The organism is Longimycelium tulufanense, assembly GCF_014645795.1.
Taxonomy (GTDB): Bacteria; Actinomycetota; Actinomycetes; order Mycobacteriales; family Pseudonocardiaceae; genus Longimycelium; species Longimycelium tulufanense.
On the sequence record NZ_BMMK01000021.1, the window covers coordinates 1 to 57,671 of the forward strand.

Here is a 57,671-nt window from a genome sequence, read left to right on the forward strand (position 1 = left end):
GTCACAACCCGATCTTGGACACCCTTCGCCTGTCTCCAGGGACCACCCCGACTTCGGAATTACTCGTCTAGGTGTCGCGGACCAACCACCCCAGCAGGTCCTTTCGTGGCAACCCAAGAGCACTTGGGCGAAGCATGAGCCTGACGCGCCTGGTACTGGGCTGTTGGACCACACCGACGACAGGCTTGGGCCCAGCGGTAAGCCGATATCGTCCCCGTACTGCCTGGAACGGCTGTTCGTTGGGCCGCGATGGCGGCCGGGACCACCGCACCGTCCAAAGGAGGTGTGCGGAACTCTGTCATGTGTTCTCGCGTGGCGGGGTTCGATCTAGGCTGGCCGGCGGAAACGGTTGTGTGACAGGGAAATTTGGTAACGCGTCGGGCTAGGTGTAGTCAGGCGGGTAGGCAGTGTCGTAGTTGGGGTGTTTCTGCGTGGTCGAGGAGTATCGGGTCGTTCTCCGTGGGAGCCCGACGTCGGTTGTGGACTGGGGTGGTCCGGGCGTTCCGATGCTCGCCCTGCACGGGCATTTTGGCCGTGGCAGGACATTCGCGGGGCTGGCTCAGCGACTTCCTGACCAGTTCCGGCTGATCAGCTTTGACCAGCGAGGGCATGGTGCGAGCGAGGCGCGTGGTGACTTCAGTCGCGGCGCCTACGTTGCCGACGCCGCCGAGCTTCTCCGTCAGTACCTCCCGGCTCCTGCCGTTGTCCTGGGGCACTCCTCCGGTGGGGTGACGGCCTATCAGCTCGCCGCCCGGTATCCGGACCTCGTGCGTGCGCTCGTGGTCGTGGATATCGGGGCGGTGACTGGGAAACCGCACGTTGAGCACCCAATCCTCGATCTCCGCGGCTGGCCACGCGGGGTGGCCAGCCGCCACGACCTAGGTCGTGAGATCGAGATCCGGGGAGTGCCAGACGTCGGCTACTTCCTGGACAGTGCCGTCGAACGTCCGGACGGCTGGGGTTTTCTGTTCGACTATGACGACATGATGACCTCCCAACGAGCTGCGGTTGGTGATTACTGGTCGGACTGGGTGTCCTCCAGTTGCCCAGCCCTGCTGGTCCGGGGTGGTCGCAGCCCGCTCCTCAGTGCGGAGATGGCTCGGCAGATGATCGAGCGCCGGCCGAATGCCGTGCTCTGCGAGCTCCCAGGCCGCGGACACTTCTTGCCGACGGAGGACCCCGCCGGCCTGGGCAGGGCCATCGCCGCCTTCCTGCTCGAGGCATGCCACGAGGCATTGTCGATAAATCAACAGTGAGTCGCGTGGGGGCACGGGTGGCGTGGCCGGGGACAGGGAATCCACCGCTCTGGCGCGCAGATCCCTGTACTGATGGGGGTCCTGAGAGGAGGACGGACAGGGAGCCGGTTGATCTGTCGAGAGCGCCTCGATGGGCTCCGGTGCTCGCAACATTCACCTGCCGGCAGGCCGCCGCCGGTGGCGCTTCGGGACGTTTGGGCGCACGTTCGTCACAATCCGGCACCGCCACACCCGGAACGAGGAGGAACCCTTGAAGGTCTCCCGCTTGCGGTATGCCTGGCGGAGGTTCTCGCACACCCGGCCCGCCAGGCTCTGGAACGAGCTGAGCGTGTGGTGGTGGCACCGGTGCCATGTCGTTGGTGGGCATCGGCGACTCGACCAGCGACTCGCATGCCTCACGGCACCGCCGCCGCTCGACGGCGCGTGCGCTCGTCAGTCCGCTGTCGGCCTGGCCGAGGAGGTAGGCAGCGGCCGGCAGGAACGTCGTGGCGACAGCGTTGAAGCCACGGGCTGCCGAAGACAGCTGCCGCCTTCCAACGGTGGAACTCGAGTTCACAACGGGGAGGGAAGGGGCGGGTGGCCCGAGGACCTGGACCGGGCCGGGATGTCGCGGACGCGAGGCGCGCCGTACGGCCCGGCCTCCAGGGAGCTGGGGCCAGGTGCCATGACCACAGACATCGGTCTCGGCGTCACCGCACAAACCAGCCCAGGCGGCGGGCAAGGCCGCGCGCCGGGGTGCGCGGCCTCCCGGTAACGGAAGGTGGCGCTCCCAAGGAGTTCGCGAGCAACTCCCGGAATTCCGGTGCACCTGGGCAGATGGCTTTTGCCATGCTGCGGTCGACACGGTGCTCATGTCGTGTTCCCTTCAGGTCGGTGACGGGTGCATGCGTCAGCAACACCCACTGCTGTCTGGCAAAACCTCGTGCTGGGCACGACGAATCGACGTTCGTCAGCTCAGGCGAAACGAGGAAACCGGGGACACGGCGTCACAACATGACCTGACAAGGCAGACGGCATAAGCCGTAGAAGAAGGTCCGCAACGAGAGTTGGTCCCCAAGGGGGCGTGAAGCCCGCATCACCAAGCATGCCTGCATCGGCCCGGCAGCGAAAGGTATGGCACCCGAAGGAGAATCTTGATCACCAAGCAGAGTGATCGTAGACCACGAAGATCGGCGGGAGCGTCACTGGCCGTGCGCTCCTGCCGCGCAGTTCCTCGCGCGAATCAGCGATCGGCAGCCCGGCTGACTGCCCGCTCGACGAGGCCCGCATACACCTGGCCCAGGGAGTGGCCGGCGGCCTCGACAGCCATGGGCAGCAACGACGTTTCGGTCAACCCTGGAGACACGTTCACCTCCAGGAAGTACACCCGGCCGTCAGGCGCCACGATCGCGTCCGTACGCGACACGTCCCGTAGCCCCAACAACCGGTGCGCCGCGACAGCCAGCTCCCCCACGGCAGTCGCCGTGCCCTCGTTCAGGCGCGCCGGCGCATGGTAGGTAGTCAGGCCAGCCGTGTACCGCGCGTCGTAGTCGTAGATGCCGCTCTCCGGCACGATCTCCACTGCTGGTAGGGCCCGGGGGCCGTCCGGCCCCTCCACGACCGCTACGGCGACTTCAACGCCTTCGACGAACCGCTCGGCGAGCACGGTGTCGGCGTAGGCGAGGCAGCCGACCATCGCGGCGGGCAGCTCCGTGGCGTCCCGTACGACCTGGGCGCCCAGCGCGGAGCCGCCCTGGTCGGGCTTAAGCATTAACGGCAGGCCCAGCCGCTCCACGAGCGCGTCCAACACAGCCTGTGCACCCAGCTCCCGGAAGGTGCTGTGCGGCAGCGCCACCCAGTCCGGCGTCGCCAGCCCGACGCGGTCCAGCTCCGCCTTGGCCGTCGGCTTGTCCCACGCCCGCCGGCAGGCCCGCGGGTCGGTGCCGACGAACGGCACTCCCAGCATTTCCAGCACCGACTGGATGGAACCGTTCTCGCCCTCGCCGCCGTGCAAGGCGACCACAACCGCGTCGGGACGTTCCTCGCGGAGCCGGGGCAGCAGCCCGCCGTCGGCGTCCCACTCCGCCACGGTCAGCCCGGCGGAGCGGAGCGCCGCGGACAGCCGGCGTCCGGAGCGCACCGACACCTCGCGTTCGTGCGACAGCCCACCCGAGAGCACGGCGACGAAGCGATCGGTCACGTGACGACTCCCCTTCCGGCGAACAACGGGCTCGCCGTGAACCGGAAACCGTCCACGGCGATGACGAAGGAACTGGAATCAGGCGGTGTCCGGGGACGGCGACTGCCCGCCGGCAACCTCGGGCCTGCCACCCCCGGCCGACCGGGCACCGAACGTGTGCAGCAGCTCCTGCTCGGCCTCCAGCGCCGAAGCGAGCCGGCGCACCCCTTCCCGGATGCGTTCCGGCGTGGGGTAGCAGTACGACAGCCGCATCTGGCGGGAACCGAAGCCGGCCGCGTAGAAGGCGGTCCCCGGGACGTACGCGACACGTTGGGTCACCGCACGCGGCAGCATCGCCTTGGTGTCCAGCCCCTCCGGGACCGTCAGCCACACGTAGAAGCCACCGTCCGGCTTCGTCCACGAGCACCCCGGTGGAAGATGCTGGTCCAGGGCGGCCAGCATGGCGTCCCGCCGCTCCCGGTAGGCGGCCCGGAACTGCTTGATCTGGCCCTGCCAGTCGTAGCGGGCGAGGTACCGGGACACGATGGCCTGGTTGAACGCGGGCGGGCACAGCGTCGCCGACTCCGTCGCGAGCACCAGCTTCTCCCGCACCGCGTGCGGCGCGAGCGCCCAGCCCACGCGCAGGCCCGAGGCGAAGGTCTTGGAGAACGACCCGAGGTAGACGACGTTGTCCGCCTCCATCGAGCGGAGCGCCGGATAGGTCTGGTCGGAGAACCCGAGCAGACCGTACGGGTTGTCCTCGATCACCAGCACCCCGTGCCGGGCGCAGATGTCCAGGATCTCGGCCCGTCTCCGTACGGCCAGCGTGACGCCCCCGGGGTTGTGGAAGTTCGGGATCGTGTACAGGAACTTCACCCGGCGGCCCTGGCCGGCCAGTGTGTCCAGCGCTTGGCGCAGCGCCTCCGGCTGCAGGCCCTCGTCGTCCATGGTTACGTGCACGACCTCCGCCTGGTAGGCGGAGAAGGTGCTGAGCGCGCCCACATAGGAAGGCGCCTCGGCGAGCACCACGTCCCCCGGGTCGCAGAACACCCGGGTCACCATGTCCAGCGCCATCTGGGAGCCCACGGTGACGACCACGTCATCGGCGTGGGCAGAGATCCCCTCCAACGCCATGACGTCGCAGATCTGCTCCCGCAGCGCCGGCAGCCCGTGCGCGGAGCCGTACTGCAGCACGCTCTGGCCCTCCGTCGCCACCAGCTCGGCGACGTCGGTGGCCAGCGTGTCGAGCGGCAGCGCGGCCAGGTTCGGCATGCCGCCCGCCAGAGACACCACCTCGGGGCGGCTGGCCACCGCGAACAACGCCCGGACCTCGGAGGCCCGCATCCCCGCGGCGCGCTGCGCGTACCGCCGTAGGTGCGGGTCGAGGCTGCGGCCGCCGGACTGCCCACCGACCTGCTCGGTCGCCTGGGCCGCCTCCGGTGAACCCGCCGGCGCGGCCGCCGCAGACCCCGCCGCCGCGGCGGCAACGCCGCTGGTGGGCTGCTGGCGGGCCGGCTGCGATCCGGGTAGGTTCATGGTGGCGCTCCGAGCGTCGGTCCTCCGTCAGGACGGTTTCCGGCAGATTGGCCGAGTGTACGGGGCGTGGCGGAACCGGACGGCAGACCTTCCGGCGAAGCTCACACCCGCCAGTATCGGCACCCGGGCGCGCCGGGTGCCGCGCCCTACGCGGGAGGTCTGGTGTCGCGACGCGTCATCGGCGTCACCCTGGACAACCTCGACCACCTTCCCCGGCAGTGTCGGGGCTGCGTGTTCTGGGAGGTCGCCCCGCACCTGAAGGAGCAGACCGAGGAGTACGGGCAGACCGAGTTCGAGAAGGAAGCCTGGGTCTCCAACGTGCTGCTGGAGTGGGGCTCCTGCGGCAGGATCGCCTACGTGGACGGGGTGCCCGCCGGCTACGCGCTCTACGCCCCACCCGCCGTGGTTCCCCGCGCGGTGGCCTTCCCGAGCGGCCCGGTCAGCCCGGATGCTGTCCTGCTCACCGCCCTGCGCGTGGCGCCGGAGTTCGCCGGCGGGGGCCTGGGCCGGGTGCTTGTGCAGTCGGTCGCCAAGGACCTCACCCGACGCGGCGTCAAGGCCATCGAAGCCTTTGCCGATGCCCAGGCGGACGAGAACACGACCTGCGTCACCCCGGCCGACTTCCTGCTCCGGGTGGGTTTCAAGACGGTCCGCCCGCACCCGCACTGGCCCCGGCTGCGGCTGGAGCTGCGCACCGCGCTGTCCTGGAAGGAGGACGTGGAGGCGGCCCTGGAGCGGCTGCTGGGCTCGGTCACGATCGGACAGGCCACCCCCGCGATCCCGCGCTGATCCCCTGATTCGGGCGCCAGTCGAGACGAGCGATGTGGCCAGCGGTCGCCGAAGGGGACACGGCCCCAGGGGACGGCGTTGCCCGGGCACGTGCTGTCGGGCCTCCAAGGAGGCGCTCAGGTAGTCCGTGACCAGGGAAAACGAAAGCCCCGTAGTGGTGGGCGAGAACTCCCGCCTCGGCTCCCGCGGAAAGCGGGTCATTCTCGACTGGTCGCGTGCCGGTGGCTTCCTGGGTTCGCGCCACCTCGAGCTGCCCGTCGGCCCGCGGCTGGCCGCGCCCGAGCATCTCGACCGTTCACTCCGCCTTGGCCAGCTCGTGGCGCAGCAGGTCCTCGAAGGTGAACGTGCCGGTGGGCTGGTCGTCCTTGCCCAGCAGGTAGAGCCGCTTGACCGCGACCAGGATGCCCTCGGCCACCACGTCCCGGAACGTGGGGTCCAGCAGCCGCCGGCGGTCGTCCGCGTTGGTGAGGTAGCCCACCTCGATGCGCACCGCCGGGCAGCGGGTCAGCCGCAACAGTTCCCAGGTCTTCGGGTGCGGGTGGCAGTCCAGCATCCCGGTCCTGGCGACCAGCTCGCGCTGGATGAAGCCGGCCAGCGCCTCCCCCACCGTCGACGTGGTGCCGTTGCCGGTGCCGAAGTGGAAGGTCGCCACCCCCTGCGCCAGCGGTGAGGCGTTGGCGTCCACGTGCAGAGACAGGAACAGGTCGGCGCCGGCGTTGTTGGCGAACTGGGCACGCTCGGCCTCGGCCGGGCACACCGCGGGCCCGCGCGACAGCAACGCCTCCATCCCGGTGGCCACCATCCGGCCCTCCAGCCGGCGGGCGAGGTCCCACATCAGGTCGGCCTCGGCCGCGCCGTGCACCAGCACCCCGCGGTCCGGCCCACCGTGGCCCGGGTCGATGACGATGCGCTTGCCCCGCAGCCGCGGACCGGCCATCCGGACCCGCTCCTGCTCGCGCAGGAACACCGGCCGCCCGCCACGCACCTTCGGTTGCAGCTGGCGCAGCGCACGCAGCGTCCCCGGACCGCACATCCCGTCCACGACCAGGCCGTAGTCCCGCTGGAAGCTGCGCAGCGCCAGCTCGGTCTGCTTGCCGAACACCCCGTCCGGCCGCCCGGCGTCGTAGCCCAGCTCCAGCAACCGTTCCTGCAGGGCGAACACGTCGTCGCCGCGCATCGGCCTGGAGACGAGGAAGGTGAGGTTGCGGTCACCCAGCCGCCAGCGCGCCGCACGCAATGCCTCGTAGGTGGCCGGGCCGACGACGCCATCGGTGATCATGCCGCGCTGTTGCTGGAAGGCGCGCACCGCATGCTCCGTCGCGGCGTCGAAGACCGGCGCCCCGGGCTGGCCGTTGGCCGGCGGGAGGAGTCCCAACGCGACGAGCGTGGCCCTGATCTCGGCCACCGCCGGCCCGGTGTCCCCACGACGGAGTAGCTGCATGCACCCCTCGCTCGTCTCGGGCGCCGGCGGGGGCCGACGCGCAACGTGCCGTCCTATTGTGCCTTGCCGCCAGTGATCGCCCCGGTGGGGCTACGGCTTGCGGTCGACCGGCCACCGAGGTGTACCCGATGGGCTTACCCCGAACGCCGACGACCCATCCGCCCAGTAACAGGACGGATGGGTCGCGGTTGGCGTTGCACGCCGTGGGGTGCGCCTCGAGCGCACCGGCTCAGAGCACCTCGGCGAGGTCGGTCAGCAGTGCCTGCTTCGGCTTGGCACCCACGATCTGCTTCACCGGCTCGCCGCCCTGGAACAGGATCATGGTCGGCACGGACATGATCTGGTAGTCGCGGGCGGTCGCGGGGTTCTGGTCGATGTCCAGCTTCGCGACGGTGATCTTCTCGCCGTGCTCGGCGGCGATCTCCTCGAGCACCGGAGCGACCATCTTGCACGGGCCGCACCACGTGGCCCAGAAGTCGACCAGGACGGGCTTGTCGCTCTGCAGCACGTCCTCGACGAAGCTGCTGTCGGTCACGGTCTTGGTGTTGCCGGCCATGCTCTCTCCTCGCTCGGATGGGGTGGGGCGCCGGTGCCCGGTCAGTTGACGGCGGCGGTCGCGGCTTCGGCGTCGGTGCTGGCGGCGTAACCGCCGCCCACCAGCTCGGCCGGCACGGGGTGCTCGGCGAGCCATCGCTCGGCGTCGATGGCGGCCGAGCAGCCGGAGCCCGCCGCGGTGACGGCCTGCCGGTAGGTGTGGTCGACCAGGTCGCCGGCGGCGAACACGCCGGGCAGGTTCGTCCGCGTGGTGGGGTACTGGACCCGGACGTAGCCCTCCTCGTCGGCATCGACCTGGCCGCGTACCAGCTCGCTGCGCGGGTCGTGGCCGATCGCGACGAACAGGCCGGTGACGTCCAGGTTGGACTCCTCGCCGGTCACGGTGTCGCGCAGCCGCACCCCGGAGACGCTGCCGTCGCCGAGCACCTCGGTGACCACGGCGTTGGTGATCCAGCGGATCTTGTCGTTGGTGCGGGCACGCTCCAGCATGATCCGGGACGCGCGGAACTCTTCCCGGCGGTGGATGATCGTCACCGACCGGGCGAACTTGGTGAGGAAGGTGGCCTCCTCCATGGCGGAGTCCCCGCCGCCGACCACCGCGATGTCGTGGTCGCGGAAGAAGAAGCCGTCACAGGTGGCGCAGGACGAGACGCCGTGGCCGAGCAGCTGCTGCTCACCGGGAACGCCCAGGTAGCGGGGAGCGGCACCCATGGCCAGCACCACGGCCCGGGCGCGGTGCTCGACCCCGCCTGCGACCACGGTCTTGACCGGGCCGGTGAGCTCCATCGACTCCACGTCCTCGGCCCGCAGGTCGGCGCCGAACCGCTCGGCCTGGGCCCGCATCTGCTCCATGAGCTCGGGGCCCATGATGCCCTCGCGGAACCCGGGGTAGTTCTCCACTTCCGTGGTGGTCATCAGGGCGCCGCCGTACTGGGTGCCCTCGAACACCAGGGGGCGCAGCTGTGCGCGGGCGGCGTACACCGCGGCGGTGTAGCCGGCCGGCCCCGAGCCCACCACGATCAGGTCCCGGATCTCGCCAGTCACCATCGGCCCTTCCGTCTCCAGGAGCGCGCTGTCATCGCGCCACCTTGCTACGCGCCCCGGACCTCCTCGGCCGCCACCGGTGGGCGGCTTGCGGATATCGAGCGGGGCGCACCCGCCTTCAACGCGATCGTAGGGGCGCCTGTTCCCTCGACCTCCGGGTGACGGCGATCACGGCAAGCTGTGAGCAGGGGCTTCGGCCGGCGCGCCCGCGCACCTGTGGCGTAGCGAACGGCCCGCGCCGGGAGAACCGTGGTTCTCGCTGATCAGCGACGGCCGATCACGGTGTCGGACAGGACCTGCGGCTTGTCCGGACCGCACTCGTCGCCGAGCACCACCAGCCGGTATCTGGTGAACTCGCCGGTCGGGAGCAACACGAGCACGGCCTTGCGCTGCTCCAGCTGCACCGTTCTGGTGCCCAGCGGTTCACCCGGGTCCGTGATCCCCGCGGCCGCCAGGCAGCCCCGGATGCGCTCCGGGCCCTCCAGCGGCCCGTAGTCCCGGGCACCCAGGACGTCGTTGACCGGCACCTTGCCGGCCCTGACGTCCCCCTCGGACAGCGCCAGCGGCGGCGAGCCCGCCCCGTCGTCGGCCGCACCGGGCTGCGGGCTGCCACCGGTGTCGCGGGGCAGGTTGACGAACACCAGGCCCAGCACAGCGGCGGCCGTGGCCAGCAGGCCGGCACCCCACCCGAGCCGCCGGTTGCGCCGCTGCCGTGCCGCCTCGATGTCGACGACCGGCGCGGCGGGCCGCTCCACCGGCACCGACGACGGGGGTGGCGGGCTCGGGAGTTGCTCCACCGGTGCCGGTGCCGGCCCGCGCCGGGAGGCTTCCCGCTCCCACGCCTCGGCCGCCAGTGCCTTGTCGATGCGTTCGGCCACCTCGGCCGGCATCGGCACCGGCGGCAACGCGGCCAGCTCGTCCACGGTGGCGTCCAGCGCCGCGAGCACCTCGCGGGCCTGCGGGTCGGCGGCCACCCGGGACCGCAGCTCCGCCTCGACCTCGGGGTCGAGCGCGCCGGCGTGCAGGTCGGCGAGGAGGTCGAGGGACCACCGCGGTCCCGCCGTGGCGGCGGCCTCCGACCCGCGCACCGGGTCGAGCCCGCGGCCCGACCGCTCGTTGCCGGTCATCGTCCCTCCCGTCGACGCATGGCTGCGTCATCTGGGACGTTCGCACCTGCATCGGGGTTCCGCAGGTGTCCCAGTAGTTTGGCCAGCCTGGCACGCCCCCGCGCACACCGGCTCTTGACGGTGCCCTCGGCGACGTCAAGCAACCGGGCCGTCTCGGCCACGGAGTACCCCTCCACGTCCACCAGCACGATCGCGGCGCGCTGCTCGTCGGGCAGCCCGGCCAGCGCGTCCTGCACGGCCAGCCGGGTCTCCCGCTCGGCCATGGCGTCCCGCGGGCTGGCCGGTTCGCCCGGCCCGGCCTCCGGCAGCGGCACGGTGGGCCGGCTCTGCCGGCGCCGGACCCGGTCCAGGCAGGCATTGACCACGATGCGGTGTAACCAGGTGGTGACCTGGGACTCCGCCCGGAACGACGAGGCAGCGCGGAACGCCGAGATGAACGCTTCCTGCACCGCGTCCGCGGCCTCCTCCGGGTCGCGGAGCGTGCGCAGGGCCACCGCCCACATGCGGTCCCGGTGGCGGCGTACCAGCTCGGAGAACGCGTGTGGATCGCCGGCGGCGTGGGCCGCTATGAGGTCGGCGTCCGAACTGGCGGCGGCTGTCACGCGCGTGAGAATAACGGGAGTGATCGCCATCACCCCCACCATGCCCTCGGGTGAAACGATTCACCCGCACGCGCAAGGACAACGGCTCGCACGGACCAGGCCGGCGCGGGTGGCGCAGCGCGATCTCACCCGCGTGCGTAGGGGACGACCTCGCCGATCGCCGACTGGTAACCGGGGTTCTCATCGGCCAGCTCGGTGATCCACACCAGCAGGTAGCGGACCCGCTCGGGCTTGTCGATCCGGATCTCGGTGCGCTCCTGCTCCAGCTTCCGCTCGGCGAGCACCGTCCCGTCCTCCGGCTTGGCGTCGGGGGAGTCGACCGCGACCAGCCGCACCTTGGTGCCCTTGCTCGGCGAGTCGATGGTGACCTTACTCAGCGGTGCCGGGTCCGTGAGCCTCAGCAGCAGCCCGACCCCGTTCTTGAAGGCGGGGAACTGCTGCTTGTAGACCTCGGTCCGCCACCAGGTACCCGGGTCGCCGTCGATCACGCGATCGGCGGTGGCCGCGTTGTCTGCCCCGGTGCCGGGCGGGGTCACCACGTCGACCGAGGCGATCCCGACCTTCGGGCCCACCCTCGGCGCGGGCTGGCCGGACGTCCCGGTCGGGCCCTGGCCCACCACCAGCGGCGGAGCGCTGTGCTTGTCGTCGCCGACCACCAGGCTGACGGCCTGCATCCCGACGAAGGCGATCACCGCGATCGTCGCGACGGTCAGCACGGCCACGCTGATCAGGAGCTTGCGTCGGCGCTGGCGTTCCCGCTCCCGCTCGGCCTGCTCCTCCGGGGTCGGGTTCGGCCCGCCCCGCTCCTGGATGGCCCTCAGCATCGCGGTCTCGGCCTCGGCCGCCGCGGCCTGCTCCAGCACCTGGAGGACGGCCGCACCGGTGCGCACGCCACCGATGCTGGTGTCGACGAGGCTGCGCACCGCGATGGTGGAGAGCTGGTGCGGCACCACCGGCCGGAGCGTGCTCGGCGCGACCACGGTGCCGTCCGGCCCCATCGGCGCGGTGGGCAGGCTGTTCGGCCCGCCGGGCAACGCCCACCGCCCGGTGAGCAGCAGGTAGAGCGAGGCGCCGACGGCGCGGACGTCGTCGCGGGGCGTGGAGTCCGGGCGCGGGCCGGGAAACGCCAGCCGGAGTTCACCTTCGGGCGTCACCCGGATGCGTTGCGGGTGGTCGGCGCCGAGGACCAGGCCCACGTGGTGCGCGGCCTCCACCGCGGCGGCCAGCGGCTCCAGCAGCCGGGCCGCGGTGCCGGCCGGCAGCGGGCCGTCGGCCACCAGGTCGACCAGGTCGGTGCCCTGGGTCCACTCGGCCACCACCATGCCGAGCACGCCGGCCGGGTCGCCCTTGCTCGGGCTGAGCACGTCGAGTACCCGGGCCATGCCGGGGTGGATGAAGCCGCAGATGTGGGTGGCCCGCTCCAGCGACTTGCGGGCCCGGCCGGCGACCTCGACGTTCTGGTGCTCACCCACGAGCACGGTCATGGCGACGTCGCGGCCGAGCGAGCCGTCGCGGGCGCGCCAGAACTCCGCGTTGCACCGGTGGTCGGTGCCCACTCTCGACAGCAGGCGGTAGCGGCCCTCCCCCAGGATCGCGCCCGGTACGAGCCCGGCGCGGCTCTGCGCCGCACGGTCGCGGCGCGGCATGGCGTAGTCCGTCGGCTTCCCAGTCACCCGTGTGCTCTCCTGCTCCGCGCTCTCCCGGGGGCGCCGGCCGGCCCCTGCGGCAGCGCGGAGACTCGAGTCGAGAGTACGGGACCGCTGAAGCTAGCGACGCCGGACGAGACCGGCGATACGTCGGGCGGCCGGTCCCAGCTCCTCCGTCCTGAGCACCACGAGCAGGCCGAACGACACGGCGAGGGTGACAAGTACTTCGAGCGGCAACGAGATCCACGCGGTGAGAAGCCGGTCCTCGGACGCGCCGCTCACGCCGAGCAATGCCAGGACCAGGCTCGTCACCAGCCAGGCGGCGAGACAACCCCCGATCGTGGCTCCCACGGCCTTACCCGTTGTTGTCAACAGCCGTTTGGTGTCGGCATGGCCCAACCGGGCGCGCAGCCAGATCTGTCCCACGACGGCGCCGACCACGAAGCTGAACGAGTAGACCGCGGAGAGCCCGACCACGACCTCGTTCGTGTCGTGCCACAGCACGGGCACGAGCAGGGACATCGGCACCATGACCCCGACCCGGATCGCGTTGATCAGCGTCGGCGTCCGGGAGTCCTTCATCGCGTAGAAGACCCGCAGCTGCAGCATGTTCAGCGAGAACGGCACCAACCCGAACGCCGACAGCGCCAGCGCGTAGCCCAGGCGGTAGGCGTTCTCCGGCGAGGACTTGCCGTAGGAGAACAGCACGATGCCCGTGGAGATGCCGGCGATGGTGAGCACGCCGCTGAGGGGGGTCAGCATGACGGTGGACAGGCGCGCGCCCTGCGACATGTGCGCCACGACCCCGGGCACGTCGTGGTCGGCCGCGGACGCGCTCATCCGCGGCATGATCGCGGACAGTAGGGAGAACCCCAGCACGCCGTAGGGCAGCTGCCACAGCAGCCAGGCGTAGTTGAACGCGGTGACGCCGCCGGCGGCGTGCCCGGTGGCCACCCGGATGATCACGAACATGCTGACCGCGCTGATCGCCGCGTAGGCGATCACCCAGGCGGCCAGCCCGCCGAACTCCCTGAACCGCGGGTCCAGGCCCCAACGCCAGCGGAAGCGGAAGCCACTGCGCAGCAGCGCCGGCACCACCCAGGCCGCCTGCACGACGATGCCCATGGTCGTGCCGATGCCGAGGATGAGCAGCTTGGTGTTGCCCATCTGGACCGGGTCCAGGCTGATCTCGCCCGGGGCCATGGAGTACAGGCCGAGCCCGACGATCACGACGACGTTGTTGAGCACCGGCGCCCACGCCGGCGGACCGAACACGTGCCGGGCGTTGAGGATCGCGGTGAACAACGCGCCCAGCCCGAAGAACAGGATCTCCGGCATGAGCAGGTAGGCCAGTGCCGTGGCCAGCTCGGGGTTCGCCTGGCTGTCGGCCCCCCTGCTCATGTACAGCCGGATCAGCAGCGGCGCCGAGATGACCATGAGGACGGTGGCGATACCCAGCAGCACCGTGGCCATCGTGACCATGCGTTGCGCGTACGCCTCGCCGCCGTCTGCGTCCTCCTTCTGCGCCCGTACGAGCAAGGGCACGACGACGCTCGTCAGTACGCCGCCGAGCAGCAGCTCGTAGACGGCGCTGGGCAGCGTGAAGGCGACCTGGTAGGAGTCGTTGACCACCCCGGTACCGATCACCGCGGCGAGCAGCAGCTTCGACACGAAGCCGGTGATCCGGCTGACCAGGGTCGGGATGACCATGGAGAGGCTGTCGCGGGCCAGCGACCGCTCCTGGATGCCCGACTCGACGTCGCCGGAGCCGGTGATCCGCGTCTCCGGGTCCGCCGGGACCACCGGAATGATCTGGGTCTCGGCCGCCGCGGTGGTCGGCATGACCGTCGTCTTCGCGGCCGGTATCACCTGGGTCTGGGCCGCGGCCGGGTCGATCCGGGGGATCGGCTGCGTCGGCGGGTCCGCGGCGCCCGACATTGCTCCGGGCGGGGCACCCGGCGGTGGCTGGGCCGGGAAGGATGGCGGAACCGGAGAACCAGGGGAACCCGGGGCCGCCGGCGGCTGCGGCGGACCCTGGTGCGAGACGGGAGGTCCAGCCTGGTGCGGGGTGGCCGGAGGCGCTCCCACCGGTGGCTGCTGTGGGTGCGGCTGGGACGTCGGCGGAGCGATCCGGGGGAGCTGCTGGGTCCGCTCCGCTGCCTCACCGTCGGAGGGCGGCTGCCCCTGGCCGGGCGGTGTCGGACCCGTGGGCCCTGGTTGTCGCCCCTGCATCAGCTCTCGCTCGCTCCCTCGTCACCGCCCTCCCGGGCGTGCACCTCGCCTGCACCGACATGCCGCACCCGGAGGGTGGCCAAGAGCCGGCCCGGCTCGGCGTCGAGCCGCCGACCACTTCCGTGGTCACTCCTGGCCGTCTCCGGCATGCGCCGTCGGTGCGCCATGATTCCCGTTTTTGCCGGCACGTGCCGTCCTGACGCGGCGGATCACACGGCGCGCGGAAAGCGCCAGCAGCAGGACCGCGGCGCCGATGGTGATGCCGGTCGTGATGCTGCCGTATGCGGTGGACTCGAGGGTGAGCCGGACTGGCTCACCGAGAGCTGTGCCACCCGGTGTGGCCAGCCGGACGTCCACGAAGAACCGCCCCGACCGCTCCACCTGGGCCGGGATCCGGCGCTGCACGCTGCCCCGCGCCGGTACCCGCTGCACCTCGATCTCCTGGGTGCGCACCCCGGCGGTGTCGGCGATGTGGATCCGGACGTCGACGTTGACGGGGAGCTCGTTGGTGATCGTCAGCGGCAGCGGGCTGTCCGAGGAGGCCAGGGTGTAGGAGTTGGCCTTGACCACCTTGATGCTGTGCCGGATGTCGGTGAGCTGCCCGTCTGTGCTGGCGGCCCAGCGCTGGGCCAGTTCGGGTGAGCCGCGCCACGCGGTCGAGGTGCTGCGGAGCAGGCCGTAGGAGATGGGGCCGAGCAGGGTGCCCGGCTCGTAGTTGGTGGCCGGGTCGGCGCTGGCCGCGGCGCGCAGGTCCCGCACCTGGTTGCGGACTCCGGTGACGCGGGCGGTGACCGCGGCCGGAACCTCCTGGTTCCCGGCGTCGACCGGGTAGTTCAGCCCCGCGGTCCGGCCGTCGGGCTGCAGCGCGGTGAGCTGCTGCAGGGAGGTCAGCTCGGCGAGCTTGGCGTCGGCCACCTCGCGCACCGCCCGGAGCAGGGCACGCATGTCGTCGAGGGAGTAGTCCCAGCGCCGCGGGGGTGCGAGCAGCAGCGGCCCCTGGGGACGCGCGACCGCGGTCCGGTGTGCGAGCACCCCGATCGCGTCCTGCACCGCGGTCGCCGGCGGGGCGCCCGCGGCGAGGGCCTGGGTGAAGAGCGGGTCCAGCTGCAGGGCCAGCGGCATGCTGCCCCCGCTGGGGCGGCCGGCGGACACGCGGACCGGGGCCAGCCCCGGCGGCTCGTCGCGCAGCCCACGCGGCTCCACCAGCACCGTCTGCGTCCCGTTCACGACCAGGTCGGACAGTGCCCGCTCGTCGAGCAGCCCGCCGGCCGGCCACACCACGTTCTGCAGCAGCTGGGTGCCCAGGGCGGTATGCACCTGGTCGGCGCCCTTCATCGCCTCGCCGACCTGGTCGGCCAGGCCCGCACGGGACAGCGCCACCAGGTCGGGGTCGGCGAAGGGCAGTGCGAACACGCACCGACCCTTGGTCACTTCCTTGAGCCGGTCCAGCCATGCCCTGGCGGTGTTGGCGCTGGTGCCCTCGGCCACGCCGTTGCCGGTGCGGACCTGGTAGCCCTTCTCGGCCATCGCCGTAACGGTGTGGACCAGGTCGGGGTCGATGGCGAAGCACAGGGCGTTGCCCACCGGGGAGTCCGCCGAGGTCTCCTGCTCCACGGCGCGCAGGATGTTGTGCAGCCGGCCGTTCGGGCCGAGCGAGTTGACCAGCTCCTCGTCGGCGAGCACCGGCCGGCCGTCGGGCGTTGTGCTCACCGCGCGTGGCTTGTCGACCACCGGCCACACCAGGCTGAGCTGGGGTGCCGAACCCGACGGCGCGGCCCTGGCCCCGTCCCCGGGCAGGCCGAGCACGGGCAGCAGCATGTGCGCCTCGGCGACCCGCCCCTGCGGGCCGTAGCCGGGCCGGCCGGTCACCTCGACCTGGACCGGGTAGACGCTCGGCTCGGTGATCCGCAGCGAGTCCGGCGTGGAGCCGAGCAGCGGGGCCTCGAGGCGGAAGGTCACCGACCGGCCCGGGTCCAGGCTGGTGGCGACCTGCTGGCTGGCCGGCTGGATGAAGCCCATGTTGGTCGCGGTGCCCGACAGTGCGTCGTCGAGCCGGTCCGCGGTGGGAATCCGATCGCCGCGCTGCAGCCGGACCTGAACGTTGTCGACGCGGCGCCCGCCGATGTTGGTGAGCCGGCCGGTCACCGTCATCTTGTCCGGCCCGCCGGCGGTCACCATCCGGGGCCCGTAGGAGGTCAGGTCGAGCCTGAGCTCGGCGGCGTGCTGGGCGTGTGCGGTCCCGGGCAGCGGTGCCGCCAGCACCGCCACCACCGCGGTCAGCACCGCCATCAGCGCCCGACGCGGCCGCGTCACGCGCGCTCCGTCAGCAGCTCGGACGCCCGGCGCACCAGCCGCCGCTCGTCGGCGTAGGCGAGCAGCTCGTCCAACTCACCAAGCGGCACCCACGCCACCTCGGTGACCTCCACGTCCTCGTCGGAAAGCTCGCCGCCGACCGCCTGCATCAGAAAGTGGTGCACCGTCTTGTGCACCCGCCGGTCGTCGGCGACGAACCAGTAGTCGATGGTGCCCAGCGCACCGAGTACGCGCCCGGTGATGCCGGTCTCCTCGGCGACCTCGCGCACCGCCGCCTGCTCCGCGGTCTCCCCCGGCTCGATGTGGCCCTTGGGCAGGGACCACAGCAGCCGGCCGCGTCTGTCCAGGCGGCCGATGACCGCGGCGCTGTGCCGGCCGGTGTCCACCACGAGCCCACCGGCGGACGTCTCGTCCACGGTCCGCAGCCGCCGACCCCGGCGCCGACCCCGGCGCCCCGGCCTGCTACCGCCGGAACGACCGGACGACGGGGGCATGATGGCGATGGTAGTGAAGCCGCACCTGCCGGTGACCGGCTCGCCGCGCCGGCCGGCCCGGCAGCGCCAAGTACCCTGGTCCCCCGTGCCTCCCACCAACCGCACCCAGCACGGTAAGGACACCGCGGCCGCCACCGACAGCAACCGGCTGACGGCACAACGCGGTGCGGTGCAGCGGAATGCGGTGGTGGAGTTGCTCAAGGTGGCGCCGGTCGCGGACGAGCTGGCCGAGCGGTTCGAGGCCGTCGGGCACCGGCTGTACCTCGTCGGCGGCAGCGTACGGGACGCGCTCCTGGGCCGGCTGGGCACCGACCTCGACTTCACCACCGACGCGCGGCCGGAGCAGGTGCAGCGGATCCTCGCCGGCTGGGCGGACGCGGTCTGGGACACCGGTATCGCTTTCGGCACCGTCGGTGCCACCAAGCACGGCGCCACCCTGGAGATCACCACCTTCCGTGCGGATGTCTACGACCGGGTGGGCCGCAACCCCGACGTCACGTTCGGCGACACCATCGAGGGCGATCTGGTGCGCCGGGACTTCACCGTCAACGCGATGGCGGTGCAGCTGCCGGAGCGCAGGTTCGTCGACCCGCACGACGGGATGGAGGCGCTGGTCGAGGAAGTGCTCGACACCCCGGCCGCGCCCGAGGACTCCTTCGCCGACGACCCGCTGCGGATGCTGCGCGCGGCCCGCTTCGTCTCCCAGCTCGGCTTCCGGCCGGCACCGCGCGTGCTGGCGGCGATGCAGGAGATGGCCGAGCAGATCAACCGGATCACCGCCGAGCGGGTGCAGACCGAGCTGAGCAAGCTGATCTGCGGCAGCCAACCCCGGCGCGGCATCGAGCTGTTGGTCGACACCGGGCTGGCCGACCACGTGCTGCCCGAGGTGCCGGCGATGCGGCTGGAGATCGACGAGCACCATCAGCACAAGGACGTCTACCACCACTCGCTGGTTGTGCTGGAGCAGGCGATCGAGCTGGAGGAGCGCGACGACCCGTCCGCCGGGCCGGACCTGGTGCTGCGGCTGGCGGCCCTGCTGCACGACATCGGCAAGCCCGCGACCCGGCGGTTCGAGCCCGGTGGGGGGGTGAGCTTCCACCACCACGAGGTGGTGGGCTCGAAGATGACGCGCCGGCGGCTGAAGGCGCTGCGGTACTCCAAGGAGATCACCGAGGACGTCGCCAGGCTCGTCTACCTGCACCTGCGGTTCCACGGCTACGGCACCGGACAGTGGACCGACTCCGCGGTGCGGCGGTACGTGACCGATGCCGGCGACCTGCTGCCGAGGCTGCACAAGCTGGTTCGGGCCGACTGCACCACGCGCAACCGGCGCAAGGCACAGGCCCTGCAGCGCACCTACGACGACCTGGAGGAGCGGATCCAGCGGCTGGCCGAGGAGGAGGACCTCAGGCGGGTCCGGCCCGATCTCGACGGCAACGAGATCATGCGGATCCTGGGTATCCCGCCCGGCCCGCTGGTGGGAAAGGCGTGGAAGCACCTCAAGGAGCTGCGGCTGGACCGCGGGCCGCTCTCGCACGACGAGGCCGTGGCCGAGCTGCTGCGCTGGGCCGCCGAGCAGGGCATCGAGCCGCCCGGCCAGGGCTGAGGTGACCCACGCCCCCCGGGGCGATCCGCCGGCCCGGGGTGGACCGTGCCCGTCAGCCCCGGTCGGGGCGCTCGACGGTGAGGTAGCCGATCAGCCCGACCAGGTAGACGACGCTCGCCGTGGCGAGGAGCCCGGGCGCGTAACCGTCGGCGGGGACGACGAACGCGGCCAGGGCCACCGCGACGACGTAGGCGACGTTGAACAGGGTGTCGTAGAGGGCGAAGACCCGGCCCCGCACCTCGTCGCCGATGTCCTGTTGGACCGCCGCGTCCAGGGACAGCTTGACCACCTGGCCCGCCCCGGCGAGGACGAAGGTCGCGATCACCACCGTCGGCAACGCCAGCAGCAGCCCCAGACCGAGCTGCGCCGCGGCCGCCACGACCAGCGCACCCGCGATGGCGCGGCGGCGGCCGAAGTAGGAGACCAGGGGCGGGGTGACCACCGCGGCGACGAGCATGCCCGCGGCTCCCCCGGCGACCGCCTGCCCCACCCCGGCGATGCCGGCCCGGAAGACCGCGCCGTCGGTGAACCAGTACCGCATCAGCAGCAGGCCGACCAGCGTGGAGACGCCGAAGGCCAGCCGGTGGGTCAGCAGGGCGGCGAAACCGGCGGCCACGGTGGGGGTCCGGGCGGCGGCGCGGCCGCCGTCGGCCAGGCCGTGCGCCACCGCGACCATCGTCTGCGGGGGTTCGTCGAACTCGTCGGGGCCGAGCTCGCCCCTGGCGAACCTGGCCGCCGCGACCGCCGCGACCAGCGAGCCGAGCACGGCGAACCCCGTGACCAGTGCGGAGCCCGTGTTGTCCACGCCGAGCACGGGGCGCAGGGCGATGGCGCAGGCGCCGCCCACGGCGGCGACGGCCGCGCCCAGGGTGGCGGCGACGGCGTTCGCCTCGACCAGGTGGTCGCGGTCCACCACGTGCGGCAGCGATGCGGACAGACCGGCGCCGACGAACCGGCTCACACCCATGACCAGCAATGCGCCGGCGTAGAGCGGGACACCCGCGATCCCGGCGCCCACCGCGGCGGCGGTGACCACGACCAGGACGCCCCGCAGCAGGTTGGCCACCACCAGGACGCGGCGGCGGTCCCACCGGTCGAGGAAGGCACCGGCGAAGGGGCCGATCACCGAGTAGGGCAGCAGGAGCACCGCCAGGCCGATGGCGACCGCGATCGGGTCGGCCTGGCGCTCGGGGTTGAACAGCACGGCACCGCCGAGACCGGCCTGGAACATGCCGTCGCCCCACTGGGCGGCGAACCGGGACGCCAGCAACCGTCGGAACCCACCGCCGGCGAACAGGCGTCGGGCTCCGACCTTGTTGATCGCGCCCACCGCGCCCAAGGACGTCACGGAAGTCGAGCCTACGGCGGCCGGGGCCGCTCTGCGATGACCCGGCAATGGCCGGGTGACCAGGGAAGGCACCGGGTGCGAGCGGCAAGCGGGGCAGCGTCGGCACAGCGGCCGGACAAGCCACTGGCCGGGCCCGACGGCCCGGCCAGCGGTGGTCGGTGACCCGGTCGCCTCTCGGCGGCGTGGCGCGACGCGGCTCCAGCCGGACGGTATTCCGCGAAGGCTCTTCTTCAGTGGGCCCGGGGGACACGGTGGCCACCGACCATCAGGCCCAACGCGCTGGGCCGCCCGCTTGTTCCCGTCGCTGGCAGAGATCGACGTGACCCACGTCGCAGCGTGGCGCGATGGAATCATGGGCCGGTGCGACCCGACGCAGACGTCGAGCCGGGAACGCTCCTGGTGGCCACGCCCGGCCTGCTCGACCCGAACTTCCGCCGGACGGTGGTGTACGTCATCGACCACCGCGGTGAGGGCACTCTCGGGGTCGTGCTGAACCGGCCGAGCGAGGTGGCCGTGCACGACGTGCTGCCCAGTTGGGGGCAGTACGCCAGCCGGCCGCAGGCGGTGTTCCTCGGTGGCCCGGTCGAGCAGAAGACCGCGCTGTGCCTGGCCGCCCTGCGCACCGGCGAGGACGCGGTGAGCGTGCCCGGGGTGATCGGGGTGCGGGGGCCGATCGCCCTGGTCGACCTGGACAGCGACCCCGACGACCTGGCGCCCAGGATGCGGGGCCTGCGGGTCTTCGCCGGTTACTCGGGCTGGGGTTCCGGCCAGCTCGGCGACGAGATCGAACGCGGGGACTGGCTGGTGGTGCCCGCGTTGCCGGACGACGTGCTCAGCCCGCCGGGCCTCGACCTGTGGGGCCGGGTGCTGCGCCGCCAGGGCATGCCGCTGGCCATGCTGGCCACCCACCCGATCGACGTCGCACGCAACTGATCAGCGCAAACTCATCAATCCCTGCGAGAGCACCCACGTCTGGGCGTCGTCGCTCCGCGGTCGTACTGCGCCGGAACTGTGAGCGACCCAGCGAAGTGATCACTAGTTGCCACAGAGCGACTGCTTCACGGTGCACCCGCCGCAGCAGCCACCGCACCCGGCGGGCTCCGGCTCCGGCAGCGCGGCCGCCGCCCGCGCGCCGAGCACGTTGCCGGCGGTCGCCAGCCCGAACGCGCCCACCAGGCCGACCGCACCGACCACCAGCACGCTCGCCGTGCCGGGCAGCCCCAGCGTCGCCAGCCCCGCCAGCCCGGCCACCGCGCCGGCGACCAGGTTGGGCAGCCCCGCGACCCGGTTGGCCAACCGGAACGTCTCCTCGCTGCGCAACGCCGCCCTGGTCCGGACCCCGGCGAAGCGGTTCCGGGAGAGCGTCCCGCGGAAGCCGCGCCAGCCGACGATGGCCAGGATCGCGCCCAGGGCCAGGAGCACGACGCAGCACGCGATCTGCAGGCCGGGTGGGGCGGCACCAACTGCGGACGTCACGTCAGGAGCGTAAGCGTGACCACGCGTCCACCTGGTGGTCACCCCGGTCCGGTGTGCTGCGCACCATGTCGACCCGCGTCCTCACGGCCGCCCTGGTCACGGCCGCCATGATCACCGGCGCCACCACACCCGCCGAGGCCATCGCCGGCCTCCGGCACGCCCGTCTCCTGGGTGAGCAGGTGCTGCCCAAGGACCTGACCGTCGACGGCACGCCCGTCGGTGGCCTGTCCGGGCTCGACCGGGACCCGTGGACCGGCGAGTGGCTGCTGCTCAGTGACGATCGTTCCGCCCGGGGACCGGCCCGCTTCTACCGCGCCCGCCTCCAGCTCGACGCCCGCGGTCTGCACGACGTGCGGGTCACCGGGGTCACCCCGCTGCTGCGGCCCGACGGGACGCCGTACCCGCCCGGCGCCCCGGACGGCCCCGACCCGGAAGCACTCCGCATCGACCCGGCGGACCGCACGTTCTACTGGACCAGCGAGGGAGAGCGGGCGGCCCCGACGCTGCTCGACCCGTTCGTCCGCCAAGCCACTCGCGACGGGGCCCACGTGCGAGAACTCTCGGTCCCGCCGCACCTGCGGATGAGCACCGAGGAACGCGGGCCACGACGCAACGCCACCCTGGAGGGGCTCGCGCTGAGCAGCGACGGCCGCCAGCTCCTCGCGGCGATGGAGGGCCCACTCCACCAGGACGGTGCCGAACCCACCGCCGAGCACGGTGCGCTCGTGCGGTTCACCTTCCTCGACAAGCGCAGCGGCCGGCCCGGGCGGCAGGTGGCCTACCCGGTGGAACCGGTGTTCTCCGATGCGGGTCCGGGTAACAACGGCGTCGTCGAGGTACTGGCCGTTGACCGCCATCACTACCTGGCAATGGAACGTGCCTACGTGCGTGGAGTGGGCAACAGGGTGCGGATCTACGAGTTCGATGTCCGTGGCGCCAGCAACACCCTGCACCGGGACCGGCTCGACGAGGCCGTGCGCCCGGTCCGCAAGCGCCTCCTGGTCGACCTCGCCAAGCTACCACTGTACAAAGTGGACAATCTGGAGGGGATGGCCTGGGGGCCGTGGCTGCCCACCGGGGAGCGCTCCCTCGTCCTGATCAGCGATGACAACTTCAACCCCGCCCAGGTCACGCAGGTGGTCGCGCTCGCGGTGCGGTGCGGCGGCGGCGCAGAAGCGGGTGGGACCCGCGCGCTATCCTGACCCCGTGAACGCGGCCCGCCTGCTTCTTACCTGGCCGCGCTGACCAGGAGACGGTCGGCGCGGCAACCCCTCATGCCCTCTGTGTGGGCCTGAGGGGTTTGTTGTTGTCAGGGGCGGCAAGCCACCGGGAGGACGAGCGATGACGAACGCGGCCCAGACCAGCGGGCAGTCGGAGGAGACGCCGGCGTTCCGCTACACGGCGGACCTCGCTGGCGCGATCGAGCAACGCTGGCAGGACCGCTGGGAGGAGCGGGCCACGTTCCGTACTCCGGACCCGGGCGAGCCGGACCGGCCCACCGGTACCAAGCGGTTCGTGATGGACATGTTCCCGTACCCCTCGGGTGCCGGCCTGCACGTCGGTCACCCGCTCGGCTACATCGGGACCGACGTGCTGGGCCGCTACCTGCGCATGACCGGCCACCACGTGCTGCACGCGCTGGGCTTCGACGCCTTCGGCCTGCCGGCCGAGCAGTACGCGGTGCAGACGGGCACGCACCCGCGCACCACGACCGAGGCCAACATCGAGCGCTACCGCGCCCAGCTGCGTCGCCTGGGCCTGGCGCACGACCCGACCCGGGCCTTCGCCACCACCGACCCCGCGTACTACCGCTGGACGCAGTGGATCTTCCTGAAGATCTTCAACTCCTTCTACGACGCCGAGGCCGGCCGGGCGCGGCCGATCGAGGACCTCCTCCGGCAGTACGAGTCCGGTGCGCGCGCCACCCCGGACGGCCGGCCGTGGGGCGAGCTGTCCGAGCTGGAACGGCGCCGCACTGTCGACTCACACCGCCTGGCCTACCTGTCGGAGGAGCCGGTGAACTGGTGTCCCGGCCTGGGCACGGTGCTGGCCAACGAGGAGGTCACCGCGGACGGCCGCAGCGAGCGCGGCAACTTCCCGGTGTTCCGCCGCAACCTGCGGCAGTGGATGATGCGGATCACCGCCTATGCCGACCGCCTGGTCGACGACCTGGACCGGCTGGACTGGCCGGAGCCGATCAAGCTCATGCAGCGGAACTGGATCGGCCGCTCACACGGCGCCCGGATCCGCTTCGGCGTGGGTGACGAGGCGATCGAGGTCTTCACGACCCGGCCGGACACCGTCTTCGGCGCCACCTACATGGTGCTGGCGCCCGAGCACCCGCTGGTCGACCGCATCATGGCCGCGCAGTGGCCCGCCGACACCGACGTCCGCTGGACCGAGGGCGCCGAGACCCCCGCGGAGGCGATCGTCGCCTACCGGCGGGCCGCCGCCATGAAGTCGGAGCTGGACCGACAGGAGAACAAGGACAAGACCGGTGTCTTCACCGGCGCCTACGCCACCAACCCGGCTAACGGCAAGCAGATCCCGGTGTTCGTGGCCGACTACGTGCTGATGGGCTACGGCACCGGCGCGATCATGGCCGTGCCCGGCCAGGACCAGCGCGACTGGGACTTCGCCACCGCCTTCGGGCTGCCGATCGTGCGTACGGTGCAGCCGCCGGCGGACTTCGACGGCGAGGCGTACACCGGTGAGGGCCCGGCGACGAACTCCGGGTTCCTGGACGGCCTGGACGTGGACGCGGCCAAGAAGGCGATCATCTCCTGGCTGGAGGAACACGGTCACGGTGAGGGCACCATCCAGTACAAGCTGCGGGACTGGTTGTTCTCCCGCCAGCGGTACTGGGGTGAGCCGTTCCCGATCGTCTACGACGAGCTGGGGACGCCGATCGCGCTGCCCGAGGACCAGCTGCCGGTGTTGTTGCCGGACGTCGACGACTACTCGCCGCGCACCTTCGACGCCGACGACGCCGGCAGCGAGCCGGCGCCGCCGCTGGCCCGCGCCGGCGAGTGGGTCGAGGTCGAGCTGGACCTGGGCGACGGGCGCAGGCGCTACCGCCGCGAGGTCAACACGATGCCGAACTGGGCCGGCTCCTGCTGGTACTACCTGCGGTACCTGGACCCGCGCAACGACGAGCGGTTCTGCGACCCCGAGCTGGAGCGGTACTGGATGGGGAAGCGGCCGCAGGAGCACGGGCCGCGCGACCCGGGCGGCGTCGACCTGTACGTGGGTGGGGTCGAGCACGCCGTGCTGCACCTGCTGTACGCGCGGTTCTGGCACAAGGTGCTGTACGACCTGGGTTACGTCAGCTCGGAGGAGCCGTTCCGCAAGCTGTTCAACCAGGGCTACATCCAGGCCTACGCCTACACCGACTCCCGCGGCGCGTACGTGCCCGCCGAGGAGGTGGAGGAGCGGGACGGCAAGTACTTCTGGCAGGGCCAGGAGGTCAACCGCGAGTACGGCAAGATGGGCAAGAGCCTGAAGAACGTGGTCACCCCGGACGACATGTGCGCGCTGTACGGCGCCGACACCTTCCGGCTCTACGAGATGTCCATGGGGCCGCTGGAAGTCTCCCGGCCGTGGTCGACGCGGGACGTCGTGGGTTCCCACCGCTTCCTGCAGCGGCTGTGGCGCAACCTGGTGGACGAGCGGACCGGCGAGCTGCGGGTGACCGACGAGGAGCCGGGCGAGGAGATACTGCGCGCACTGCACAAGGCGATCGCCGGTGTGCGCGAGGACTACGAGGGCATGCGGTACAACACCGCGGTCGCCAAGCTGATCGAGCTGAACAATTTCGTCACCAAGACGTATTCGGCCGGCCCCGGAACCCCGCGGATGATCGCCGAGCCGCTGGTGCTGATGCTCGCGCCGTTGTGCCCGCATGTCGCCGAAGAACTGTGGGCGAAGCTGGGGCACCAGGGATCGCTGGTGGCCGGCCCGTTCCCGGTGGCCGACGAGAGGTACCTGGTCGAGGACACCGTCGAGTACCCGATCCAGGTCAACGGCAAGGTGCGCTCGCGCGTGGTCGTGCCCGCCTCGGCCGGACAGGACGACGTGCGCTCGGCGGCGTTGGCGGACGAGAAGATCGTCGCGTTGCTGGCCGGTAAGGAACCGCGCAAGGTCATCGTGGTCCCGGGCCGCCTGGTCAACGTGGTCGCCTGAGTCGGTTCGTCGTGACGGGGGCCGGTTCGGCACCCACCGGCCCCGTTTTCCGTTGCGGCCGCCTCGGAGATCAGTGCATCGAGGGCGTGAGTCCCACCTCTTCGGCGAGTCCGGCGAGCATGCTCTCGAAGAGCGGCTCCGACGAGGAGACCGCGAAGTCGAGCTGGCCGAAGACCTCCAGCGCCACGTGACCGTACAGCCGCGCCCAGGACTGCAGCATCAGGAAGATCGCGCCAATGCTCAGTTCCCGGGCGGGCGAGGAGCCCCCGAGCGTCTCCGCCAGCATCTCGCGGAACCGCAGCAGGTCGTCGTGCAGCTCGGTGGGCACTGTGTCGTCGGCGGGCACCCAAATCCGTGCGGAGACGAACAGCGGCAACACCACCTCGAGGAAGGCCCGGCCGAACTCGTCCCGACCCAGCTCGTGGCCGGTGGGCGCCGGCTCGCCCGCGGACGGGCGGGCGAAGACCAGGGCGAACTCGTGCGGGTGGGCGAGCGCCCACCGCCGGAACCCCCAGCACGCCGCGAACACCCGCTCGGCGGGCTGGTCCTGCCCGACCCGGTCGATCGCGGCCCGCAGGTCGGCGGCGAGGTCGGCGCAGATGTCCTGGCAGAGCGCGACCAGCAGGGCCTCCCGGGAGTCGTAGTACCGGTAGAGCGCGGGTGCGGTGATGCCCAGCTCCCGCGCGATCGCGCGCAGGGTGACCGCCTCCCGGCCCTCCCGAACCAGTAGCTCGCGGGCGCTCGCCCGGATCTCCCGCTCGGTCTCGGCACGGAGCCGCTCCCGACGTGTGGCCTCGCTCATATCTCATCCCTCGCCCCTTGTAAACACCGTTTACGCGACCTACTTTCGCGTTCGTGTGAACGGTGTTTACGGAGTTCGCGCCGTCCACACGGTAGCCCGAGACCGCCCCTGCCACCAGGAGACGCCGTGTTCGCGAAATGGGGTTCGCTCGTGCACCGCCAGCGCTGGCTGGTGCTGGTCACCGTGCTGGTCCTCGCCGTGCTCGGTGGCGTCTTCGGTTCCGGCGTCTTCGGTCACCTCGGCCAGGGCGGCTACGAGGACCCGAACAGCGAGGCGGTGCGCGCCTCGGACACCGCGGACGCCCACCTCGGGCGGCAGACCGGCGACGTGGTGGTGGTCTACACCGCGCCGTCGGGCACGGTCGACGACCCCGCACTGGCCAAGAAGATCAACGACCGGCTGAACACCCTGCCCGCCGACGCCGTCAGCAGGGTCGTCTCCTACTGGAACAGCGGCTCGCCCCAGCTCACCGACGCCGACAAGCACCGCGGCCTCGCCGTGATCACGCTGGCGGACGGCAACGACTCCAACAAGCTGATCTCCAACTACGAGAAGATCAAGGACGACCTGGCCGTGGACGGCGTACCCACCCAGGTCGGCGGGGTGGCCCCGCTGTCGTCCACGATCAACGAGATGTCCAGGACGGACCTGGTCCGGGCGGAGGCCATCTCGCTCCCGGTCACCCTGGTCCTGCTGGTGGTGATCTTCGGCGGGCTCGTCGCCGCCTCGCTGCCGGTCCTGGTCGGCGGGCTGGCGATCCTCGGCTCGCTCGGCGTGCTGCGGCTGCTCACCGACTTCGTCGACGTCAACTCCTTCGCCGTCAACGTCGCGACCCTGCTCGGCCTCGGTATGGCCATCGACTACGGCCTTTTCACCGTGAACCGGTTCCGTGAGGAGATGGCCGAGGGACGCAGCGTCCCCGACGCCGTGCGGCGCACGGTCGCGAGCGCGGGCCGCACGGTCGCCTTCTCGGCGAGCCTGCTGATCATCGCCCTGGCCGGGCTGTTGTTGTTCCCGCAGTCGTTCCTGCGCTCCGTCGGCTACGGTGGCGTGGCCGCGGTGTCGATCGCGATGCTGGTCTCGCTGACGTTGCTGCCCGCGCTGTTGGGCCTTCTGGGTAAGCGGGTGGACTCGCTCGGCCTGCCCTGGCGGCGCAACCGCGTGCACACCGGCGAGGCCCGGGGCTACCGGCGGCTCGCCGACGCCGTGATGCGCCGCCCGGTGCTGGTGGCGCTGCCGATCTTCGCGCTGCTGCTCACCCTCGGTGCGCCCTTCCTGTCGGTGAAGTTCGGCGAGGTCACCGAGAAGGTACTGCCGACCGACAACACGGTCCGGCAGGCGACCGAGGTCATCAACCACGACTTCCCGGTGGCCGGCAACGACGGCGCCCAGGTGGTGCTGCGCGGCACGGGTGGCGCGCAGCCGGGCCAGGAGGCGGTGCAGCGCTACGCCGCCGAGCTGCAGAAGGTGCCCGGTGTGACGGAGGTTCAGCCGGGTGGTGCCGGCGGGGACGTGGTCGTGCTCAAGGCCGCACTCGCCGGTGATCCGCTGGGCAGCGGGGCGAAGGACGCCGTGACCGCGATCCGCGACCTGCCCGCGCCGCCCGATACCGAGGTGATGGTCGGTGGCCTCACGGCCCGGCTCGGCGACAGCCTCGCGGCGATCGGCGATCGGCTGCCACTGATGATCGGGTTGATCGTCGTGGCCACGCTGGTGTTGATGTTCCTGGCCTTCGGCTCGTTGGTACTACCGGTCAAGGCCGTGCTGATGAGCGCGCTCAGCCTCTCGGCGACGTTCGGCGCGCTGGTCTGGGTGTTCCAGGAGGGGCACGGCGCGTCGTGGCTACACGTCACGCCCGGCCCGCTGGAGGCCGGCATCGTGGTGTTGATGGCCGCCGTGGTGTTCGGCCTGTCCACCGACTACGAAGTCTTCCTGTTGTCCCGCATGGTCGAGGCCCGCAGCCGCGGGGGCTCGACGGAGGACGCCGTGCGCACCGGGCTGGGCCGTACCGGGCGGGTGATCACCGCCGCGGCGCTGTTGTTGATCGTGGTGACCGGTGCCTTCGCCTTCTCCGAGATCTCGATGATGCGGTTCGTCGGCGTCGGCATGATCCTGGCACTGGCACTGGACGCCACCGTGGTGCGGATGCTGCTGGTTCCGGCGCTGGTGAAGCTTCTCGGACCGGCGAACTGGTGGGTGCCCGGTCCGTTGCGCCGCCTCCAGCAACGGCTCAGCCTGCACGAGGGTGAACCGGCGGAGGGGACCTCCCGCGACCGCGAACCCGAACCGGTGGGGTGACCCCGCGCGTTCGAGCCGTGCGGCTCCGCGTCCGTTTCGCAAGCAGGTTTCGTCAGGGCGATTGCTGTGCGCTGTCCGAAATGGCTTCCGGGGCCGCTTAGCACATCCCCGTCACGCCTGAAGTCCCCGAAAGTGCGGACTTGAGAAGCCGGGAGTTCACTGTGTTCAGTGGGGTGTCTGGTGGCAGCGAGCCAGGACGTGTGAGTCAGGTTTCCCTGCGATGAGTTGATGCTCCCGAACATGCTCCGGTACTCGCCCGTCGCGTCCGGGGCGGAGAGGTGGAGCCATGGCACAGCGGGTTCGCGGGCCAGGGCCCGTCCGAAGGCTCCGGGTGCTGGTGTCACTGACGGGCTGGCAGGTGATCGAGGAGCGCAGGGTCGGGCGGATGAACGTCAGCCGCAGCCGGGACCTACCGGCGAGCCCGCGGCGGACGGCCGGTGCCTGGTTCGAGGCGCTCGATGCCGAAGGAAACGTCGTCTACCGCCGACCGATCGAGCATCCGGGCGAACGCAGTGTGGAGCTGTTCGAGGGCGGGCGGATCTTCCGGAAACCACTTCCCGGCCAGGAGGTCTCGGTCGAGTTCCTGGTACCCGAGGCGGAGGACGTCTCGTCGGTCCGGGTTGTCATTGACGGCAAGGAGATCCCCTATCGACACGGAAAGCAGCGACAGGCCGGTTACCAGATGACCGACCGGCCCGGGAAGCGTTCGAAACGGGGGTCCGACGATGGGAACCGCTGACGGCAGCGTCACCGGCATCACCAAGATCCTGGACAACGGCCCGGACTCGGAGCTGTGCAACATCGTCCTGGTGGCCGAAGGGTTCACCACCTCGGAACAGGGCGACTTCGCCGACCTGTGCAACGACTTCGTCGCCGCACTCCAGGATGAGCCGTGGTTCCCGGTGATGGGTGGGGCGATCAACGTGCACCGCCTCGACGTGGTCTCCGACGAGTCCGGTGCCGACGACCCCAAGGAGTGCGACGACGGGAGCGAGGGTGATGACGTCATCGTCGACACCTACTTCGACGCGCAGTTCTGTTCCAGTGGCATTCGTCGTTGCCTCAACGGGGATGTGTCACTTGTCCGCACCGAACTGGACGCCCGGCTGCCCGAGTGGCATGTGGCAACCGTCCTGGTGAACACCACGGACTTCGGTGGGTGCGCCAGTGGCAACGTCAACTTCTCCAGTACGCACTCCGGGTGGGAGGCAGTGGCGCTGCACGAGCTCGGCCACTCGGCGTTCGGGCTCGCCGACGAGTACCCGACCTGGGAAGGGTGCGACAGTGGCGAAACCGATCGTGACCTCTACGAAGGGTCGGATCCCAACAGGCCCAATATCACCACGGTCACCAACCGGTCCACCTTGAAGTGGCGGCACCTGCTCACTCCCGGCGTACCCGTCCCCACCATGCAGAACCCGGACTGCTCCGAATGTGACGAGCGGCCCAACGTGCTCGATGACGACGACAAGATCGGGCTCTTCGAGGGAGCGGGGTACTACCACTGCGGGCTGCACCGCCCCGCCTACCGGTGCCGTATGCGGTCCAGCTCCGACCCCTTCTGCAAGGTGTGTCTGGAAGCGATCGCCGTCGACCTCTCGGACTTCGCGGCGGCGACCCCCGTCCTGGAGGTCGTCCCGACCGCCATCGACTTCGGCGAGATCGCCTACGGCCTGACGCAATACCGCCTGTTCGAGGTGCGCAACGTCCGGTCGGGACATCCGGTCCCGCTCGACGTGACGCTGACCCCGCCCACCGGAGAGTTCAGCTATGCCCCCGGCACGGAGCTGACCTTCACGCTTCCGGCCCCGATCTTCGAGGCGTACAGCTGGCGTCACGTCTTCGTGGCGTTCACCTCGACCCCGACCGGTGGGCCCACGTTCACCGGGGAGGCCGCCGTCACCGCCGGCGAGCCCGGTGCCGAGCAGAGCGTGACCGTGGACCTGCAGGCGACCGCGGTGCCCCCGCCGCCGGTGGACTCCACCCTGGTCCTCGACCGGTCGGCAAGCATGTCGGAGGAGACCGGCGAGTTCGGGCAGACCAAGATCGACCACACGCTCCAGGCAGCCCGGCTGTACGTGTCGTTGCTGAAGGAGAACGACCGGATCGGCATCGTCCGCTACCACCACCGGTCCGACGACTCCGACATCATGTTGACGATGCGGGTGGCGGGACCGCTGGGCGGCGGTGCGGGCCGCACGGCCGCGATGGACGCCCTCGACGCCGACAACTTCACCCCTGACGGGACCACCTCGATCGGCGGCGGGATCATCAACGGCAGCGGTGTGCTCGACGACGGGGTCGCCGACAGCCGGGCGCTCGTGGTGCTCACCGACGGCCGACAGAACACGCCCCCCGACATTCCCGCCGGTCGGGCCGAGGTGGAGACGAAGACCCCGCGGCAGCGGGTGTTCGCCGTGGGCCTCGGGCTCAACCAACTGGAGGACAAGCTCAACGAGATCGCCTCCGTCACCGGCGGGGTCGCGCAGATCACCGGAGACCTGGTCGACGAGCGGGAGTTCCTGCTGCGGAAGCTGTTCGTGCAGATCCTCAGCGATGTCAGCGACGAGGCGTTCGTCCGCGACCCCCGCCAGTTCCTGGGGGCAGGGCAGCGCCAGGCGACGCCCGTCTGGCTCGGCGAGGTCGACGTGGCCTGCGACTTCATCGTGACCTGGCGCCCCCACCCGTTCCAGCAGAAGTTTCCCCGGGTGTGGCTGGAGGCGCCCGACGGGACGATCATCGACGAGGCGGCGGCCGCCAGCGCTGGCAACATCAACCATGTCCGGCATGCCACGCACCTGTACTACCGCGTCCTGTTCCCGCTACGCCCGGACACACCGTTCGCCCACGCCGGCCGTTGGCGGGTGTGGGCGGAGATGCCAACGACGGTGATCGAGCATGGCGGGCTGATCTACAGCGTCATGGCCAAGGCCCGCAGCGACCTGCGGCTCGGCGGCCACTTGGTGCAGGCCGAGTACCAACCCGGTTCCGCGATGACGGTGGTACTCGAACCCACGCTGTTCGGCCTGCCGATTCGGCTCGACCCACCGGTACGGGTCGAGGTCACCCGCCCCGACGGTGCCCATCGCACGCTGACGCTCCTACGCGACGACACGGGTACCTACACGGGGATCTACAACGACACCCCGCTGGTCGGTCCGTACGGCTTCGACACCGAGGTCAGCGCGACCACGCCCGCGGGGTACCGCGTGACCCGGTACCGCCACCTCACCGGCCTGATCTACGTCCGCCGTCGACCCGAGGACGGAGACAAGGACGAATGCCCCGACGGCAAGGATGACGACTGGGTCAGGACCTGCAAGGAAGCCAGGCGGGCGTTGCGGTTCATCGACGACGTCCTCGTACGCTGCTGCACCCAGCACCGGCCACCGCGTCCTCCGCCACGGCCCCCGTCGCCCGGCCTGCGGCGGCCGCCGCCCGGGTAACCCGACACAGTGACATGATCCCGTCCGTCCGCGTCCGCATGCCGTGCCCGGTGATCCCGGAACGGCAGCCCCCGTCGATCAGGTGGTCGACCGGAAGGCTCGGCCTGCCCTGCCGACGTCCCCGGTGTGATCTGCTGCGTTGAGGGATGTCCCCCCGGCAGGAAGTGGCACGCGTCACCGGGCCGTGGGATCGTGTCGCGAGGGATCCGGAAGGGTATGGTCTAGACCATGTGGACGCGTCTGAGCGGCGTCGGGGTCAGCCCGGGCCGGGCCAGCGGCCCCGTCGTCCGGGTCGCCGAGCCGTTGCCGGAGCCGCCCGCCACACCGGCCCCGGCCGATCCCGCGGCCGAGGCGGCCCGGATCCGTCCGGCCGCCGAGCGCCTCGCCGGCCGGTTGCACGAGCGGGCCGCGGCCGCCGAGGGCGAGGCCCGCGCCGTGCTGGAGACCACCGCGATGATGGCCGCCGATCCCGCGCTCGCCACGCAGGCCGAGAAGCTGGTCGTCACGCGTTCCCTGCCCGCGGCGCGCGCCGTGCACGAGGCCGCGCAGAGTTTCGCCGACGCGCTGGAGGCCGCCGGCGGCTACCTGGCAGAGCGGGTCCGCGACATCCACGACGTGCGCGATCGCCTGGTCGCCGAGCTGCTCGGCGCCGAGCCACCGGGCGTGCCCGAGCTGACCGGCCCCAGCGTGCTGGTCGCCCGCGACCTCGCTCCCGCAGACACCGCCGGCCTGGACCCGACGAAGGTGCTCGCGCTGGTCACCGCCGAGGGCGGCCCCACCAGCCACACCGCGATCCTCGCCCGCGCCCTGGGCATCCCGGCCGTGGTCGCCTGCCGCGGCATCCTCGAGCTGGCCGATGCCGACGGCCTGGTGGTCGACGGCGACAACGGTTTGGTCGAGGCCAGCGACCTCCCGGTCGAGGTGCGCGCCACCAGCACGACCGCGGAGCCGGACTGGTCCGGCGAGGGCCGGACCACCGACGGCTACCGGGTCAAGCTGCTCGCCAACGTCGGCTCCCCCGATGACGCACGCGCCGCGACGGAGGCCGGCGCCGAGGGTGTGGGCCTGTTCCGCACCGAGTTCTGTTACCTCTCGGCCACCGAGGAGCCCTCCGAGGACGAGCAACGCGCCGCCTATGCGGCCGTGCTGGCCCCCTTCGCCGGCAAGCCGGTCGTCGTGCGCACCCTGGACGCGGGCGCCGACAAGCCACTGCCGTTCCTCGACACCGAGGCCGAGCCCAACCCCGCCCTGGGCGTACGCGGAATCCGGCTCTCCCACACCCTCACCGGCACGTTGGACCGCCAGCTCGCGGCCATCGCCGCCGCGGCCGCCGACTCCGGCGCCGAGGTGTCGGTGATGGCCCCCATGGTGGCCACCGTCGAGGAAGCCGGCTGGTTCGTCGAGCGCGCCCGTGCCGCCGGCATCGCCCGCGCCGGCGTGATGATCGAGGTTCCGGCAGCCGCGCTGACCGCCCGCGAGATGTTCGCGGCCGTCGACTTCGTCAGCCTCGGCACCAACGATCTGGCCCAGTACACCTTTGCCGCCGACCGTCAGGTCGGTGCCGTGGCCACGCTCAACGACCCGTGGCAGCCCGCGCTGCTCCGACTGGCCGCCCTGGTCGGGCAGGCCGCCACCGAGCACGGCAAGCCGATGGGCGTGTGCGGCGAGGCCGCGGCCGACCCGGCGCTGGCGTGCGTGCTCGTCGGGCTGGGCGCCGCCAGCCTCTCGATGAACTCCGCGGCGCTGGCCAGGGTCGGCGCCCGGATCGCCGCGGTGAGCCTGGACCGGTGCCAGACCGCGGCCCAGGCCGCGGCGGCCACCGCCGATCCGGTGACCGCCCGCACCGCCGCGAAGGCCGCCTTGGGCTGACCGGGTCCGAGGTACTCGGTGTTGGATTGCTCGGCTCCGGGCTTCGCTGCGCGTCTTGTCGGCGCGATGCCCGCTTCTCCCGTCCCCGAGCGCTGACCCGAACACCTTCCGGCGGACGCGAACGGCCAGTCTCCGTGGACGCCCCCCGTCACGGAGACCGCCTTCGCGCTCTCAGTGCTTGTTGGCCGCTTCCTGGCGGCCGGTGTGGCAGATGTGAACACCACCCGCGGGCAACCGTCATGGCCGGAAACCAAGCGGACGTGAGCGAATCCGCGTGGAACGGGGACCCGGGACCCCTCAGTCCTGCACGATGCGGAACGGGAACTGCACGCGCAGCCGCCCCAACCGGAACAACGTCCGGTGGTCACCGCGCCGCGAGATCACCAGCGACCCAGCCTTCACGCTGCCCCGCACGATGAAGTGCGGCACCCCGGTCCGTCCCCCGACGCTCACATGGTTCTTCACGCTGGCCGCAACGAGTCGCAGATCGCTCGCGTCCACCGTTGCGTTCGGCGGCAGCACCAGCTTGTCCGTACCCGCCGTGTTGGCCACCTCGACCGTGACCACCGGATGCGGGATCACCGCCTCGCTGAAGTCCAGCACGCTGGTGCCCCACCTGTTCCGCACCACCACCCGGCGCGGGACCCGCCACCGTCCCCGGCGCTCCACCGACGAGGCGGTCTGCTGCACCACAGCCGTATCCCTGATCTCGGCCTCCCGGTTCACCAGCCCGGGAATGTCGATCAGCACCGAGTTCAGCTCGGCCCGCGTGCGCGAGGCGAGCGCGGCGTCCGTGCGGCGGCTGAACTCCGCCAGGTCGAGCAGGCCCCGGCCGGTCGCCCGCTGCAGCAACCCCACCACGTGCTCCCGCTCGGCATCGCTGACCCGCAGGTCACGCGGGGAAACAGGCTCCACACTCGTCATGCGGTCTCCTCGGGGTCGGCGTCGAGGCCGTGCTCGATCGCGTACCGCGCCAGCTCGACCCGATTGTGCAACTGCAGCTTGCGCAGCGTCGACTGAACGTGGTTCTCCACGGTCCGGTGGGAGATCACCAGCCGCGTGGCGATCTGCCGTGCCGTCAAACCCTTGGCCACCAACCGCAACACCTCCGTCTCCCGCTCGGTCAACCGTGGCGTGGGCTCGGCACCGTCCCCCGAGGCCGCCATCCGCCGGTACTCGCCCAGCACCAGCCCGGCGAGCCCGGCGGTGAACACCGCGTCCCCGACCGCGGTCCGCCGTACCGCGTCGACCAGCTCCTCCACCGACGCCGACTTCACCAGGTAGCCGGAGGCACCGGCCTTCACCGCCTCCAGCACGTCGCTGTGCTCGCCGCTGGCGGACAGCACCAACACCTGCGTATCCGGCAGCTCGGTGGTGATCCCGAGGGTCGCCGCCACCCCGGACGAGCCGTCCAGGTTGAGGTCCATCAACACCACGTCGGGCCGTACGGTGCGCGCGATTCGCACCGCCGACTCACCGTCACCGGCGGTGGCCAGCACCTCGAACCCGCGCTCGGTGAGGTCCCTGGCCACCCCGTCCCGCCAGATCGGGTGGTCGTCGACCACCATCACCGAGACGTTCGTCATCGCACGACCCCCTTGCGCCGGGGCTGCCTGCGCGGCACCCGGACTTCCCATTCGGTCCCCTCCCCTGCAGCGGTGTACAGCGACACCTCGCCGCCAAGCTCGGCCACCCGGCCGCGGATGGAGTAGGCGACCCCCATGTGCCCCTCCCCCTCGGCGGCGGCCAACCGGCCGGGCGGGATCCCCGGCCCGTCGTCCCGCACGCTGAGCACCACCTCCTTCCCGAGGTCCTCCAACAACACCCAAGCCCGGGCATCGGGCCCGGCATGCTTGTCCACGTTGGAAAGAGCCTCCCGGGCCACGGCGGATAGCTCGGAGGCGGCAACTGCGGGCAACATCACCTGAGTGGCGGGTACCGACACCTGGACCCGGGGCGTGGCCAGCAGCTGCAGCTGCGGCCGCAGGTCCACCTCGCCGTCCACCGTGGATTCCTGGGGCGCGGCCGAGACCAGGGACCGCAGCGCGATCTCCTGCTCCCCGGACAGCCGGGCCAGCTCGGCCGCCTCCCCGCCGAGCTCCGCGCCCCGCCGTCGCACTCGTGCCAACACCTGGAGCACACTGTCATGAACCGCTCGGGCCAACCGCTCCCGCTCCTTCGTTGCCGCCTCGGCACGCAAGGCCCGAGCCAACTGCTCCGCGGAGTGCCGTGCGGTCACCGCGGCGAGCCCTACGACGAAACCGATGCCCGACAACAGGACCGTGTCCCGCGCGATGTCGGTGTCGAAGTAACCGCGGGCCCAGATGCTCACCAGCGAAATCCACGCCCCGCTGACGGTGCCGGCCGCACGCCCGCCGTACACCGCGGACGACACGACACAGCCGGACGCCCAGATCGTGGTCACCAGCGGCACCGGACGGATGAGCTGCTCGCCACTGAGAACGTAGTGGGACGCGATGATCAGTGCTGTGGTGAGCAACACGTCCACGATAACGACGTTCAGCCGCCGGCCACTGGGCCGAACGAACCAATAGCAGGTCAAGGCGGTCCACACTGTCATCGCGCCCAACGTCGCCCAACCCAGACAGGGCATCGCATACCCGTGCCGGTGCAGGGAGAACACGCCCACGGCGAAGAGGAATGTGACGATCCGCAGGGTTACCGCGCCGAGCCAGAGCGGTGTGGTGTTGTCCGCGATGGCGCGCGCACCGGCGCCGGACGGGCTTGCAGGCACTTCGTTCCCTCCCAGTCGCCCCATCCTGCCGGCTGGACGCGTTTCCGGGGCGGCAGGTTCTGCCCGGCCGCACCGACCTCGCACACCGCGCGCTGCCCCCCGGTCGCCGGCTTCAGCTGCCGTCTGGTCTGTGCCACGCTGAACCGCGTTCGAGGAGCCCGGCAGCCCGTCGCCGGCTGGTGCACGCGGCCGAGGCACAGCCGACCGGCGCGGCCCTCGACATGTCACTCCCGGCGGGGGGGAGGGCGATTTGCTCGAGTGGCCACTGTGGACGCTGCGTCGGCCGGCGCTGTACTACTGGCTGGCCGTCGACGCCCTCGCGGTGGCCGTCGTGGCCGCGGTGGCCCTGGCGACCCCACCCCCCGACTCCGCGGAAATCACCCGCTTCGGTGCGATCGCGGTGTCCTCGGCACTGGTGATCGTCGGCACGGCGGTTGTCAACCAGATGCGGCGCGAGGAGCAACACAATCCCTGGGCCATCCACGTCTGCTACCTGGTCGCCGGCATCTTCGCGCTACCGCCCAGCCTGCTCGTACTGCTGCTGCTCGGCCCGGCCCTCCACGGCGTACTGGTGCTGCGGCCACAGCCGCACCGCTGGATGTTCACCACCGCCGCCACCGCCCTGGCCACCTTTGCCGCCCGCGGTGTCGCCGGCTGGGACGAGCCGCGGCGGGACGTGGCGATGCTGATTCTCGCCGGGGCGGCGATGCTGGTTGTGCGGGGCGTCATCGTCGCGGTGGGGTTACGGCTGCGATCCCCCGACGGTGCCACCGCCGACGTGCTCGGCAATCCCATCGACGTCGCCGTGGGCGTGGTCGCGGTGTGCGTGGGTGGAATGACCGCCATGATCATCGACAGCGAACCGGTCCGCGCGTTGATGGCGGCCGCACCGATGGCGTTGCTGGAGCGGGCCGCACAGCTCCCCCACTGGCGGCGCTCGGCGCAACGCGACGCCAAGACCGGCCTGGCCAACGCGGTGCACTGGGACCGGTTGGCCCGCGACGAGCTTTCCCGCGCGAACAACCGCAACTTCTGTGCGGCCGTCCTACTCGCCGACCTCGACCACTTCAAGCGCGTCAACGACCGTTACGGCCACCTTGCCGGCGACGCCGCATTGTCCGCCGTCGCCGTGCTGCTGCGGAGCAGTGTCCGCCGCGGCGACCTGGTCGGCCGGTTCGGCGGTGAGGAGTTCGTGCTGATCCTGCCCGACACCGCGCCGACAGAGGCGGAGTCGGTGGCGCAGCGCCTCCGGCTGTCCGTCGCGGCCTTACGCGTCGCGGCCACCTGCGCGGACGGCCAACCCATCGAGTTGGCCGGCCTGACCATCAGCATCGGTGTGGCCACCACCGAGAGGTTCGGCTACGAGCTGTACGACCTGCTGGTTGCCGCCGACTCCGCGTTGCTGGCGGCGAAGGGGGCGGGACGGAACCTCGTCACTGTCGCTTAGGTGGCTCGTCCGGCTCGGTACGGTCCGACTCCGCCTGCTCCTCCGGCTCAGCCCGGCCCGAACCGGTGCGCTCGGCACGTTCGGCACGTTCCGCCTCTGGTTCGGCCTCCGCCGGCTGGTAGACGTCCACCTCCGAGGGCACCAGGCCCTCATCCGACACCAGGGAACGCACCACCGAGTTGATCACTGCGATGAGCGGCACCGCGAGAAGCGCACCGGCGATACCGGCCAGCGACACGCCGACCGTGATACCCAGGACCACCGCCAGCGGGTGGATCTGTACCGCACGCCCCATCACCAGCGGCTGCAGGACGTGTCCCTCCAGCTGTTGCACCGCCAGCACGACGCCCAGCACCAGCAGTGCGGGCACCAGCCCCTTCGTCACCAGGGCAACCAGGACCGCCACCGAACCCGAGATCAGCGCTCCGACGATCGGCACGAACCCACCGAGGAACACCAGTGCGGCCAGCGGCACCACCAGCGGTACACCGATGGCCCACAGCCCGATGCCGATGCCCAGCGCGTCCACCACCGCCACGAACGCGGTGGCGCGCACGTACCCGACCAGGGTGGCGAAGCCGCGCCGACCGGCGACCAGGGTGCGCGTGCGCACGTTCCTCGGCAGCAACCGCGCCAGGAACGACCAGATGCCCCGGCCGTCGTAGAGGAAGAAGATCAACGTGAACAGGGCGAGCAGCATCCCGGTCAGCAGCTCACCCACGGTTCCGGCCGTGGTCAGCGCCCCCGAGGTGATCGTCTCCTGGTTCTCGCTGATCCACTTGGTCAACCGGTCGATGAACTGGTTGAGCTGTACGTCGCTGAGGTGCAGCGGCCCCTCGCGCAGCCAGTCACGGATCGTCTGGATGCTCTGCGTCACCTGACGCTGCATGTCCGGCAGGCCCTGGATGAACGCGTTGATCACGAAGGTGAGGACGCCCCCGACCACCGCGAGCCCGCCGACCATCACCACGGCCGTCGCCAGCCCCCGCGGCACCCGCAGCCGCACCAGCGCGTCGACGGCGGGTGCGAGCAGTGCGGCGAGAAGCAAGGCCACCGCGACCGGCACGAACACCACGCGCAGCGCGCCGAAGATCTCGCCGAGCACCCAGAGCACACCGGCCAGCACCAGGAACCGCCAGCCGATCGCGGCGGCAACACGCAGCGCGAACGGAACCGCCCGCTGGGCGTCGCCCCCCGAATTGGTGGAGTCGCTCACCAGGCCACGGTAGCCGCTGGTACGCCCGACCGTCCGGTACTCGGGTGAGCGGGGCGCCGTCGGCAAGCCGTGCAGCGGGGGCCGGCCACGGAGGACAAAACGTACTGTGACGTTTCTCCGGGGTCCTTTCTGGCCGGCGGTCCGCCCGCCATGGTCCAACGACTGACAGTCGGATCACCCGCAGCGCATCCGACCCCGGCGAGCCCGCGACCCCTCGTCGGGCCGGCTCCGGACGACATGATCAATCCGGCCGGGAACTTTTTGGCACCCGCCGCGTCGAAGGGAAGGCGGCCAAACTGGGGGTGGCACATGGTGCAACGGGTACGGCAGTCCGACCTGACCGAGCTGGAACACCTCGTCTGTCGGGCCTTCGCCCGCGGCGAACGGCTGGACCTGCGGGAACGCTGTGGCGGCCCCGCCAGGGCCGGGGACCGGACGGTCCGCGCGGGCGTTCTGGTCGCCCTGCTCTGCGGCCGTTACGACGTCGAGCCGGAGACCGTGCCGGCCCTGCGACTCGTCGACGCCGACATTCGCGGTTCGCTCGACCTGGAGGCCGTCGACGTGCCCTACCTCGTCGAACTCCGGCAATGCTCGTTCGACGAGCCCCCGCAGCTTCAGCTCGCCCGCTTCGCCGGCCTACGCCTACCCGGTTGCACCATTCCCGGGCTGCGCGGACGGAACCTCCGCGTGGACAGCACCCTCGAACTCGACTACCTGGTCAGCACGGGCACACTCGATCTCGCCGACGCCACCGTCCGCGGCACGCTCCGGCTTGGCGACGCCGAAATACGTGGTGAGGCCGAGGTGCGCAAAGGCACGCATCATTGCCACGCGATTCTTGCGTCACGGCTTCATGTTTCCGGCTCGCTGCAGGCGGCCCGGACCCGCACCACGGGCGAGCTACGTCTGCAAGGCGCATTCGTCGGTGGCAACCTCCACCTCGGCAACGCACAGCTCTCGCACGCCGGTGGCGACGCCCTGGCGGCCGCGGGCATCACCGTCCGCGGAGACCTGTTGTGCGAGCCCGACCCCGGTCCCCTCACCGCCGAGGGTCGCGTGGTGCTCGCCGGTGCCCAGATCGGCGGTGACGTCGTGTTCTCCGGTGCGAGCCTGCGGGTTCCGGCCCGGAGGAACCACCACGTCCTGGTGTTGCCCCGCGGTGTGGCCGACGGCACCGCCGCGCTGGTGGCCGACCGGATGCGGGTGGAGGGCAACGTCGAGCTGGACGACGGCGTCAACGTCGCGGGCTCGGTCCGCCTCACCAACTCCGACATCGGCGGATACCTGCGGCTGTCCGGCGCACGCCTCGGCCAACCCGAACCGGTGTCCAACCTGTCCGGTGACCGCGTACCCCTCGCGCTCGTCGCGGACGGGCTGCGGATCGCCGGTGACCTCGAGGCACGGGGAACGCGTCCCAGTGACCGATCAGCCACCGACCACGAGCAGGACGCGTGGGAGCCCGGCGCTGGCGCACCACTGTGCGCCCACGGGCAGGTCCGCCTGACCGACGCCCGAATCAGGGGAAGCGCGAGCCTGTCGGGCGCACGACTCGTAGCACCGGGCTTCGACGCCCTCTTCGCCGACCGGCTGCAGGTCGGCGGCACCCTCTTCCTCCGCAACCTCCGCGCCAACGGCTCGGTGAGACTGCAGAACGTGCACATCGGGTCCACATTGGACTGCACGGGCGCCAAACTCACCGATCCGCGGCGCCGCCCCGACGGAACCCTGAAGCCCTCTGTGGACGCGCGCGTCGCCAACATCGGCAAGGACCTGTTGTGCGGCTACGGCTTCCTGGCCGCCGGCGGGGTCCACGTACGCCTGGCCGAGGTCGGCAAGATGATCAGCTTCAGCGGGGCGCGGCTGGGCAGCACCGACACCGGCTTCGTGCTCAACGCCTACGGTCTCACCGCACAGCGGCTCATCCTGCGCTTCGCCGCGCCACCCAGGGGACGCGTGCTACTCGTTCGGGCGAACATCCAGTCCGTTGGGGACGACGACAAGCTCTGGGAAGCCACCGGCGGCGTCGCGTTGGAGGACTTCCGCTACGAGTCGATCGACGCCGATCCCGAGGTGGACACCCGGGTACGACTCGCGTGGTTGCGCAAGGTGTTGCCGGACTTCGCCCCTGGCCCGTACGAGCAGCTCGCCCTGACATACCGGGACGGCGGCCACGAGGAACGAGCCCGGAAGGTGTTGCTGGAGAAGCAACGGCGACGCTACGCCGAACTCGGTCCGGCCGGCCGGTTGTGGGGCTTCCTGCAGCGGTGGACCGTGGGCTACGGCTACCGCCCCTGGCTCGCCATGGCCTGGCTGGGCGTCTTCTGGCTCTTCGGGGCGCTTTGGTTCCGCTACCACCCGATGGAGCCACTGGACGACGAACAGCATCCGGTGTGGAACGCGTGGCTGCTCTCGGCGGACACGCTCCTGCCGATCGTCACCATCGGCCAGGACAACATGTGGCAGATCAGCGGCGTTTCGCAGTGGATCCACAGTTCGCTGACCGCCGTCGGCTGGATCCTTGCCTCCACCGCGGCGGCGGGAGCAACCCGCGTACTGAAACGGGACTGACGACCGGTGGAATGCGGCCGACGACTCCACAGTGGACAAAGAACGGATTTCCGGAGTGGATACGATCACACTCATTCCGGTGAAGCAGCGGGAAAATCGGTGTCGTATGTAACCCAATGGGGGCGTCTTCCGCGGCGAAAGCTGCGAACCGACCGCGGTTCGTGCCAGTGTCTTCCGCGTCGCCACGAGCCGTGATCGAGAACGTGGCGATCCATCCCAGTCCTGCGGGGCCGAACGACGGCAATGTCGGCTTGAGCCCCGAACCCCGAGGAGTTGACGAGTCGTGTCGGACCGCCGGACGCTGACGGTGAGGGGCCGCGTGTTGCGGCCGCTCGCCCGCGTCCTGCTGGTCCTCGCCGGTGCGGTCGCCGGCGTCCTGGTCGGCTGGTTGTTGGCCACCGGCACCGCGGCCGCCGCCGAGCCGGCGGACTCCCCCCGGGAGCCGCTGGCCGGCCTCACCGGCACCGCCACGACCGCCGTGGACGGGCTGACCGGCGCGCTGAAGCCGGCCGGCTCCGTCGTCCGGTCCGACAACGTCGAGCCGGTCCGGCTCGACACCAGCTCGTTGACCGGCCCGGAAACGCCGGTCGAGCTGCCGCTGCGGGTGGGCAAGACGCTGCGGCAGGGCGTGGGCGACCTCGCGCAGAAGGTACGCACGCCCGTCGAGCGGGTCGTACCGGTCTCCACCACGCTGCGGACCAGCAGCATCCTTCCGCAGCTCAACCCCGACTTCTCCGTGCCCCGCTCGGCCGCGCCGGGCCACCTCGACCGCACCGTCGCACCGGTTCGCACCGGCGGTGGTGCGGCACCCGCCGACGCGCCGGCCCGTCCGGCCGCGGTGGACGTGGCCGCCGAGGAACTGATCGGCGAGCTGTCCACGCCACCGGCGCCCCGTCCGGAGCGGCCCGCGCCGCACCCGGTTCCGTCGGCGCCGATCTCCCCGGCGACCGTTCCCGCCCCATGTTCCTGCGGGCACGACGGATCCGGCTCCCTCGGTGGTGCCCCGCACGCCGCGCAGCTGGCCGGCAGCACCCCGCTCGCCGCGGTGGGCCGCGGCTTCATGAACCCCTCCGCCCAGGGCCTCGCCGCCGAGCGCGTCGAGCAGCCCGGCGTCACCCCCGACTGAACTCACCCCGCGCGGCCAGCGGTAGCTGACGCGTGCGCCGCCGGGTGAGGCGATCGCACCTTCCGTCACCTACCGGTGTGTGCCGCGCGGCCATCCCCCGCGGGCGATCCACGCCCGCCCCCAAGACCCGGGTGGTCGCAGCCCCGGCGGGAAGCCCCTCCTTGACACCAAGCCCCGTCCGGCCACCCGTCCCCCACACCGAACACGACGGAAAAGGAGACCCTTCGCATGAAGACCTGGACCAAGCGCGTCGCGCAGATCGCTCTCGTCAGCACCGGACTGTTGGCGGCGGGAGCTGGTCTGTCCTCGGCCGCACAGGCGGCCGACGCGCTGGGCAACGGCCAGGCGACCAAGCCGGCCGGCCAGGCCGCCAAGAAGGTCGACCAGGCCGGGAAGAAGGTCGGCCAGGGCGCCGACAAGGTGGAGAAGGGCGTCGAGAAGGAGGTCGAGAAGGGGGTCGAGCAGGCCGCCAAGAAGCCGGTCAAGAAGAACCCGACCGCCGGCGACCTGACCAAGTCGCTGGGGGACACCGGCAGCCTGACCAAGGCCCTGGGCCGGTCCGGTGACGGGCTGGACAGCCGGAAGAAGAAGTTCACCTCCAACGACGCGCCCGGCATGAACAAGATCAGCGACCAGGACTTCGACGCGCTGTACAAGCAGTACCAGGATGCCGCGATGGAGGACGCTCTGGTCAGCAGCGGCGCCAACAACGCCGCCACCCCCCAGATGAACCCCGCGGCGGTGCCCGGCACCGGCACCAGCACCCAGATCGGCAACGGCTCCCTGCCGGCGAACAGCGAGATGGTGCAGCACGCGGTGCCCTTGGGCAACAAGATGCTGAACAAGAAGGAGCTGAGCAAGCTCGACGAGGTCGGCCGCGTCCGGGAGCTGACCGACGTGACCAAGGTGGCCAAGCAGCTGCCCGAGACCAAGCAGGTCGGCCAGGTCTCCCGCAGCCTGCCGCTCGCCGAGCAGCTGCCCCGGGCCGACGACCTGCCCGGCGGCAAGCTGGACGGGCTGCCCGGTGGTGACCTGACCAAGCACCTCGACGCCAACAGCGTTAACAAGGTCCTGCAGCCGGAGAAGGTGGACGCCACCACCACCGCGACCAGCTACGCCCTGGGCGTCCTCGCCAAGGAGTTCGGCACGCAGTTCGCCGAGCACACCGGGCTGTCCCCGGAGAGCTTCCACCCGGTCGTGGTGACCAACCCCGGCGGGGTGGACGCCCTGGCCGCGAACCTGCCGGCCGAGGACCTGACCGACAGCACCAAGCTGGCGGGCAAGGCCGCCGACACCCGCAGCCTCACCGGTGCCGACAAGCACCTGGAGCCGATCAGCAAGCTGCTGAAGAAGAACGACACCGACGCCGTGGCCGAGGTCACCGAGCAGACCGAGGACGCTGCGGCCGAGCAGACCGACACGAAGGGCGCCCAGGCCGGCCAGTGAGGCGCCCGCGGACCGGGGTGGGGCCGGGCGTGACGCGCCCGGACGGTGTCCTCCCCACCGCCGCCGGCGACCGCCGGCCCCACCCCGGCCGCCCTGTCAAGGCCCCACGGACGACCCGGAACCACGACGACGTGAAGGAGAACCCCATGCACCCCTGGGCCAAGCGGGGAATCCACGCCGCGCTCGTCACCGGCGGGATGCTGGCCGTCGGCAGCGGCGTGTCCCACGCTGCCGAGTACACCGACCGGCCGTCCGCCCCGCTGGGCGACGCGGCCGTCCCGATCGACACGGACGACACCGCCCCCAGGGCCTCGGGCGCCGCGCGCGCCACGTGGGGCGACCACCGCAACAACGGCATTGGATTCGAGCACGTGCAGTGGGAAATCCTGACCGAGCAGTCCGAGCCCGTGGTCATCACCGGTTCCGCGGGCACGTTGTCCGGCACCATCTCGGAGCTGGGCCTGGACAAGCATCCGTCCTTCCCGCTGCGTCCCACCGAGGTGGCCGCGGAGGACGACACGCTTGTCCTGACCGACTTGGCCCGGCGGCTGGCCATGGCCGATTCGGCCGGCCCCGAGGCCGAGGTCAGGGTGGACGCCCCCACTCCGGCGGTGACCGATGAGGTGGGATCCGGCCACCTGCCCGTGCCAGCCACGCCGGACGGGCTCCCGGACGCCGGCCTCGACTGGCCCGGCCAGGTGGGTGCGGTGTCCGAGGAGGCCACCGGCGACGACCGGGCGATCGGCGTCCTCACCGAGGTCGTGCCGATCGCGAGCGCCGGTCCCCTCAAGGGGGCCGTCCCCAAGGCGGCCGCCCAGCCGGAACCGGCCCCCCTCGCACCCGCGGAGCCACCGCCCTTCGCGTTGACCCCGGGCGGGATGGTGGTCTTCCACATCCCGGCGCACGTGGTGGACGAGTCCATGACCTGGACCGACGTTGCCACCACGGCGGCCACGGAGCGGCCGGAGATGGAGATGGTGCCGCTGACCATCCCGGGCGAGCAGCTCCCACCGCCGTCCGCACTGCCCGACTATCCGGAGCTAACGAAGCTGCGGACCGAGACCCCGGCGCCGCGGGCCGGCCGCGAGTGGGGCTCCTCGAAATGGCAGTCCCCGGTGCCACCGCTGGTGTTCCCAAAGTTCGACCTCAAGCCCGAGATGGCGCAGCCTGCGGTGCCGCAGACCCAGGTGCCCCAACAGGCCATCCCGGCCGCCGCGGTGCCGGCGCGACCCGCCCCGGCACCGGGCAAGGGACTGCCGATCGAGCTGCAGGCGGGCTCGCTGGACCTGCGCGAGCTGAAGGTCAACGACGACCAGGTGCTGCCCGAGCCCGCAGCCGAGACCCCCGCGCTGAGCACGGTGGACTCGACGGGCTGGCTCAACCGGGTGGCGAGCCGGCACTGACCTGCCGGCCTCCCCGGTAGGGGAGAGAACAACCGAATATCGCCGTGAGATCGGTGGGTCCGGGAGCTTTCTGCTCCCGGACCCACCCACGCGTGCATGCCACGGGAAAAGCACGATCGGATCCCGTGGAGAAAACGCACCGGTCATTGATCATTTTTGTCGATGGCGCTTCGGTGATGAGAAGCACGATCAACCGATGGGGATTCACCGCGGCGACGGTATCCGTCCGAACCGGCGGCGCACAGAAATTCCCGAAGCCGCTCTGGCGGGGTCATGCTTCGAGCGCCTTCAGGATTGGGTGCTGGCGCCCGACTCCGTCGGATACTCGCCGCGGTCGCGGACGTCCGGGTGGTCCGGCGGCATGGGGCGGTGTTTGCGGTGCAGCTGGGCTTCGGTGCAGGTGACCACCGACAACACCGGCGCGGTGCCGTCGCTGGTGCACCAACCTACCCGGAGTGCCGGCTGGATGCGGTTGCGGCCGATCCGCAGCGGGCGCGCGGCCAGTTCCCGGACCCGGTCCGCGATCGCCTCCCCGGTGCCGGTTGGGTGCTCGGCCACCACGGCGAACTCGTCCCCGCCGTAGCGGGCCACGGTGTGGTCGTCCCGGAGGCCCTGACGGAGCCGCCGGGCGAGCGCGACCAGCAGCTCGTCTCCCCGCTGGAAGCCGTGCTCGGCGTTCAGCGCGGCCAGCCGGTGCACGTCCATCAACACCAGCGTCGCCAGCGTGCCCCGGGTACGGGCCCTGGTCAGCGCCTGCTCCAACCGGTCCAGCAGCAACGCGCGGTTCGGCAGGCCGGTGAGTGGGTCGACCAGGCCCCTGCTGTGGGGGAGGTCGGTGTCCACCGGGTGCAGCAGGACCAACAGCCGCTGCCGGCCCCGACACCGTACCGGGTGGTAGTCAGCCCAGACCCGAATGTGCGGATCGTCGTTGTGGCTCACCACCATCGGCAGCGACAGCGGCGCACCGGCCCGCAACACCTGCGCGGTGAGCGCGGCACTGTCGGGCAACGAGGCGCCCGAGTCGTCGGTGGCGGACCAGCCACTGGGCCGGGTGCCGGTCAGGAGATCCTGCTGGCTGAGCCCGAGCAACGTGGCGGCCCGATCGTTGGCGGCAATCACCTTGCCCTGGTCGTCCAGCAGCAGCACGCCCACCGGCAGGTCGGCGACGAAGTCGTCCCAACTCGCACCGGCGATGGTTGGTGCCGCCGTTCGTACGGCACTCATTTGGCTCTCACCCTCCGCCGATCGGAGCCTTTCGCTGAGCGTCCCCTTAATGCCTGGGTCAGATCAAGGGTCTGCAACCACCCATATCGGTGATCTCTGGCCTGATCAGCTCAGGGCATGGCATTACGGAGCGCAGCGATTGTCCGTCCGGCCCGGTGACCTCTGCCGTGCCGTCCGGCCTGTCACCGCCCGCCGGGATCATGCGCGGGACCCTCCTCGGAGGGATCAACGAAAGTCGTAGTACCTCCCGGGAGAGCCATCGGCGGGATCATGGATGATCGCGGTCGACCGATCATCGTGAGCCCATGGGGAGGCGGCCTTGACCGGGCACGAGATACCGCCGATGCGGCCGGTGCAGGACACCCGCCGCCCGCCCTCCCGGGCGGAGAGGTACGACGGCGTGACGCGGTGGGTCTGGCCCCCGGTCTGGTTGGTGCTGGCGTGGACCACGTTCTCCATGATCGACGGAGAGTGGTGGCAGCAGGTACTCGTATACACCCTTTTGGTGACGCCCGTTCTGGTCCTCGACCAGATCATCCGCCGGCAACTTCGTCAGCGTGACGAAAGTCGTTAGAGAAGATCATCAGGGGAATTCTCGTTGATCGCTCTATGGGGGCGTAGATCAGCTCATCGAACTCGAGCTTCTATTCATGTTTTACCCGCGAACGAATCGAAAAATGGCGATTCGTAGGGTGTGCGAGCCCATCGCCCACGTTCGGCAGCACGGTCCGAAGGATCCGTTCGCGGAGCCGGGGAGACGTCGTCTCAGCCTTGGGCGAGATCGGCGAAGCGGCTGTAGTGCAGCTGATGCGCAACGGTGACGGTCGCGGTCGGACCGGCCCGGTGCTTGGCCAGGATCAGATCCGCCTCCCCCATGCGCGGGTCGTCGCGCTCCCACGCGTCCGGCCGGTGAATGAGGATGACCATGTCCGCGTCCTGCTCGAGGCTGTTGTGCACCGAAACGCCGTTGGCCACGAAGTTGTGGGTGCCCGGGACGGTTCCGTCGTAGACCTCCTGCTCGCCGAGGCTGGTGATCTCGACAATCCTGTCCCAGAACACGTCGTTGGTCGCGAGCATCTCCAGGTCGGCGTCGTCCAACACCGCCGCCACCCTGGCCAACCGCGCCCGGCTCGGCGCGTGCTTCCACATCGTCGAGCCACAGAACCGGGAGCCCATGGCCGCCGAGAACGCGCGGTGCGCGATTCCCTGTGCCGCCAGCAGTGATCGCACCCGATCCCACACCTCGCGCGGCACGGTGTCCAGGTTCGCGTTGCCGACGATCGTGCGGAGCCGCCGAGCGGCCTCGACGGCCAGTAGGCCGCGTGCGCCATGTACCCCGATCTCGTCGAAGAACAACAGCTGGTTCTCCACACCGTAGATGTAGAGCTGCCAGCCGTCGCGGTACCCGCTCCTGCGGACCTGCCTGATCCGTGGCTGGACTCCCAGTCGAAGCAGGAGCTGGCCAACGCCGTCGACCAGGCGACGACTCGTGGAGCCGTAGGACACGCGTGCGTGTCCCGCCTTGTCGTCCCAGCGAACCGAACCGTCGGTAGACCACAGGTGCCGCAGGAACAACGCGATCTGTTCCTTTGGCAGGGCAAACACGCGGTCCGGCACGAACCTCTCATGGCTGCGCAGGCCGAACAAACCCAGCCCGTCCAGCCACTCGGCGATCGGGTTCCGCTTCCCGCACGCGAGCCGGTGCGACGCGGGCAGGCGCAGGGACGTGCAGCGGGCGGCTCCGTGGTCGTCGCGCACCGGGTGCACGCCGAAATGACGCGCGGCCTCGGCAACCGCGCGGATGTTGGCCTCGTCCCTGCTGGCGTAGCGGATCGGCTGGCGACGGACGAAGGAACCATTGCCGAGCAGGTGCGCCAGCATGATGATCTCCGGCTCCGGCAGTGGCTCCGTGCACAGCGGCTCGGGTACGCGTCGAGACACGGCGAGGCGGTCGCCGACCGCCAGCTCCGCCAGCGGAATCCAGCCGTCGATGGTGAGGAACGGGTGATTTCCGGTCGCCTCCACCTCCCGGCCGGAGGCGAGACGCAATCGGAAGACCTCTTTCACCCCGCTCGGGAACACCTTCACCATGGGCCGCGGAACCATGCGCATCCGCTCGTCCAGCGACCACACCACGGGCTGCTCGCCGGAGGCCAGGAGGTCGCCGAGGGTGACCTCCGCGCCGGTGTCTGCGCGCAGGATCCGGGAGCCGGCGGTCAGGCAGCCGGACTCGCGCAGGTCGGAGAGCATGGGGCGCTTGTCGGTCCGCTGTTCCGGACCACGGTTCAACTGCGAGATCGCGATCACCGGAACCTCCAGCTCCTTGGCCAGAAGCTTCAGGTTCCGGGAGAACTCCGACACCTCCTGCTGCCGGGACTCGACCCGCTTGCCGGACGTCATCAGCTGCATGTAGTCGACCACGACGAGCTTCAGGTCGTGCCGCTGCTTCAGCCGCCGCGCCTTCGCCCGGATCTCCATCATGGTCAGGTTCGGCGAGTCGTCGATGAACAGCGGCGCCTCGCTGATCTCGCTCATCCGCCGCGCGAGCCGGGTCCAGTCGTCGTCGGTCATCCGACCAGACCGCATGTCGGCGAGCCGGATGCGGGCCTCGGCGGAGAGCATGCGCATGACGATCTCGATCCGGCTCATCTCCAGCGAGAAGATCACGCTCGACATGCCGTGCTTGATCGAGCACGAGCGTGCGAAGTCCAGTCCCAACGTGGATTTGCCCACACCGGGTCGAGCCGCGACGATGATCATCTGGCCGGGGTGCAGGCCGTTGGTCACCGAGTCCAGGTCGGCGAAGCCCGTCGGGATGCCCAGCGACACGCCGCCGCGCGAGGCGATGGCGTCGATCTCGTCCATCGTCGGCTGGAGCAGGTCCTCCAGCGCCTGGTAGTCCTCGCTGGTCCGCCGCTCGGTGACCTCGTAGATCGAGGCCTGCGCACGGTCCACGACCTCGTCGATATCGGCCCCGTCCTGCCCGTGGTAACCGAGCTGCACGATCCGGGTGCCCGCCTCGACGAGCCGGCGCAGCACCGCCTTCTCCGCGACGATCTCGGCGTAGTACCCGGCGTTCGCCGCGGTGGGCACGGTGGCGATCAGGGTGTGCATGTACGGACCGCCGCCCACGCGGAGCAGCTCGCCACGCCGCTCCAGCTCGGCGGCCACGGTGACCGCGTCGGCGGGCTCGCCACGCCCGTACAGGTCGAGAACGCAGTCGTAGATGACCTGGTGCGCCGGTCGGTAGAAGTCACCGGGACGCAGGATCTCCACCACGTCCGCGATGGCGTCCTTGCTCAGCAGCATGCCGCCGAGCACCGACTGCTCGGCCGCGAGGTCCTGCGGCGGGAGTCGGTCGGGGCCGTCGGAGTACCCGTTGTCACCCGGACCCGGTGAAGGTGCCCGCATCCCGCGGTCGTCCGGCAGCGCCACCGCGCAAACACCTCCCAGCTCGCGACCCGATCCCCCCGCCCCGCTGTGGTTGTAACCGGCGGCACCCACGAACCGGCGCATTCCGCGCCGTGGCCACGCTCAGCGAACGCGAGAGCAACGAGCGGCGACGGTAGATCGCCCGTACGGACCAGGCAAACCGTGGTTATCCACAGGGACGGGTTCGGCTGTGGATAGCCCAGGACGATTGACCACAGGCCGCCCCGGAAGTTGTGGAAGGCTGGGGACAACCTGGGGACAACTTGATCCCCGGAAGAAAAATCCGCAGGTTAAACCCTGTGGATAAGCTGTGGACAAAATGACCCCAAACGAGCCCGGCGTGTCGTGTGTGACAGCAAACTCGGCGTGTCGGGAGCCGGTCGTCACAACCGGCTGGGGATAACCCGGCATGCCGCGAACAGACGAACGCGCCGCCCATCGGGTGATCGTCGGATGACCTGACGGGCGGCGCGTGCGCCGTCGTCGCCAGTGCGCGTTCGTCGCGGTGGCTACCGCGCGGGATCGGGCCCGCAGGGATCAGGCCGAGGTGACGTCGAGCCGGACCTCGACCGTGACCTCCGGGTGCAGCCGGATGCCGGCCTTGTGCGTGCCCAGGGTCTTGATGTGCCCGGACAGCTCCACCATGCGCTTGTCCAGCAGCGGGCCACCGGCCGCCTTGATGGCGGACACGACATCGGCGGTGGTCACCGAGCCGAACAGCTTCGTGGAGCCCTCGGCGGCCTTCGCCTTGAGCGGGACCGCACCCAGGCCCTCGAGCTGGCCCTTGACCTCCTTGGCGTGGTCGAGGTCGCGGATCCGGCGCGTCTCCTGGGCACGGCGAATGGTCTCGACCTGCTTCTGCGCGCCGCGGGTGGCCACGATGGCCAGGCCGCGCGGCAGCAGGTAGTTACGGCCGTAGCCGTCCTTGACCTCGACGGTGTCGCCCGGACCGCCGAGGCCGGCCACGTCGGTGGTGAGGATGAGCTTCACGACTCTCGTCTCCCCTCGTGATCAGCCGGTTCAGCGGGCGGTCGAGGTGTAGGGCAGCAGCGCCATCTCGCGCGCGTTCTTCACCGCGGTGGCGACGTCGCGCTGGTGCTGGCTGCAGTTGCCGGTCACCCGGCGGGCACGGATCTTGCCGCGGTCGGAGATGAACTTCCGCAGCAGGGTGGTGTCCTTGTAGTCAATGATCTGCGTGCTGTCCTTGCAGAACACGCAGACCTTCTTCTTCGGCTTGCGTGCAGGCGCCTTCGCCATGGGTCGTCCTCCTGGACTGAGCAGCTACCTGGATCGGGGAACGCCGGCCGCCTCGACGGGCGCGACTCGTGCCGGATCGGATACCGGGTGGGATACCGGCCGATCAGAACGGCGGTTCGTCGCTGTACCCGGCGGAACCGGCGGGCGGGGCGGAGCCCCACGGGTCGTCGGCGGGAGCAGCCGGTGCGGATGAGCCGAAGCCCCCCGAACCGCTACCGCGGCTGACCTTGTTCACCTTGGCCGTCGCGTAGCGCAGGGAGGGGCCGATCTCGTCCACCTCCAGCTCGATCACGGTGCGCTTCTCGCCCTCGCGGGTCTCGAACGAGCGCTGCCGCAGCCGGCCGCTCACGATCACCCGCATGCCCCTGGTCAGGGACTCGGCGACGTTCTCGGCGGCCTGCCGCCAGATGTTGCAGCGCAGGAACAACGCCTCACCGTCGCGCCACTCGCCGCTCTGGCGGTCGAAGATGCGCGGGGTGGAGGCCACGGTGAAGTTGGCTACCGCGGCGCCCGAGGGGGTGAAGCGCAGTTCCGGGTCGGCGGTCAGGTTACCGACCACCGTGATCGTCGTCTCACCAGCAGCCATGGGAACGGCTCCCTACCGGCCCGGTCAGGCCTTGACGGCGGTACGGGTGTCCTCGCGGCGCAGGACCTTGGTCCGCAGCACCGACTCGTTCAGGCCGAGCTGGCGGTCCAGCTCCTTGACCGCGTCCGGGTCGCAGAACACGTCGACGACGGCGTAGATGCCCTCGGCGTGCTTCGCGATCTCGTACGACAGCCGACGACGGCCCCAGACGTCGACCTTCTCCACGTTGCCGCCCGAGGTCCGGACGACGTTGAGGAAGGTGTCCAGCGACGGAGCGACGGTGCGCTCGTCCAGGGACGGGTCGAGGATGACCATCACCTCGTAGTGACGCATGAAGACCACTCACCTCCTGTGGGCTCACGGCCATGGGCTCTCCATGGCAGGAGGATCTGTCGCGTCAGCAACCGAGCCAGGCTAGCAACCGGCGCGGCCGGCGTCCCGGCAGGGGGTCGGTGTGGCGTCGGGGCGGCCCGCTCTCAGCGGGTGGCGCGGCGGAGTGCCCAGGCACGCACCAGCCCGGCCGTGACCGTCGCGAGGGCGAGGACGGCCAGCACCGCCCCGGCCCCGACCCGGTTCGTACGCGCCGGCGGCAGGGCCTCCGCCCGGCCGGCGTGGGTCACGCTGTTGTCGGCGGCCTGCGGCCCACCGAAGAACCCGAACTCCGGCGGGTACTCCCCGCCCCGGCCCCCGTACCGCAGGCCCGGGGACGGCGCCCACCCGCCCGGGGTGGCGAAGGGCAGCCGCGAGTAGTCGTAGAACGGCACCCGCCCGAAGTCGTACCAACCCCAGCCGGCCAGCCGGAACAGATCAAAGTTACGCGGCTTGTGCCCGCCGCCCACCACCTCGTGGGTCGGTCCGGCACCCTGCCGCACCGCCGGCTCCTGACCCGGAGGCTGCTGGGGTTGCGGCTGGGCCGGCTGCCCGTCGGCAGGCTGCCGGGGCGCCGGCCGCGTGCCACCGCCCGGCCGCGCCCGCTCGGCCACGGCCCGGGCCTCGTCCTGCACCGGAGCGGCGGCCGCGTTCGACGCCCGCACCGTGATCCCGCACGTCGTGGTGAGCCGGTCGGTGACCCGCCTCGCCACCTCGTCCATGATCGGCCCCAGCAGCGGGATCTTCCGCAGCTCCGCGACCACCGCGGCCGCGATCTGCCGGCCGCCGATCGTGCCGCCTCCGGCGGGTACGGTGCCCAGCGGGATCGGGGGTAACTCCCGGATGTTCCGCTCCGCCGGGTCGGCGAGCAGCAGGCCGCCGGGAACCGCCCGGACCACCTCGACCACCGGCCCGGCGATCGCGCCCGGGGCGAGCGAGACCGGTTGCCCGGCCTCGCCACCGACACTGGCCGCACAGTCGCCCACCACGACCGGTTCGGCGGCCGTGGCCGCACCGGCCCCGGCCAGTGCGCCGGCCGCACCCAGCGCCGCCGCCAGGGTGGCGGCCGCGCTCACCCGGGCCAGTCGGCCGGTCCTGCCGAGGGTCATCCGGGCCTCCCTCCGGCTCAACCCGGCGGTTACGTCACGAGGCCCAACGACCGTACGCGGGGAAGGTGACGCGGGCCATACCTCCGGGGCTCGCCGGGGTACGGACGGTGACGTGCGAGGCCGTCTCGGCCTACTACTACCCTCGGCGTCATGCGCATCGGGGCCCACGTCGGCGTCGACAACCCACTCGGCGCCGCGAACGAACGCGGCGCCCAAGTGGTGCAGGTCTTCCTCTCCAACCCACAGAGCTGGACGGCGGCGCAGCCGCACCCGCAGGCGGAGGAGTTGCGCGCGGCCGACATCGAGGTCTTCGTGCACGCCCCCTACGTGGTGAACGTGGCGTCGCTGAACAACCGCATCCGCATTCCCTCCCGCAAGGCCGTGGCCCAGCAGGCGAAGGTCGCGGCCGAGACCGGCGCGAGCGGGCTGATCGTGCACGGCGGGCACGTGACCAAGGGCGACGACCCGGCCGAGGGCATCGCCAACTGGCGCAAGCTGTTCGAGCGACAGGCCGACGCCGGCGGCTTCGCCGTGCCGCTCCTGATCGAGAACACCGCGGGGGGCGACAACGCCATGGCCCGCCGGCTGGACATGCTGGCCCGACTGTGGGACGCGGTGGGCGACTTCGGCCCCGGCTTCTGCCTGGACACCTGCCACGCCTTCGCCGCCGGCGAGGAGCTGCTGGGGATCGTGGACCGGGTGAAGTCGATCACCGGCCGTATCGATCTGGTGCATCTCAATGACTCGCGGGACGCCTTCGGGTCCTCGCGCGACCGGCACGCCAACATCGGTGCCGGCACGATCGACCCGGACCTGCTGGTCGCGGTGTGCTCGGCCGCGGGCGCACCGGTCGTGGTGGAGACACCCGGAAACGGCCAGGCCGACGACATCGCGTTCCTGCGCGAGAAGCTCGGACGGTGAGCGGGTGGCGCGCCGGCTGGTGACCGGAGCCGCCACCGAGGGGGTCGCGGACGATCCGGTCGACGTGGTGGAGGTGCTGCGCGACCGGGAGGTGCGGGTGCCCGAGGAGAAGGGCCGGTCCGGTCGCGCCGTCGCGCTGCGGTTCGGGCGGGTCGCGCTGGCCGTCGTCGTCCTGCTGTGCGGGCTGACCCTGATCGCCGGCTACGCCAACAAAGCGCGCTGCACCGGACCGGACTTCGACGAGTGGGGCCGCACGCAGCCGGACTACAAGCAGCGGATCGACCGCGACGTCTGCTACTCCGACATCCAGCACCTGTGGATCGGTCGGGACATCGACCGGCACGTCTTCCCGTACATCCACGGCCGCATCACCGACGACGGCCAGCTCGTCGGGGGCTCGGTCGAGTACCCGGTGGTGACCGGCCTGCTGATCTGGGCCGGCGCGATCTTCGCGAGCAACGACGCCCAGTACCTGGCCTACTCGGCGTTGCTGATGGCGCCGTTCGGGCTGCTCACGGCGTACTTCCTGGGCCGGCTCTCGCGGTGGCGGGCGCTGGCGTGGGCGATCGGCCCGCCGCTGGTGCTCTACGCGTTCCACAACTGGGACCTGCCGGTCGTGGCGTGTGCGGTCGCGGCGGTGTACGTGATCTACCGCGGCTGGGGTCGTGCCGGGGCGGAGCGGCCTCTGGTGCAGCGGGCGACGGTGGCGTCGGTGCTGCTCGCGGTGGGCTTCGCGTTCAAGGTGTATCCGGGCGCGTTCGTGCTCCCGCTGCTGCTCTACGTGCTGACCGGCGGCCGCCGGAGGGCGGACGGCACGCGGGAGATCGCACCGCCGGTGCGCAAGCTGGCCGCCGTGCGCGTGGTGCTCGCGGCCGTGGTGACCGTGGTGCTGGTGAACCTGCCCTTCGCGTTGTTCGGCTACCAGGGCTGGCGGGCGTCGTTCACGTTCCAGCAGCTGCGGCAGGTGGACATCACCACCAACTCGGTGTGGTTCTGGGGCTTCCGGCCGTTCTCGGACCCGTCGAACACCGCCTTCCAGGACGCGGTCGGCTTCTGGTCGCCGACCCTGGTGCTCGCCTCGTTCGCGGCGGCCTGCCTGGTGGGCTGGTGGCACTACCAGCGGCACGGCGTCTACCCGTGGATCCAGGTTTCCGCCGCGATGCTGTGCGGCTTCCTGCTGTTCCACAAGGTGCACTCGCCGCAGTACACGCTCTGGCTGGTGCCGTTCTTCGTGCTGCTGCGGGTCCGCTGGGGCTGGGTGATCGCCTACTACCTGGCCGACCTGGCGATGGGGATCGGCATCTTCCGCTGGTACTACGCGACGGCGAACGGGCTGCCTTCCTCGATCTACGACGGGTTCGCCGCCCAGGCGGTGATGATCGGGGTGTGGGGCCGGGCTGCCCTGTTGGTGGGGTTGTTCGTGGTGTTCCTGGCGGCGCGGTCCACTGTGGACGAGGACGCGATACCGTCGGAGCGACCCCAACCGCTGCCCGCCGGCTGATCGGTCGGGCGTGAGAGGCCCGGAGGCTCGTCGTGGCTGCTCCCGCCGCGCTTCGGCACCTGCAGATGATCGCCTACTCGTTCGTGTTCGCGGCGGTGGTGATCACGGTGCTGGGCCTGTTCGTGATCTTCCCGGGGGTCGGGCTGGAATACCAGGCCGCGGCGTTGCTGCCGCTGGTGTTGGCCGCGGCCGACTGGTTGCTGGTGACGTTGTTGGAGCGGCAGGCGCCGCCCGCCGACGTTGCGTCGCGGAACGGGGCCGCGCACTTCCTCCACACCATGGCACTGTCCCGGATGGCTTTTGCCGAGGCGCCGATCCTGGTCGGGTTCGTGCTGGTGTTCGTGCTGGGTGACACCGCGCTGCCCGTGGTGTCGGGCTTGCTCGGCAGCCTGGCCCTGCTCGCGTGGTGGTGGCCGGGCGAGCGGCTGATCCAGGACGCGCGGGCCCGGCTGGAACCGGCGGGTGGTGCCGCGGCACTCGACGAGGTACTCGGCCGCTGATCGGCCACGGCCGGGGAGGCACCACAACTGGGCAACCAGATCCACGGCCGGAACTGTGATCGATGATGCCAGCCTTGGCCCGTCGGGCTCCGGCGTTGTCCACAGGCCTGGCGACCCATCCACAGCCTGTGATCTTGTTCTTGCTTTTGCGTTTTCTCAGCTCATAGGCTTGCCGCGGGCTGCGCAGACCCAGGGCGGGCGGGGGCTGCCCTCCCGCTGGGACCGCGACTGCGGCATCCGAGTGGATCTTCTCCTCGCTGTGACCGGCAGCCTTGCTCCCCTCCGGGGCGGGGAGAAAGCTCGGGGTGAACGGCCGGGTTCGACCGCGGCCACCGAGGGGACCGCGGCGGAGTATCCGCCGCGAGGAGGCTTCGATGCGGCAGCCGCATGGCGTGGGCGATCCAACCTTCTACCGCAGCCCGGCACACGCCGTTGCCGCACCGGCGGAACGGCTGGCGTACGTGGCGGCGTTCGACCGTACCGCGACGCGGCCCGACGCGCTGCTCACCGTGGACGTCGACCCCGGCTCCTCGTCCTACGGCAGGATCGTCGGCTGGTCGGACATGCCCACCCGCGGCGACGAGCTGCACC

General features: G+C 71.1%; 45 protein-coding genes (1 of these 45 running past the window's edge). 20 read left to right on the plus strand and 25 right to left on the minus strand.

Annotation, left to right across the window (positions count from 1 at the left end):
* Nucleotides 1-431: 431 nt before the first annotated feature.
* Nucleotides 432-1,256: an alpha/beta fold hydrolase gene (locus IEY55_RS20145; RefSeq protein WP_229686572.1), complete on the plus strand. Its 825-nt coding sequence runs from the start codon at nt 432-434 to the stop codon at nt 1,254-1,256.
* Between the two features lie 1,222 nt (nt 1,257-2,478).
* Here the strand turns inward: IEY55_RS20145 and IEY55_RS20150 are convergent.
* The gene (locus IEY55_RS20150) at nt 2,479-3,435 is read right to left on the minus strand and encodes a D-alanine--D-alanine ligase family protein (protein ID WP_189060063.1); all 957 of its coding nucleotides are present in this window, start codon (nt 3,433-3,435) and stop codon (nt 2,479-2,481) included.
* A gap of 78 nt (nt 3,436-3,513) precedes the next feature.
* Nucleotides 3,514-4,950, minus strand: a complete 1,437-nt coding sequence (locus IEY55_RS20155) for an aminotransferase-like domain-containing protein (RefSeq protein ID WP_189060064.1) — start codon at nt 4,948-4,950, stop codon at nt 3,514-3,516.
* 162 nt (nt 4,951-5,112) lie between these two features.
* Between IEY55_RS20155 and IEY55_RS20160 the strand changes: the two genes are divergently transcribed.
* Nucleotides 5,113-5,739, plus strand: a complete 627-nt coding sequence (locus IEY55_RS20160; protein WP_189060065.1) for a GNAT family N-acetyltransferase — start codon at nt 5,113-5,115, stop codon at nt 5,737-5,739.
* A gap of 295 nt (nt 5,740-6,034) precedes the next feature.
* On the opposite strand, the gene IEY55_RS20165 is transcribed toward IEY55_RS20160, so the two are convergent.
* The 9 genes from IEY55_RS20165 to IEY55_RS20205 all read right to left on the minus strand — a co-directional run bounded on the left by IEY55_RS20165 (nt 6,035) and on the right by IEY55_RS20205 (nt 17,193).
* Nucleotides 6,035-7,180 carry an N-acetylmuramoyl-L-alanine amidase gene (locus tag IEY55_RS20165; protein ID WP_189060066.1) on the minus strand — a complete coding sequence of 382 codons (1,146 nt, stop codon included), beginning with the start codon at nt 7,178-7,180 and terminating at the stop codon, nt 6,035-6,037.
* Between the two features lie 229 nt (nt 7,181-7,409).
* Nucleotides 7,410-7,736 (minus strand): thioredoxin, encoded by a 327-nt coding sequence (trxA, locus tag IEY55_RS20170; protein WP_189060067.1) that lies wholly within the window; start codon nt 7,734-7,736, stop codon nt 7,410-7,412.
* A 41-nt stretch (nt 7,737-7,777) separates the two neighbouring features.
* Nucleotides 7,778-8,782: a thioredoxin-disulfide reductase gene (gene trxB, locus IEY55_RS20175; RefSeq protein ID WP_189060068.1), complete on the minus strand. Its 1,005-nt coding sequence runs from the start codon at nt 8,780-8,782 to the stop codon at nt 7,778-7,780.
* A gap of 260 nt (nt 8,783-9,042) precedes the next feature.
* Nucleotides 9,043-9,906, minus strand: coding sequence for an RsmA family anti-sigma factor (locus IEY55_RS20180; protein ID WP_189060069.1), 864 nt, complete (start codon nt 9,904-9,906; stop codon nt 9,043-9,045).
* Nucleotides 9,903-10,508: an RNA polymerase sigma factor SigM gene (gene sigM, locus IEY55_RS20185; protein WP_189060070.1), complete on the minus strand. Its 606-nt coding sequence runs from the start codon at nt 10,506-10,508 to the stop codon at nt 9,903-9,905. Before sigM ends, IEY55_RS20180 begins: the two co-directional genes overlap by 4 nt.
* A gap of 125 nt (nt 10,509-10,633) precedes the next feature.
* Nucleotides 10,634-12,181, minus strand: coding sequence for a protein kinase family protein (locus IEY55_RS20190; RefSeq protein ID WP_229686573.1), 1,548 nt, complete (start codon nt 12,179-12,181; stop codon nt 10,634-10,636).
* Between the two features lie 93 nt (nt 12,182-12,274).
* Nucleotides 12,275-14,092, minus strand: a complete 1,818-nt coding sequence (murJ, locus tag IEY55_RS20195; protein ID WP_189060071.1) for a murein biosynthesis integral membrane protein MurJ — start codon at nt 14,090-14,092, stop codon at nt 12,275-12,277.
* Between the two features lie 420 nt (nt 14,093-14,512).
* Nucleotides 14,513-16,699: a DUF6049 family protein gene (locus IEY55_RS20200; protein ID WP_189060072.1), complete on the minus strand. Its 2,187-nt coding sequence runs from the start codon at nt 16,697-16,699 to the stop codon at nt 14,513-14,515.
* A complete protein-coding gene (locus tag IEY55_RS20205) occupies nt 16,696-17,193 on the minus strand; it encodes an NUDIX hydrolase (protein ID WP_189060073.1) in 498 nt (165 codons plus the stop codon). The genes IEY55_RS20200 and IEY55_RS20205 overlap by 4 nt, the downstream gene beginning before the upstream one ends.
* 148 nt (nt 17,194-17,341) lie before the next feature.
* Here IEY55_RS20205 and IEY55_RS20210 point away from each other — a divergent pair, with 148 nt between their 5' ends.
* Nucleotides 17,342-18,799, plus strand: a complete 1,458-nt coding sequence (locus IEY55_RS20210) for a CCA tRNA nucleotidyltransferase (RefSeq protein ID WP_229686588.1) — start codon at nt 17,342-17,344, stop codon at nt 18,797-18,799.
* Between the two features lie 52 nt (nt 18,800-18,851).
* On the opposite strand, the gene IEY55_RS20215 is transcribed toward IEY55_RS20210, so the two are convergent.
* Nucleotides 18,852-20,147 carry an MFS transporter gene (locus IEY55_RS20215; protein ID WP_373290038.1) on the minus strand — a complete coding sequence of 432 codons (1,296 nt, stop codon included), beginning with the start codon at nt 20,145-20,147 and terminating at the stop codon, nt 18,852-18,854.
* Between the two features lie 360 nt (nt 20,148-20,507).
* Between IEY55_RS20215 and IEY55_RS20220 the strand changes: the two genes are divergently transcribed.
* Nucleotides 20,508-21,080 carry a YqgE/AlgH family protein gene (locus tag IEY55_RS20220; RefSeq protein WP_189060075.1) on the plus strand — a complete coding sequence of 191 codons (573 nt, stop codon included), beginning with the start codon at nt 20,508-20,510 and terminating at the stop codon, nt 21,078-21,080.
* A 102-nt stretch (nt 21,081-21,182) separates the two neighbouring features.
* On the opposite strand, the gene IEY55_RS20225 is transcribed toward IEY55_RS20220, so the two are convergent.
* Nucleotides 21,183-21,623: an SdpI family protein gene (locus IEY55_RS20225; RefSeq protein WP_229686574.1), complete on the minus strand. Its 441-nt coding sequence runs from the start codon at nt 21,621-21,623 to the stop codon at nt 21,183-21,185.
* A 65-nt stretch (nt 21,624-21,688) separates the two neighbouring features.
* On the opposite strand from IEY55_RS20225, the gene IEY55_RS20230 reads away from it, so the two are divergent.
* Nucleotides 21,689-22,825, plus strand: coding sequence for an esterase-like activity of phytase family protein (locus IEY55_RS20230; RefSeq protein ID WP_189060076.1), 1,137 nt, complete (start codon nt 21,689-21,691; stop codon nt 22,823-22,825).
* Nucleotides 22,826-22,964: 139 nt separating this feature from the next.
* Nucleotides 22,965-25,805 carry a leucine--tRNA ligase gene (gene leuS, locus IEY55_RS20235; protein WP_189060077.1) on the plus strand — a complete coding sequence of 947 codons (2,841 nt, stop codon included), beginning with the start codon at nt 22,965-22,967 and terminating at the stop codon, nt 25,803-25,805.
* A gap of 70 nt (nt 25,806-25,875) precedes the next feature.
* Here the strand turns inward: leuS and IEY55_RS20240 are convergent, their stop codons facing one another.
* Complete coding sequence (locus tag IEY55_RS20240) at nt 25,876-26,607, minus strand: TetR/AcrR family transcriptional regulator (RefSeq protein WP_189060078.1); 732 nt, start codon at nt 26,605-26,607, stop codon at nt 25,876-25,878.
* Nucleotides 26,608-26,733: 126 nt separating this feature from the next.
* Here IEY55_RS20240 and IEY55_RS20245 point away from each other — a divergent pair, with 126 nt between their 5' ends.
* The 4 genes from IEY55_RS20245 to ptsP all read left to right on the plus strand — a co-directional run bounded on the left by IEY55_RS20245 (nt 26,734) and on the right by ptsP (nt 34,220).
* Entirely contained in the window at nt 26,734-28,905 is a 2,172-nt protein-coding gene (locus IEY55_RS20245; RefSeq protein WP_189060079.1) for an MMPL family transporter, read from the plus strand.
* Between the two features lie 286 nt (nt 28,906-29,191).
* Nucleotides 29,192-29,644: a hypothetical protein gene (locus IEY55_RS20250; protein ID WP_189060080.1), complete on the plus strand. Its 453-nt coding sequence runs from the start codon at nt 29,192-29,194 to the stop codon at nt 29,642-29,644.
* Nucleotides 29,631-32,351, plus strand: coding sequence for a M64 family metallopeptidase (locus tag IEY55_RS20255; protein ID WP_189060081.1), 2,721 nt, complete (start codon nt 29,631-29,633; stop codon nt 32,349-32,351). The genes IEY55_RS20250 and IEY55_RS20255 overlap by 14 nt, the downstream gene beginning before the upstream one ends.
* A 228-nt stretch (nt 32,352-32,579) precedes the next feature.
* Nucleotides 32,580-34,220, plus strand: a complete 1,641-nt coding sequence (gene ptsP / locus IEY55_RS20260) for a phosphoenolpyruvate--protein phosphotransferase (RefSeq protein ID WP_189060082.1) — start codon at nt 32,580-32,582, stop codon at nt 34,218-34,220.
* Nucleotides 34,221-34,517: 297 nt separating this feature from the next.
* On the opposite strand, the gene IEY55_RS20265 is transcribed toward ptsP, so the two are convergent.
* The 3 genes from IEY55_RS20265 to macS are packed head-to-tail and all read right to left on the minus strand — an operon-like array spanning nt 34,518 to nt 36,975.
* Complete coding sequence (locus IEY55_RS20265) at nt 34,518-35,144, minus strand: DUF1707 SHOCT-like domain-containing protein (protein ID WP_189060083.1); 627 nt, start codon at nt 35,142-35,144, stop codon at nt 34,518-34,520.
* On the minus strand, nt 35,141-35,806 hold the full coding sequence (locus IEY55_RS20270; protein ID WP_189060084.1) for a response regulator: 666 nt from the start codon (nt 35,804-35,806) through the stop codon (nt 35,141-35,143). The genes IEY55_RS20265 and IEY55_RS20270 overlap by 4 nt, the downstream gene beginning before the upstream one ends.
* Nucleotides 35,803-36,975, minus strand: coding sequence for a MacS family sensor histidine kinase (gene macS / locus IEY55_RS20275; protein WP_229686575.1), 1,173 nt, complete (start codon nt 36,973-36,975; stop codon nt 35,803-35,805). Before macS ends, IEY55_RS20270 begins: the two co-directional genes overlap by 4 nt.
* A gap of 250 nt (nt 36,976-37,225) precedes the next feature.
* Here macS and IEY55_RS20280 point away from each other — a divergent pair, with 250 nt between their 5' ends.
* A complete protein-coding gene (locus tag IEY55_RS20280; protein WP_189060086.1) occupies nt 37,226-38,422 on the plus strand; it encodes a GGDEF domain-containing protein in 1,197 nt (398 codons plus the stop codon).
* On the opposite strand, the gene IEY55_RS20285 is transcribed toward IEY55_RS20280, so the two are convergent.
* Entirely contained in the window at nt 38,409-39,638 is a 1,230-nt protein-coding gene (locus IEY55_RS20285; protein WP_189060087.1) for an AI-2E family transporter, read from the minus strand. The two genes, IEY55_RS20280 and IEY55_RS20285, sit on opposite strands and share 14 nt — an antisense overlap.
* Before the next feature lie 309 nt (nt 39,639-39,947).
* Between IEY55_RS20285 and IEY55_RS20290 the strand changes: the two genes are divergently transcribed.
* The 4 genes from IEY55_RS20290 (at nt 39,948) to IEY55_RS20305 (ending at nt 46,181) form a co-directional block, all read left to right on the plus strand.
* Nucleotides 39,948-42,206, plus strand: coding sequence for a hypothetical protein (locus IEY55_RS20290; RefSeq protein ID WP_229686576.1), 2,259 nt, complete (start codon nt 39,948-39,950; stop codon nt 42,204-42,206).
* Nucleotides 42,207-42,489: 283 nt separating this feature from the next.
* Nucleotides 42,490-43,332: a hypothetical protein gene (locus IEY55_RS20295; protein ID WP_189060088.1), complete on the plus strand. Its 843-nt coding sequence runs from the start codon at nt 42,490-42,492 to the stop codon at nt 43,330-43,332.
* Between the two features lie 228 nt (nt 43,333-43,560).
* Nucleotides 43,561-44,778 carry a hypothetical protein gene (locus tag IEY55_RS20300; protein WP_189060089.1) on the plus strand — a complete coding sequence of 406 codons (1,218 nt, stop codon included), beginning with the start codon at nt 43,561-43,563 and terminating at the stop codon, nt 44,776-44,778.
* Nucleotides 44,779-44,807: 29 nt separating this feature from the next.
* On the plus strand, nt 44,808-46,181 hold the full coding sequence (locus tag IEY55_RS20305) for a hypothetical protein (protein WP_189060090.1): 1,374 nt from the start codon (nt 44,808-44,810) through the stop codon (nt 46,179-46,181).
* 288 nt (nt 46,182-46,469) lie between these two features.
* Here the strand turns inward: IEY55_RS20305 and IEY55_RS20310 are convergent, their stop codons facing one another.
* Nucleotides 46,470-47,405, minus strand: a complete 936-nt coding sequence (locus IEY55_RS20310) for a sensor domain-containing diguanylate cyclase (RefSeq protein ID WP_189060091.1) — start codon at nt 47,403-47,405, stop codon at nt 46,470-46,472.
* Between the two features lie 319 nt (nt 47,406-47,724).
* Here IEY55_RS20310 and IEY55_RS20315 point away from each other — a divergent pair, with 319 nt between their 5' ends.
* Nucleotides 47,725-47,979: a hypothetical protein gene (locus tag IEY55_RS20315; protein WP_189060092.1), complete on the plus strand. Its 255-nt coding sequence runs from the start codon at nt 47,725-47,727 to the stop codon at nt 47,977-47,979.
* A 191-nt stretch (nt 47,980-48,170) separates the two neighbouring features.
* On the opposite strand, the gene IEY55_RS20320 is transcribed toward IEY55_RS20315, so the two are convergent.
* From IEY55_RS20320 to IEY55_RS20345, 6 genes are all read right to left on the minus strand, one after another.
* Nucleotides 48,171-50,840, minus strand: coding sequence for a replicative DNA helicase (locus tag IEY55_RS20320; protein WP_229686577.1), 2,670 nt, complete (start codon nt 50,838-50,840; stop codon nt 48,171-48,173).
* Nucleotides 50,841-51,374: 534 nt separating this feature from the next.
* Nucleotides 51,375-51,827 carry a 50S ribosomal protein L9 gene (rplI, locus tag IEY55_RS20325; protein ID WP_189060093.1) on the minus strand — a complete coding sequence of 151 codons (453 nt, stop codon included), beginning with the start codon at nt 51,825-51,827 and terminating at the stop codon, nt 51,375-51,377.
* Nucleotides 51,828-51,857: 30 nt separating this feature from the next.
* Nucleotides 51,858-52,094 carry a 30S ribosomal protein S18 gene (gene rpsR, locus IEY55_RS20330; protein ID WP_189060094.1) on the minus strand — a complete coding sequence of 79 codons (237 nt, stop codon included), beginning with the start codon at nt 52,092-52,094 and terminating at the stop codon, nt 51,858-51,860.
* A gap of 103 nt (nt 52,095-52,197) precedes the next feature.
* Nucleotides 52,198-52,680, minus strand: a complete 483-nt coding sequence (locus IEY55_RS20335; RefSeq protein ID WP_189060095.1) for a single-stranded DNA-binding protein — start codon at nt 52,678-52,680, stop codon at nt 52,198-52,200.
* A 24-nt stretch (nt 52,681-52,704) separates the two neighbouring features.
* Nucleotides 52,705-53,013, minus strand: a complete 309-nt coding sequence (rpsF, locus tag IEY55_RS20340; protein WP_189060096.1) for a 30S ribosomal protein S6 — start codon at nt 53,011-53,013, stop codon at nt 52,705-52,707.
* A 143-nt stretch (nt 53,014-53,156) separates the two neighbouring features.
* Complete coding sequence (locus tag IEY55_RS20345) at nt 53,157-54,158, minus strand: hypothetical protein (RefSeq protein WP_189060097.1); 1,002 nt, start codon at nt 54,156-54,158, stop codon at nt 53,157-53,159.
* Nucleotides 54,159-54,308: 150 nt separating this feature from the next.
* On the opposite strand from IEY55_RS20345, the gene IEY55_RS20350 reads away from it, so the two are divergent.
* The 4 genes from IEY55_RS20350 to IEY55_RS20365 all read left to right on the plus strand — a co-directional run.
* Nucleotides 54,309-55,079, plus strand: a complete 771-nt coding sequence (locus IEY55_RS20350; RefSeq protein ID WP_189060098.1) for a deoxyribonuclease IV — start codon at nt 54,309-54,311, stop codon at nt 55,077-55,079.
* A gap of 136 nt (nt 55,080-55,215) precedes the next feature.
* On the plus strand, nt 55,216-56,580 hold the full coding sequence (locus tag IEY55_RS20355; protein WP_189060147.1) for a glycosyltransferase family 87 protein: 1,365 nt from the start codon (nt 55,216-55,218) through the stop codon (nt 56,578-56,580).
* Nucleotides 56,581-56,612: 32 nt separating this feature from the next.
* Complete coding sequence (locus tag IEY55_RS20360; RefSeq protein ID WP_189060099.1) at nt 56,613-57,080, plus strand: hypothetical protein; 468 nt, start codon at nt 56,613-56,615, stop codon at nt 57,078-57,080.
* Between the two features lie 374 nt (nt 57,081-57,454).
* A protein-coding gene (locus IEY55_RS20365) for a selenium-binding protein SBP56-related protein (protein ID WP_189060100.1) crosses the window boundary here: on the plus strand, nt 57,455-57,671 show its beginning. Its footprint extends 1,205 nt past the window's final position; the window shows 217 of its 1,422 coding nt (coding positions 1-217); its start codon is at nt 57,455-57,457; its stop codon lies beyond the right edge, outside the window.

Bases quoted from the DNA above. Each gene is read 5' to 3' on its own strand.
- IEY55_RS20310 (WP_189060091.1), bottom strand. From the start codon at position 47,405: ATGAGTGCCGTACGAACGGCGGCACCAACCATCGCCGGTGCGAGTTGG.
- trxB (WP_189060068.1), bottom strand. From the start codon at position 8,782: ATGGTGACTGGCGAGATCCGGGACCTGATCGTGGTGGGCTCGGGGCCG.
- rpsR (WP_189060094.1), bottom strand. From the start codon at position 52,094: ATGGCGAAGGCGCCTGCACGCAAGCCGAAGAAGAAGGTCTGCGTGTTC.
- IEY55_RS20165 (WP_189060066.1), bottom strand. From the start codon at position 7,180: ATGCAGCTACTCCGTCGTGGGGACACCGGGCCGGCGGTGGCCGAGATC.
- IEY55_RS20265 (WP_189060083.1), bottom strand. From the start codon at position 35,144: ATGACGAGTGTGGAGCCTGTTTCCCCGCGTGACCTGCGGGTCAGCGAT.
- IEY55_RS20335 (WP_189060095.1), bottom strand. From the start codon at position 52,680: ATGGCTGCTGGTGAGACGACGATCACGGTGGTCGGTAACCTGACCGCC.
- IEY55_RS20240 (WP_189060078.1), bottom strand. From the start codon at position 26,607: ATGAGCGAGGCCACACGTCGGGAGCGGCTCCGTGCCGAGACCGAGCGG.
- IEY55_RS20270 (WP_189060084.1), bottom strand. From the start codon at position 35,806: ATGACGAACGTCTCGGTGATGGTGGTCGACGACCACCCGATCTGGCGG.
- IEY55_RS20345 (WP_189060097.1), bottom strand. From the start codon at position 54,158: ATGACCCTCGGCAGGACCGGCCGACTGGCCCGGGTGAGCGCGGCCGCC.
- IEY55_RS20250 (WP_189060080.1), top strand. From the start codon at position 29,192: ATGGCACAGCGGGTTCGCGGGCCAGGGCCCGTCCGAAGGCTCCGGGTG.
- IEY55_RS20205 (WP_189060073.1), bottom strand. From the start codon at position 17,193: ATGCCCCCGTCGTCCGGTCGTTCCGGCGGTAGCAGGCCGGGGCGCCGG.
- murJ (WP_189060071.1), bottom strand. From the start codon at position 14,092: ATGTCGGGCGCCGCGGACCCGCCGACGCAGCCGATCCCCCGGATCGAC.
- IEY55_RS20230 (WP_189060076.1), top strand. From the start codon at position 21,689: ATGTCGACCCGCGTCCTCACGGCCGCCCTGGTCACGGCCGCCATGATC.
- IEY55_RS20155 (WP_189060064.1), bottom strand. From the start codon at position 4,950: ATGAACCTACCCGGATCGCAGCCGGCCCGCCAGCAGCCCACCAGCGGC.
- IEY55_RS20300 (WP_189060089.1), top strand. From the start codon at position 43,561: ATGAAGACCTGGACCAAGCGCGTCGCGCAGATCGCTCTCGTCAGCACC.
- ptsP (WP_189060082.1), top strand. From the start codon at position 32,580: ATGTGGACGCGTCTGAGCGGCGTCGGGGTCAGCCCGGGCCGGGCCAGC.
- IEY55_RS20350 (WP_189060098.1), top strand. From the start codon at position 54,309: ATGCGCATCGGGGCCCACGTCGGCGTCGACAACCCACTCGGCGCCGCG.
- leuS (WP_189060077.1), top strand. From the start codon at position 22,965: ATGACGAACGCGGCCCAGACCAGCGGGCAGTCGGAGGAGACGCCGGCG.
- IEY55_RS20290 (WP_229686576.1), top strand. From the start codon at position 39,948: ATGGTGCAACGGGTACGGCAGTCCGACCTGACCGAGCTGGAACACCTC.
- IEY55_RS20180 (WP_189060069.1), bottom strand. From the start codon at position 9,906: ATGACCGGCAACGAGCGGTCGGGCCGCGGGCTCGACCCGGTGCGCGGG.
- IEY55_RS20255 (WP_189060081.1), top strand. From the start codon at position 29,631: ATGGGAACCGCTGACGGCAGCGTCACCGGCATCACCAAGATCCTGGAC.
- trxA (WP_189060067.1), bottom strand. From the start codon at position 7,736: ATGGCCGGCAACACCAAGACCGTGACCGACAGCAGCTTCGTCGAGGAC.
- rpsF (WP_189060096.1), bottom strand. From the start codon at position 53,013: ATGCGTCACTACGAGGTGATGGTCATCCTCGACCCGTCCCTGGACGAG.